The following is a 47478-nucleotide window of genomic DNA, read 5'->3' as shown; positions in this document are numbered from 1 at the left end:
CCGCTGGCCACGGCCGGCGCCGCGGCCGGCGCTTCGTTGCGCGGCACGCCGATTTCGATCAGGTCGAGGTCGGGCGCGTATTCGGCCAGGCGCTTGATGGGCGGCGCGCGCCATGGCCAGCGCAGCCAGCCGCCGTGGGCGCGGCCCAGCACCAGCTTGGACAGGTTGTGGCCGCGCGCGTAGTCGAGCGCCGCGTGGGCGATGTCGGGGCCGGACAGCACGGCGGTGGTGGCGCCCAGGTCTTCGGCCAGCTTGAGGTGTTTCAGGATCTGCTCGCGCTGCGCGGCCGGCAGGCGCTGCAAGGCCGGCGTCTCGACGTACACCGCGTGCCAGCCGGTGCCCAATTGGCTGGCCAGCCGCGCGGTGCTGCGCACGGTGTGTTCGCCGTCGGCGCGCGGGCCGACGCAGGCCAGCAGCGCGGCGCCGGTTTTCCAGATGTCGGCGATCGATTTTTCCACCCGGTAGGCGCGCACGTCGTCTTCGATGCGGTCGGCGGTGCGCCGCAGCGCCAGCTCGCGCAGGGCGATCAGGTTGCCTTTGCGGAAGAAGTTGCGCGAGGCCCGTTCGGCCTGCGCCGCCGGGTACACCTTGCCGCCCTGCAGGCGCGCCAGCAGTTCGTCGGCCGGCACGTCGACCAGCACCACTTCGTCGGCCTGGTCGAACACGGTGTCGGGCAAGGTCTCGGCCACGCGGATGCCGGTGATGCCGCCCACCACGTCGTTCAGGCTTTCCAGGTGCTGGACGTTGACGGTGCTCAGCACGTCGATGCCGGCGTCCAGCAGCTCCTCGACGTCTTGCCAGCGCTTCGGATGGCGCGAACCGGGCGCGTTGGAGTGCGCCAGTTCGTCCATCAGGATCAGCGGCGGCTGCAGGGCCAGCGCGCCGTCGAGGTCAAACTCGGCCAGCTGTTTGCCGCGATACGCCACCGCGCGCGGCGGCAGCAGCGGCAAGCCGGCCAGCATGGCGGCGGTGTCGGCGCGGCCGTGGGTTTCCACCACGCCGACCAGCACCGGCTGGCCGTCGGCCTGCAGCTTGCGCGCGGCGGCCAGCATGGCGTAGGTTTTGCCCACGCCGGCCGAGGCGCCGAAGTAGATACGCAGTTTGCCGCGCGCGGCCTTGCGCTCCTGCGCCTGCACCTGCGCCAGCAGCGCATCAGGGTCAGGGCGGACGGAGTCGGAGGGAAACATGGCCATGCGCGGATTTTACCCTTTCACGTAGGGCTTGGCGCGATCGAGCGCCAGATTCAGCGCCAGCACGTTGACGCGCGTCTCGCCGAAAAAGCCCAGCCACTGTCGTTGCTGGTGGGCGTCGATCAGCGACCACACTTGCTCGACGCTGATTTTGCGCGCCACGGCAATCCGGCCGGCCTGGTAGCGCGCGCCGGCCACGCTGATCTCGGGATCGAGGCCGCTGGCCGAGGCGGTCACCAGCTCGATCGGGATGGCGGCGGTGTTGGCCGGGTCGGCCGCGCGCAGCGCCTCGATGCGGCCTTTGACGGCGTCGATCAGGGCCGGGTTGGTCGGGCCCTGGTTGGCGCCGCCCGAGCCGGCCGCGTTGTTCGGCATCGGCGCGGTGGCCGATGGCCGGCCCCAGAAGTATTGCGGCGAACTGAAGGCCTGGCCGATCAGCGACGAGCCGATGGCCTTGCCGTTCACTTCGACGATGCTGCCGGCCGCCTGCGCCGGGAAGGCGGCGCTGCCGATGCCGGTGACGGCCAGCGGGTACAGTACGCCGCAGATCAGGGTCAGCGCGGCAAACACGGTGACGGCGGGACGGAGTTGCTTAGTCATGATGAGTCCTTAAACCAGATTGAAGGCGACCAGCAGCAGGTCGATGGCCTTGATGCCGAGGAACGGCAGGATGATGCCGCCCACGCCGTACAGCAGCAGGTTGCGGCGCAGCAGCGCCACCGCGCCGATCGCGCGGTACTGCACGCCTTTCAGCGCCAGCGGGATCAGCACCACGATGATCAGGGCGTTGAAGATCACCGCCGACATGATGGCCGAGGCCGGGCTGGCCAACTGCATCACGTCCAGCGCCTTCAGCTGCGGGAAGGTGCCGACAAACGCCGCCGGGATGATGGCGAAGTATTTGGCGATGTCGTTCGAAATCGAGAAGGTGGTCAGCGAGCCGCGCGTCATCAGCATTTGCTTGCCGATTTCGACGATCTCCAGCAGCTTGGTCGGATTCGAATCCAGGTCGACCATATTGCCGGCTTCCTTGGCGGCCTGGGTGCCGGAGTTCATGGCCACCGCCACGTCGGCCTGCGCCAGCGCCGGGGCGTCGTTGGTGCCGTCGCCGGTCATGGCCACCAAGCGGCCTTCGGACTGGTAGCTGCGGATCAGTTTCAACTTGTCTTCCGGCGTCGCTTCGGCCAGGAAGTCGTCGACGCCCGCTTCGGCGGCTATCGCGGCGGCGGTCAGCTTGTTGTCGCCGGTGATCATCACGGTTTTGATGCCCATGCGGCGCAGTTCGGCAAAGCGCTCCTTGATGCCGCCTTTGACGATGTCTTTCAGTTCCACCACGCCCATCACGCGGCCGCCATCGACCACCACCAGCGGCGTGCTGCCGCGGCGCGCGATGTCGTCCACGGCGCGCGCGGTGTCGGCTGGATACGGTTGGCCCAGCGACGCGACGTAGTGACGCACGGTGTCGGCTGCGCCCTTGCGAATGGCGCGCATGGCAGGCGCGGCGCCGCTGGCGGTGGGCACGGCGTCCGGGATGTCCACGCCGCTCATGCGGGTCTGCGCGGTGAACGGCACGAATACCGCGTTCAGCGCCGCCATCTCGCGTTCGCGGATGTTGAACTTTTGCTTGGCCAGCACCACGATGCTGCGCCCTTCCGGCGTGTCGTCGGCCAGCGAGGCCAGTTGCGCCACGTCGGCCAGCTGCTGCTCGGTCACGCCCGGCGCCGGCACGAAGGCCGCGGCCTGGCGGTTGCCCAGGGTGATGGTGCCGGTTTTATCGAGCAGCAGCACGTCGACGTCGCCGGCCGCTTCCACCGCGCGGCCCGAGGTGGCAATCACGTTGGCCTGCATCATGCGGCTCATGCCGGCCACGCCGATGGCCGACAGCAGGCCGCCGATGGTGGTCGGGATCAGGCACACCAGCAGCGCGATCAGCACCGTGATGGTCACCGGCGTGCCGGCGCCGGCGGCCGACACCGAGAACAGCGAGAACGGCAGCAGGGTCACGGTGACGACCAAAAATACGATGGTCAGCGCCACCAGCAGGATGGTCAGGGCGATCTCGTTGGGCGTTTTCTGGCGCTTGGCGCCTTCCACCATGGTGATCATGCGGTCGAGGAAGGTCTCGCCCGGATTGGCGGTCACGCGCACCACCAGCCAGTCCGACAGCACCCGGGTGCCGCCCGTGACGGACGAGAAGTCGCCGCCCGATTCGCGGATCACCGGCGCCGATTCGCCGGTAATGGCGCTCTCGTCGACCGAGGCCACGCCTTCGATCACTTCGCCGTCGATCGGGATCACGTCGCCCGCTTCGACCAGGATGTAGTGGCCCTTGCGCAGGTCCAGCGCCGGCGCCGGCAGCCAGGTGGTGCCGTGCTTGGGCGTGGCCAGCTTCTTGGCGGTCACGCTTTGCTTCAGGCTGCGCAGCGACGCCGCTTGCGCCTTGCTGCGGCCCTCGGCCAGCGCCTCGGCGAAGTTGGCAAACAACACCGTGAACCACAGCCACACGGCGGTGGCGGCAATGAAGCCGAACGGCGCTTCGCCCTGCCCGCCCAGCGCCTGCACGGCCAGCAAGGTGGTGATGATGCTGCCGATGTAGACCACGAACATCACCGGGCTGCGCAGCTGGGTGCGCGGGTGCAGCTTGCGGAATGCATCAACGATGGCCGGCACGACCAGCTGCGAGTCGAACATGCGCAGCTTCTTGGCCGGTGGATTGGTGAATAAAGTACTCGCTTGTGACATGGTGACTCCTTATTTTGCAAACAGCTGCAGGTGTTCGACGACCGGGCCCAGCGCCAGCGCCGGCACGTAATTGAGCACGCCGACCAGCACCACCACGCCGCACAGCAGGCCGATGAACATGGCGCCGTGGGTCGGCATGGTGCCGGCGTTGGCTTCCAGGCGCTGCTTGCCGGCCAGCGAACCGGCAATCGCCAGGATCGGCACGATCATGGCGAAGCGGCCAAACCACATGGCGATCGCCAGCAGGGTGTTGTAGAACGGCGTGTTGGCGGACAGGCCGGCAAACGCGCTGCCGTTGTTGTTGGCCGCCGAGCTGAACGCGTACAGGATTTCCGAGAAGCCGTGCGCGCCGGGATTGGCGATGCCGGCCTTGCCGGCCTCGCACAGCACGGCAATCGCGGTGCCGGCCAGTACCAGCGTCGGCGTGACCAGGATCGCGATCGAGGTCATTTTCATTTCATACGACTGGATTTTCTTGCCCAGGTATTCCGGCGTGCGGCCGATCATCAGGCCGGCAATGAACACCGCCATGATGGCGAAGATCAGCATGCCGTACAGGCCGGAACCGACGCCGCCGAAGATCACTTCGCCGAACTGGATCAGCAGCATCGGCATCATGCCGCCGATCGGGGTGAATGAATCGTGCATGGCATTGACGGCGCCGCAGGAGGCGGCGGTGGTCACCGCAGCGAACAGGGCCGAGGCGCTGACGCCGAAGCGGGTTTCCTTGCCTTCCATATAGCCGGCGCTCTGGTCGACGCCCAGCGCTTGCAGGCCCGGGTGGGCCGCTTGCTCGGCGCCCATCACCACGCAGGTGCAGAGTACGAACAGCACCGTCATCGCGCCCAGCACCGCCCAGCCCTGGCGCTGGTCGCCGACCATGCGGCCAAAGGCGAAGCACAGGCCGGCCGGGATCAGGAAGATGGCCAGCATTTGCACGAAGTTGCTCAATGCGGTCGGATTCTCGTACGGGTGGGCCGAGTTGGCGTTGAAGAAGCCGCCGCCGTTGGTGCCCAGCATCTTGATCGCTTCCTGCGAGGCGACCGGGCCCATGGCGATGGTCTGGCTGGTGGCGGTCACGCTTTCGGTGACCACTTCGCCGTTGGCGTCTTTCAGCGGCTGGCCGTCGGCGCCGACCTTCGGCTGGCTGTAGGTGACCGGGTCGAGCAATTGCACTTCTTTATACGCCGAGAAGTTCTGGATCACGCCTTGGCCCATCAGGAACACGGCAAACAGCAGCGACAGCGGCAGCAGCAGGTACAGGGTCGAGCGCACGATGTCGACCCAGAAGTTGCCGATCGATTTGGCCGAGCGCGAGGCGAAGCCGCGGATCAGCGCGTAGGCCACGGCGATGCCGGTGGCGGCCGAGAAGAAGTTCTGGCCGGCCAGCACCAGCATCTGGGTCAGGTAGCTCATGGTCTGCTCGCCGCTATAACCCTGCCAGTTGGTGTTGGCAACAAAGCTGACGGCGGTGTCGAAGGCCGAGTCCGGGCTGACGTTGGCCATCGCCTGCGGATTCAGGGGCAGCCACGCTTGCACCCGTTGCAGCGCGTAGGTGACCAGTGCGCCGATGATGCTGAACAGCAGCAGCGAGACGGCGTAGGATTTCCAGCCCTGGCCTTCTTTCGGATTGACGCCGGCGGCGCGGTAGATCAGGTGTTCGACTTTGGCCAGCCAGCCCATGCCCGGGATGGCCGAGCCGTCGCCGATGCGGGTCAAGAGGATGCCGAGCGGGTAGGCCAGTGCCAGCAGCACCGCCAGGAACACGATCAGCAGCACGGTAGATTGCATGCTCATATTACAGCTCCTCCGCTTTCAGCAAGGCCACCACCAGGTACACCAGCAGGCCGGCCGACGCGATTGCGCCGATCACGTAGAACGTGTTCATGGCTGGCCTCCCAGCTTGTCGCAGCCGGCGGCCATGGCCACGGCTGCTGCGTAAAAGAGCACCAGCGCTCCGATAAATACTAAGTCCATCACACCCTCACAGGTCTTGTTTTGATAGGAGGAAGCTTAGCCACAAGGGTCTAAAGATTTTGTAAAGACTTGGCGAGGGGGTGTAAACAAGGCGTAAAAATTTACGTTTTCTTTACGCCCGGCGCGGGATTCTTTAGAACGTTTTTACGGCCGTCTCGCTAGGCTGGAGCCATCGCAACTACTGGTGAATATCATGGACACTTGTTTACACGGCATCTGGGTGCCGCTGGTGACGCCGATGCAGCACGGCGAGCTGGATTTAGCCTGCCTGCAGCGCCTCGCCGACCGCGTGATCGGCGACGGCGCGCACGGCCTGGTGGTGTGCGGCACCACCGGCGAAGCGCCGCAGCTGGACCTGGCCGAGCAGAGCGCGGCGCTGGCGGCGGTGCTGGAGGTGGCGCACAAGCGCTGCCCGGTGCTGATGGGCATCGGCGGCAGCGACACTTTTGCCGCCGCCAGCCGGGTGCTGGAGTTTGACGACGCGGACTTGGCCGGCTATCTGGTCTCGACGCCGGCCTATGTGCGGCCGTCGCAGGAGGGTCTGCTGCGCCACTTCGAGACGATTGCCGATGCCACTTCGCGGCCTATCGTGCTGTACAACGTGCCGGCGCGCACCGGCGTCAACCTGGAGCTGGCGACGGCCTTGCGCCTGGCCAGGCGGCCGCAGTTTGCCGCCATCAAGGAAGCCGGCGGCAGCCTGCGCCAGATGCTGGACTTGGTGCAGCAGACGCCGCTGGCGATGCTGTGCGGCGATGATGTGCTGCTGTTCTCGGCCCTGTGCGGCGGCGGCCATGGGGCGATTTCGGCGTCGGCGCATATCCGTACCGATTTGTATGTGCAGCTGTATGACCTGGTGCGCGCGCAGCGTTTGCGCGAGGCGCGCGCGCTGGCGGCGGCGCTGCTGCCGATGATGCAGCTGCTGTTCTCGGAGCCGAATCCGGCGCCGTTGAAGGCGGCGCTCAGCATGCAGGGCTTGCTGCGCGATGAATTGCGCTTGCCGATGGTGCCGGCGACCTTGGCTTGCAAGGAGAAGCTGGCAGCGGCCTTGGAAGCGTTGGACAGCATGCCGGTCTACCGCTCTGCCGCGGGCGCAGGCGCAGGCGCTGCCTATGCCGGCGTCGGCGCCGATGCGACGGCGGCGGGGGCCGCCGGGCCGGCCGCAGCTGCGGCCTCTGATGGCACGGCGCGCTATTCGCTGGCGCACGCCATGGCGGCCATATGATCGTCGCGCTCACTGGTGTCGACGGCGACAGCGCCGTCTCCGATCTGGCCGAGGATCTGGCCATGCTGCGCGTGGCCGCCGGCAAGCGCGTGCTGCTGGTCTCGCCCAATCCCGGCGCTTATGATGCGCAGCTTTATGATGATCTGGTGGTCGATGCCTCGCCGCACGGCGCCATCAAGGCCGATGCCTCGCTGAAACGGGCCAGCGTGATTCTGGCGCTGCTGCATCCTGAATCGCTGGAGCAGCCGGACGACTACGCTGCGCTGCTGGCCCGCTTGCAAGTGGCGCAGCGCATCAATCCCGGCGTGCGCGTGCTGGTCACGGTGGCGCACGGCCGCCGCCCGCTCACCGCGCACCAGGCCGGCTGCCTGCTGGTGTTCGTCGCCCAGCTGCCGCAAGCCCGCTTGGCCGACACCCTCGTCCTCGACGACAGCGCCGATACCTACCACTCGCGCCACAGCGAACTGGAACTGCACGCCTACAAGGCCGACCGCAAACTCTGCGCCCCCGAAGTCCGCCACCTCTACCGCGAAATTTTCCGCCCGGCCTGGAGGGCATAGGTGTGTGGGGTGTCTTTTTTTGGCGTTTTACTAAAACCTACTAATCCTTACTAGACCTTACTAATCCCTGCTATTTCGTACTAATGGAACTAACAGCCGCCCAGCCGCTCTAACACTTTAGTAAGAAATAGCACGCTCTAGTAAGCATTAGTAAGGATTAGTAGGTTTTAGTAAAACGCCATTTTCGGAGACCCCCATCATGTCTGCTCTCGACATTCCCGTCCGCATAGATGCCGAGCTACTGCGAGAGCTCGGCGACTTCACCGGCATACTGTGGTCCAACATTGCGCTCGAACCCATCATCTGCGAAGCGATCCGTGCCTACATGCAGCCGCCGCCGGCAGATCAAGCACAAGCGCAGCAGCCTGCCGCAAGCGACGCAGGCTATCAATGGAAACAGGTCTTTCTTCCTGAAGGCACCAGGCTGCGCGCGCGCTTTGGCCGGGCGCCCTACTTCGCCACCGTACAGAATGCGGAAATTAAATGCGGCGAGCAATCGCTGTCGCCATCGGACTTTGCCAACCTGCAAGGCAGCGGCAATCGCAATGCCTGGAAAGCCATTTGGCTGCGCTTTCCCGGCAGCGGACAATGGGTGCTAGCCGACACCTGCCGCGCGCAGCAAAATACCGCAATCACCCAACTATTTAAGCAAGCGCCGCAAGCATCATAAGCATGCTGCGGCGCGCGCTTCAATCACTGCTTAAAAAACCTTGCTGATCATCAGTTGCAGCGCGGTTTTGCCGAGGAACTTGTTGTTGGCGGCCGAGGTGTAGGCCGATTCCTGGGCGTTGGTGCCGATCACGGCCAGCGCGCCGGTCACCACGCCGAAGTCCTTGGTCACGCCCAGCTTCCAGTCGGTGTACGAGGCAGCATCGTTGTGCTTCACCTCCTGGCGGCCGGCGTGCAGGTTGATGGTATAGCCATCGCCGGCATCGATGTTGGCGCCCAGATCCAGGTAGCCACTGTTTTTGCTGTCTGCAAAGCCAAACAGATTGGTCACCGAATGCGAATATTTAGCGTAGGCCGGGCCGTAACCGAGCTGGCCGTAAATCTCGGTGGTATTGGCGCTGACCGGCAGCGCATTGGAAGCATAAACATAAGTCAGCACGCCGACGTCATACGACAGCGCCTCGCTCACTTGGCCGCGCTTGCCCGCATACAGGTCCAGCTCGACGCTGCCATCGCCGCCCGCATCCTTGATCCAGGTAATGGTCGAGGCCCACGCGCCGGCATAAAAGCCGGTCGGATTGTTCACGTAATCGGCGCCGCCCTGCAAAGCCGGCTGCAAGCGCGTTTGCGAAATGCCGCGATAGCGGTAGTCGCTGGCCACCGCCACGTTGAAGCTGACCGCGTTATCCGGCACGGCGGCCGGCGCCGGTGCGTCTTCGGCGCGGGCGGTGTGGGCGGCAAAGGCAGCAACGACGGCTGCGGCAAGTACTAATTTCTTCATGTTCTACTTCCTATCAGTGCATCAGTGGTTAACATCAGTGGTTAAAAACTTCGCGGTACAGCGCGTCCATATCGGCCGGCGCGGCGCCGCGAATAATGGTGCTGGCCAGCGTGGCCGACATCACCCGCGCCACGTAGGCGCGCACCGCGGCGCGCTCCTCGTCGCTGGGTGCGCCGTCGACGCCGACCAGTACAAACAGCACGCGCAAGCCGGGATTGAACATGCGCGCGGAATTCAGGCGGGCAATCAGCTTGTACTGGCTGCCCAGATCGACTTGCTGCGGCGTCACCGGCACCACCGCCAGCCGCGCGGCGATCAGCGCGGCGCGGCTCTCGGCCGTGTCGCGGCCCTCGGTGTCGATCACAATGTCGTTATAGCGGGTGCGCAGCAGTTCCAGCTCGCCCAGCAGGGCGCGCCCGGTAATCACGCGGGCGGCCACGCGCGGCGTCACGCCGGCCGCCGCCATCTCGCTGCACCAGGCGCAGGACTGCGCTTTCGGGTCGGTATCGACCAGCATCACGCGCCGCCCGGCACGCGCGCGCAGCAGCGCCAGGTTGTTGGCAACGATGGCCTTGTCGGCCCCGCCGCACGGGCTGGCGATGGTGACTATCACGCCGTGCCCCGCGCCAGCGCCGTCATGCGGCCAAACTCGGCGCCCGGCAAGGCGCGCATCACGGCCACCATCACCTGCCCGGCCAGCGCCCGCGACAGGCACAGCCAGACCTTGACGCGGGTGCCGTGGTCGCAGGCCTCGACCCGCATGAACTGCATCGCCTCGCCGCAGGTGCGCATCACCAGCGCCCGCAGTTCGGTCACGGCGGCCGCGTCCACGGTCAGCTGCATCAGGCAGGCACGGGCCGCACGGGCCGGCTTGGCGCGGCGCTGGGCGGCCTGGGTGTGGAAAAAGGCGTGCATGACAGACCTCCGTGAACTGGTTTCGATGGGAGAAAGCTTATCGATCGCGGCGTAAAAACGGTCTAAAAAGGCGGGGCAGCGTTGTAAACATCGTGTATAAATTGCGCGGCGCGCAATTTTTGCCGCGCAGCCTGCGCAGTTGAGGATAGAATACGCAAAACAATGCACGAACTGTACATAAACCCAGTATCAAGAAAACAAGCTTGCCCGTATGGCCACTAAAAAACCCGTTTCCGACTACAGCGAATCCTCCATCCGCGTCCTCAAGGGACTGGAGCCCGTCAAGCAACGCCCGGGCATGTACACCCGCACCGAGAACCCGCTGCACATCATCCAGGAAGTGATCGACAATGCCGCCGACGAGGCGCTGGGCGGCAATTGCAACACCATCATCGTGACCCAGAACGCCGACGGCAGCGTGACCGTCGAGGACGACGGCCGCGGCATCCCGGTCGGCCTGCACCCGGAAGAAGGCGTGCCGACGGTGGAAATCGTGTTTACCCGGCTGCACGCCGGCGGCAAGTTCGACAAGGGCAAGGGCGGCGCCTACGCCTTCTCGGGCGGCCTGCACGGCGTCGGCGTGTCGGTCACCAACGCGCTGTCCAAGCGCCTGGAGATCACGGTGTGGCGCAAGGAGCCGAACGGCACCGGCCTGCACCACCTGGTATTCGAGCACGGCGACGTGGTCGAGCCATTGAGCTCGGTGGTGGCGCCGCGCGACGCCAAGAAATCCGGCACCCGCGTTACCGTGTGGCCGGACGCCAAGTATTTTGACTCCGCCGCCATCTCGCAAACCGAGCTGCAGCGCCTGTTGCGCTCGAAAGCGGTGCTGCTGCCGGGCGTGTCGGTCACGCTGAACAACGCCAAGAGCGGCGAATCGCAGACCTGGCAGTACAAGGACGGCCTGCGCGGCTACCTGACCGAGGCGCTGGCGCAAGCGAGCGACGGCGAGACCCTGATCCCGCTGTTCGAGGGCGAGCAGTTTGCCGGCCCCGACGCCGAAGGCTTTGCCGAGGGCGAAGGCGCCTCGTGGGTGGTGGCGTGGACCGAGCAAGGCGCCATCGTGCGCGAATCGTATGTCAACCTGATCCCGACGCCGAACGGCGGCACCCACGAATCGGGCTTGCGCGACGGCCTGTACGGCGCCGTCAAAAACTTCGTCGAAATGCACTCGCTGCTGCCGAAAGGCGTCAAGCTGCTGCCGGAAGACGTGTTTGCGCGCGCCTCGTTCGTGCTGTCGGCCAAGGTGCTCGATCCGCAGTTCCAGGGCCAGATCAAGGAGCGCCTGAACTCGCGCGACGCGGTGCGCCTGGTGTCGAGCTTCTCCAAGCCGGCGCTGGAACTGTGGCTCAACCACCACGTCGACTACGGCAAGAAGCTGGCCGAGCTGGTGATCAAGCAGGCGCAGTCGCGGCTGCGCTCGGCGCAAAAAGTCGAGAAAAAGAAATCCTCGGGCGTGGCCGTGTTGCCGGGCAAGCTGACCGACTGCGAATCGACCGACACCGAGCGTACCGAGCTGTTCCTGGTCGAGGGCGACTCGGCCGGCGGCTCGGCCAAGATGGGCCGCGACAAGGAATTCCAGGCCATTTTGCCATTGCGCGGCAAGGTCTTGAACTCGTGGGAAACCGATAAAGACCGCCTGTTTGCCAACAACGAGATCCACGATATTTCGGTGGCCATCGGCGTCGACCCGCACACGCCCAACGACACGCCCGACCTGTCGGGCCTGCGCTACGGCAAAATCTGCATCCTGTCCGATGCCGACGTCGACGGCTCGCACATCCAGGTGCTGCTGCTGACCTTGTTCTTCCGCCACTTCCCGGCGCTGATCGCCAAAGGCCACATCTGCATCGCCCGGCCGCCGCTGTACCGGGTGGACGCGCCGGCGCGCGGCAAAAAGCCGATCCAGAAGCTGTACGCGCTGGACGACGGCGAACTGGTGGCGATCGAGGACAAGCTGCGCAAGGACGGCCTGAAGGAAGGCGCGTGGTCGATCTCGCGCTTCAAGGGCCTGGGCGAGATGAACGCCGAGCAGCTGTGGGAAACCACCATGAACCCGGACACCCGGCGCCTGTTGCCGGTGGCGCTGGGCGGCTTTGGCCTGCACGAAGCGGCGGCCCGCTTCAACATGCTGATGGGCAAAGGCGAAGCAGCCGCGCGCCGCGCCTGGATCGAGGAACACGGCAACGAAGCCGAAGCAGATATTTGATGCACCATCGTCATTCCGGCGCAAGCCGGAACGCCGCGGGACAGACTACACAAGCAAACACACCATGACTCAAGCAAATCTCTTTGACGAACCGGCGCCGGACGAGGCGCCAGCCGACACGCCGGCCGAAGTGCAAGCGGCGCCTGCGCCGGCAGTGGCAGCAGCCATCCATGCCGAGATCCAGCCGGCCGCCGACGATGGCGGCGCTGACGATGGCGGCGCTGACGATGGCGGCGCTGACGATGGCGGCGACGGCGACGGCGGCAACGGCGGCGGCGGCGACGACAACGGCATGTTCGGCGGCGGCGACAATGGCGACGGCGGCGACGCGCTGACCCTGTCCACGTTTGCCGAGCGCGCCTACCTCGACTACGCCATCTCGGTGGTCAAAGGCCGCGCCCTGCCCGACGTCTGCGACGGCCAGAAGCCGGTGCAGCGCCGCATCCTGTACGCGATGAACGAAATGGGCCTGAACAGCGCCGCCAAGCCGCGCAAATCGGCCACCGTGGTCGGCGACGTGCTGGGCAAGCTGCACCCGCACGGCGACCAGTCGGTGTACGACGCCATGGTGCGCATGGCGCAGGACTTCTCGCTGCGCTACCCGCTGATCGACGGCCAGGGCAACTTCGGCTCGCGCGACGGCGACGGCGCGGCGGCAATGCGCTACACCGAGGCGCGCCTGACGCCGATCGCCAAAGTGCTGCTGGACGAAATCAACCTCGGCACCGTCGACTTCCAGGCCAACTACGACGGCTCGACCGAAGAACCGTGCCTGCTGCCGGCGCGCCTGCCGATGGTGCTGTTGAACGGCGCCTCCGGCATCGCGGTCGGCCTGGCCACCGAAATCCCGTCGCACAACCTGGGCGAAGTGGCGCAGGCGGCCGTCGCCATGATCCGCAATCCTAAGATCACCCACAGCGAGCTGATGGCGCTGGTGCCGGGCCCCGACTTCCCGGGCGGCGGCCAGATCATCACGCCGCCGGCGCAGATCGCCGATATGTACGCGAGCGGGCGCGGCTCGATGAAAGTGCGGGCGCGCTGGAAAATCGAAGAACTGGCGCGCGGCCAGTGGCAGGCGGTGGTGACCGAACTGCCGCCGGGCACCTCGGCGCAAAAAGTGCTGGAAGAAATCGAAGAACTGACCAATCCAAAGATCAAGCTGGGCAAGAAAGCCCTGTCGCCGGAACAGCTGGCGCTGAAATCGCTGATCCTCAATTCGCTCGACACCATCCGCGACGAATCGGGCCGCGCGGCGCCGGTGCGCCTGGTGTTCGAGCCGAAATCGAAAAACCAGGATCAGACCGAATTCATGCTGCTGCTGCTGGCGCACACCTCACTGGAATCGTCGGCCTCGATCAACCTGGTGATGATCGGCGGCGACGGCCGTCCGCGCCAGAAAGGCCTGAGCGACATCCTGAGCGAATGGATCAGCTTCCGCTTCGCCACCGTCACCCGCCGCACCCAGTACAAGCTGGGCAAGGTGGACGCGCGCATCCACATCCTGGAAGGCCGGCAGACCATCCTGCTCAATATCGATGAAGTGATCCACATCATCCGCAACTCGGACGAACCGAAAGCGGCGCTGATCGCGCGCTTCAAGCTGTCCGAGATCCAGGCCGAAGACATCCTGGAAATCCGCCTGCGCCAGCTGGCGCGGCTGGAAGCGATCAAGATCGAGCAAGAGCTGGCCGAGCTGCGCAAGGAAAAGCAGATGCTGCAAGACCTGCTGGACAATCCATCGTCGATGAAGCGCGCCATCATCAAGGAAATCGAGAGCGACGCCAAGACCTATGGCGACGCGCGCCGCACCCTGATCGAAGAAGCGCAAAAAGCCGTGGTCGAGCAGAAAGTGGTGGACGAGCCGGTCACCGTGATCATTTCCGAGAAGGGCTGGATCCGCGCCCGCACCGGCATCGGCCACGACGCGACCCAATTCACCTTCAAGGCCGGCGACAGCCTTTATGGCGCGTTCGAATGCCGCACGGTCGACCACCTGCTGGCGTTCGGCAGCAACGGCAAAGTGTACTCGGTGCCGGTGGCGGCCTTGCCGAACGCGCGCGGCGACGGCGTGCCGGTCACCACCCTGATCGACCTGGCGCCGGGCGCGCGCATCCTGCACTACTTTGCCGGCGCCGCCGCCACCCGCTTGCTGCTGGCCACCAGCGCCGGTTTCGGCTTCGAGACCAAGGCCGGCGACATGGTCAGCCGCATCAAGGGCGGCAAATCGTTTATTACGCTGGACGATGGCGACGTGCCGCTGCCGCCGACCGTGATCCCGGATACGGCCAGCGCGGTAGCGGTGCTGTCGTCGGGCGCGCGGGTGCTGGTGTTTGGCATGGACGAAATGAAAGTGCTGACCAATGGCGGGCGCGGCGTGATCCTGATGGAGCTGGCCGACAAGGAAACCCTGCTGGCGGCCAAGCCGATCAGCCAGAAAGGCGTGACCGTGTTTGGCACCGGGCGCGGCGGCAAGGCGCAGGAAGAGAAACTGTCGGCGTCGGCGCTGGCGGTGCACTTCGGCAAGCGCGCGCGCAAGGGCAAAGAGCTGGCGACCAAAATCAAGCCGACCGGCTTGGTGCCTATTGTTTAACCCGCACTGCGGCGGGCGTGGGGTCGGACCCGTAGGGTCCGACCCCGGGTGCTAATGACGCTGCGGCTCATGCCTAAGACGTAGGGTCTGACCCCGCATGGGGTCAGACCCTGCATCGCTTTGGGTTAGTGCTTAGTGCTTGGCGGCGGCTTCCTTCACCTCGGCGTCAGCCTTGGCCTTGACAGCGGCGGTCTTGTTGGCGGCCAGCGCTTTGTCTTCGGTGGCGTCCACTGCGGCCTTGATCGCCTTGGCGTCGGCCTTCACGGTTTTCTTGTCGGCCTTTTCCTCGGCTTTCGCGATGGCCTTGTCGCCCTTGGCGGCGGCCTTGGCCTTGTCTTCAGGATCGGCCTTGGCCACTTTCTCGTTGGCCTTGGCCGCTTCTACCGCAACCTTGGCTTGCTGCTCTTCGTGCACCTTGTCGGCCTTGGCAATGGCCTTGTTGGCCTTCTTGTCGGCCTTGGCGTCGGCTTTCATTTCCTTCTGTTCGGCCTTGGCGATATCCTTGTTGGCTTCGGCCTGGGCTTTCACGACATCCGACGATTGCGCAAAGGCGGCGGTGGCAAACAGGCCGGCGATCAGCGTGGCGATAATCTTATTCATGGTGTATCCCTTTCGGTGTTGTTGGAGTGCGTGAGACAAATCTTATGTTCACTCCGATACACACTCTGTACGCTGACGTACACAATTACCGTTTCGGCGCCGCGTACAGGTCGATGATGGCGGTGATCGCCTGCGCGCACACCGAGCAGAAGGTCTCGCTGCGGTCGAACATGATGCATTGCATCTCGGGGCGGTAATAGCCGGTCGCCTCGTAGTTGGCGCCCTCGAACGCACCCACCGTGTGGCGGTGCGGATCGGCCGAGAACAGCGCCGTGCTTTGCTGGAGGTCGCGGGTGAACAGCGCGCTCATTTCCGCCTCCGGGCGCTGGTTGGCGCGCAGCGCGGCGCGTTCTTTCTGGAACGCGCGCGCGGCGGTCTCGTAGGTCTGCTTCGGCCATGGCGTCGGCAGCGGCGTGCCCTCTTTCACGAACTTCTTCCACTTGAGATTGGCCGGGTCTTGCAGCGCGGTGGCGTTCGGCTCCCACGGTTCGCGGCGCTCGCCGCCGGTGGCGTAGGCCACCGGCGAGGTGTAGTACTCGTCGGCCAGGCCGGCAAAGTGGTGGCCGAATTCGTGCACGAACAGGTAGTTGGCCCAGTCATTGTCGGCCGCCGCCGTGCTGAACTGGCCGAAGATGCCGCCGCCGCCGTAGGTCTCATTGTTCACCAGAATCTCGATGAACTCATACGGCGCGTACTGCGCCAGCTCGCGCAGGGCGCGGTTGTCGGTGGTCAGCACATAGCGCTCGCTGCCGAAGATATCGTAGCGCGTGCCCAGCGGCGATTCCTTGTGCACGCCGGTCGAGGGGCGCGACACGCCCGATTCGCTGGTCGGCAGCGCGATGGCCCAGACGTTGAAATCCTGGGCGCGCTCCTTGAACGGCGAGGTGGCAAACAGGTGGTCGGCCAGGCGGCGCGCGGCGGCCTCGAATTTCTTCATGTCGGCCTTGGTATAGCCGTCGCCGACGATCAGCAGGTCGACCTTGTCTTCAGAGGGACCGTTGACGCGGATGCCGATCGGCTTGGCCGGCGCCGGCGGCTGCTTGCGGATCACGTCCATGGCGTTTGGGTCGACCTCGGTGGTCCACACCACAGAGAACAGATTGCGTTCATCGCGCTTGAGGATGCGCACCTTGACCGGCTGCTCGGGCTTGGGGAAACGCACGGACTCCTGGAAGCCGCGGTTGCTGCGCGCTGCTTCTTCGGTGCTGCGCCACTCGGCAAACACGGTGGAGAAGCCGCGCGAGTACAGCAGCTTGCCGGTCTTGGCGTCCACTACTTCCACCATATTGTTACCGCGGTTGGTGTTGTCGATGGTTTGCGCCATGCTGCCGGGCCACGGCAGCGGCTCGATCACCACGCGTTCGGCGGCGTAGTGCTCGTCAAGCGCGTTGCCGCTGTGGAGGTAGTCGAGGCGCACGGTGGCCGGCTGCGCGGCCAGCGCCGGCAAGGCGGCCGAGGCGCACAGCGCCAGCACGGAGGTGAGGTAGCGGATCATGGGAGTCCTTGGCGGTCAGTTGAAAACGTGACCGCCATTGTAAGCCCGCGGCCGGCACGGCGGCGAGCCCGCCCCGGGCTATTGCGCGCCGAGCGACTGGCCGATGTCGAGCGGGCGGATGTCGAGGCGCAGGCGCAGGATGGAGTAGCTGTGCGGCGCGGCCGAGGCGTAGCCGGCGCTGTCGCGGGTCTTGCTGAGCGTGAACTGGAAGCCCAGCTCCGGCAGCGCCGTGTTGCGGCCGCTGGTGGCAATGCCGATGGCCTCGGTGCGGCGGCTGTTGACCAGGTTTTCCATCAGCTCGACCAGCGCGTTGCGGCCCAGGATATCGGGCGAGAACACCGGCTCGGCCAGCAGGTCGCGCCGCGCCGTCAGCTTGCCGCCGGCCTTGGCCTCGGACGGCGTGAAAGTGTGGCTGGCCAGGTCGTACAGGTCGCCGCGGTCGAGGTAGCTGATCACGGCGTTGCTGACGTTGAAGCCGGCGCTGGCGGCATCGGTGGTGGCGCGCGTCAGGTCGACCAGCAGCGCGCCCTTGCTGCCGACGATTTCCACGCGGCGCTGCGCATCGACCACCATGGCGGTGTTCTCATCGATGCCGAGGCCGTACTTGTAGCCCTTCTTCAGCATGGCCGGGATCATGCGCGCAAAGCGGCCGCGCACCAGAAAGTGCTGGTCGACAAACACATCGTCGCCGATGAAGCCGAGGCCGGGAGCGATTTCCTGGCCCTCGGTGACGCCGCCGCGCAGGGTGGCAAACACGGTCTTGGGCGCATAAAACATGGTACTGCTCATCACGGCCGCGCCGGCGCTGTTGCCGGCCACCACGCCGCCGTTGCGGTACACCTCCCATACCGCCTCCAGCACCGCGCTGCGGGTGCCGTCCGGGCGCACCAGCGCCTGGGTGATGCGGGCCTGGTCGCCGCCGGAGAAAAACACGCCGCCGGCGCCGCGCACGGCGTCGGCCAGCAGCGGGTCGTCGGCGGCCTTGCGGTAGTCGCTGTCGGCCAGCTTGACGGCCAAGGGAACCTGGAAAGCGTCGGCGCCGTAGCGGTTCAGGTAGTCGACGATGGCGGCCGCCACCGGGGCCGGGTCGGCGGCGGCCGAGGCGAATACCGCGATGCGCGCGCCCTTGCCGCCGGCCAGCGCGACGATGCGCTGCCAGACCGCGTCGTTATCGGGTTTCAGGCCGCCGCCGATGATGACCAGCGCGCCCTTGGCCGATGGCGCGGCGGGCGCGGCCGACGCCGGCACGGCCAGCATCAGCGCCGCGTGTAACAGGAATTTGAGAACCATGCGCATACAGGCTCCGACAAAGGGGCTAGACGGGTTGGCAGTGCTGCGCGATTGCACCCCGAACGAAAGGGTCTGACCCCGTACGGGGTCAGACCCTGAAGCAAACGGTGTGCGGGTTGGGGTGGTGCCGCGCGCGCTCTTAACCCCATTAATATACCTGAATGCGCGTCAGCGGTAGCGGTACAGCGGCTGCTGCAGCTGGATCGGCCGGATGTCCAGGCGCAGCTTGAGCACCGAGTAGGCCTCCACCTCGGTGGAGCTGTAGCCGACGCTGTTGATGGTCTTGCTGAACCTGAACTCGAAGCCCAGCTCGGGGTTGAAGTCGCGCGGATTGCCAAAAGCGATGCCGATGGCTTCCTGCTGGGCGTTGTCGATCAGGTTGACCATCAAGTCCAGCACCGCGTTATTGCCCAGGATATCGTTGGTATAGACCGGCTCGCGCGTGTCCGGCTGGTTCGGATCGAGCTTGTTGTCGGCCTTGTCCGGCGACGGCGTAAACTCGCGCGTCACCAAATTAAACTTGTCGCCGCGATCCAGATAGCTGATCGTCGCGTTGGAAATATTAAAGCCCTTGATGCCGCGGTCGGTAATCGCCGCCGACAAGTCGAGCAGCAGCGCGCCGCTGTAGCCGATGATTTCCACATCGCGCTTGGCGTTGACCACCATGGCGGTGTTCTCGTCGATGCCGAGGCCGATCTGATAGCCCTTCTTCAGCATCACCGGGATCATGCGCGCAAAGCGGCCGCGCACCAGCAGGTGCTGGTCGACAAACACATCGTCGCCGATGAAGCCGAGGCCGGCCGATATCTCATGGCCGTCGTTGACGCCCTGCTTGAGCATATCAAGGGTCGACTTGGCGTCGTAAAACATGGTGGTGCTCATGATGGCGGCGCCGGCGCTGGAGCCGGCAATCACGCCGCCGTCGCGGTACACGTCCCACACCGCGTCCAGCGCCGCCGTGTGCGTGCCGTCCGGGCGCACCAGCGCGCGCGAGATGCGGGCCTGGTCGCCGCCGGTGAAATAAATCCCGGTGGCCGAGTGAATCATGGCAATCACTTCCGGGTCTTCGGCGGCCTTGCGGTAATCGCTGTTGGGCCAGGTCACGCCCAGCGGAATCGCAAACGCCTGGGCGCCGTACTGATTGAGCTTGTTGACCGTGGCCTGCGCGGCGTTTTCCGGGTTGATCGAGGCCGAGCCGAACACGCCGATGCGCGCGCCCTTGCCGCCGGCCAGCTGGACGATGCGCTGCCACACCTCGGCATTCTCGGTGCGCAGGCCGCCGCCGATGATCACCAGGTTGCCCGCCGGCGGCGCCAGCACCGGCTTGGGCGGCGGCACCGCCTTGGCTGGCTTGCTGCTCTTGCCCGGCACCTGTACCTTGGGCACCGGCGTGGTGGCCGCCGCCTGCGCGGCGCCCGCCCACACCAGCAGCCAGAGCATGCAGAAACGCATGCACAGGTGCTGCAGCCTCAAACCAGTTACTTTCATGTTCCCCTTCCGATCCCGTCCAGTGCCAGATGATACCAAGCAATTGCTTAAAAACGCATTACTTGAATGCGTAATTTACACTGGCATAGAAGCGGCGGCCGCGGACGTCGGTGTAGGTCGGGTCGTAGCCGGAAATGAAGTGGTAAGCCTGGTTCGAGAACGGCGGCGCGGTATCGGCCAGATTCTGGATGCCGGCCCGCACCTTGATCGCCTTGGTGGCCTGCCAGGCGCCGGTCAGATCCCACAGCGAGTAGGACTTGACGCGGTTGGCCTTGACCACGCTGCCGTCGTCGGTGTTGATGGCCGAGTTCTGGTCTTCATAGCCGCTGCTGAAGGTGTTCGACAGGCTGGCCGCGAACGGGCCGCTGTCCCAGTCCAGGGTGATGGTATGGCGCCAGCGCTGCACCACGCCGTCGGTGACAAAGCGGCCCAGATTGCTGACGTAAGGGCTGTCCTTTTCGTTCTGGATCTTGGAGTCGGTCACATAGGTGCCGCTCAGGCGGCCGCCGAAGTTGCCGGCCCAGGTCTTCACGCCCTTGTAGTCGATGGTCAGGTCAATGCCAGCCGCTTTCTGGGCGCCGCGGTTTTCCTTGTACAGGTCGACGTATTCGATGTACTGGTCTTCATCGCGGTGGATCAGGCTGGCGTACTTGGTCGAGTTGGCCAGCAGCACGTCGTCGCCGATTTCGGCGATCAGGTCGGTGCGCTTGATGTTCCAGTAGTCGATCGACAGCAGCACCTGCTTGCTCGGCTGCAGCACCATGCCGGCCGAGAACTGGCGGCTGCGCTCCGGTTTCAGGTTTGGATTCGCGTAGCGGTGGGTTTCCCAGGCGTTGGCGCAGTCGGCATAGCTGTTGTCGACGGTGGCGCAATAGGTGGGATCCGGCAGGGTGGCCATGTGGCTGACCTGCATCGGACGGTACAGGTCGGTCATCGACGGCGCGCGGAAGCCGCGCCCGGCCGAGGCGCGGAACAGCATGCTCTTGGCCGGCATGTAGCTGAGGCCGACCTTCGGGCTGGCCGCGCCGCCGACCACCTGGTAGTGGTCGTAGCGCGCCGACAGCTGCGCCTCGAGCTGCTTGGTGAGCGGCAGCAGCAGCTCGCCGTACACCGCCTTGATGTTGCGCGCATAGCTGGTGGCCTCGCCGCCGACCGGCGCGAAGTCGTTGTTGATGTTGTCGCTCAGCAGCAGCGCCGACGGCCGGTAGGCGGTCTTCTCACGGCGCACCTCGCCGCCCACGGCCAGCGCGGCCTCGCCGCCGGCCAGTTCGCCGACCGGGTGCGACAGCTTGAAATCGAGCGAGTCCATGGTGCCGCGCGCGTGGCGCACCTCGTCGTTGACCTGGATGCTGTTGAGCAGCTTGATGCCCTCGGCGCTGGACGGGCCGAACGGGTTGACCAGGCCGTCGGCAATGCCCTGCATCAGCTTGTCGTACAGCAGGTAGCCGTGGGTGTCGCGGTCCTTGACCACGTTGACGCTGTGATTGAAGCCGAAGTCGTAGTCCCAGCCGTTGTGGCTGCCGGTCCAGCCGACCACGTAGCGCTGGCTCTCGCTGGTCAGCTCCGAGGTGCGGCGGCCAGCCTCGAACAGGCGCATGTTCAGCTGCACTTCGCCGGGCACGTCGTCGTCGGCGCTGGCCTCGTCCGACAGCAGGTTGTACTTGGCCAGCGCCGGCACCAGGCGGTAGTCGATATAGCCGGTCACGCGCGCCGACGAGGCCGCGTAATAGGTCTTGGCGCGGCTCAGCGCCACCTCGGCGTACAGCTGGTTTTCCGGGTTGATCTGCACCACGCCGCGCGACAGGAAGTTGGCCTTCTCCGATTTCGGGTACAGCTCGGTGTCGCCCATGTAGTTGTAGGTGCAGGCGTCGACGCCGCCGGTGCCGTCGGGCAGGTACAGATTGGCCGGCGGGTTGCAGTTCGGCACCGCCGGGTTGATGGTGCGGTTGGTCAGCGGCTTGCCGTTGATGGTGAAGCCCTGGTCGTTGAGGTAGTCGCGCTGGGCGCCGGTCAGGCGGATATTGGCCGGCGAGGTGTAGCCCGACAGCAGGTGCGGCAGGCGCTCGGCGATATGCAGGTCGTTGATGAAGCCGCGCTGCGAGGTCGACAGCGCGTCGGTGCGCTGGAAGTCGGCCACGGCAAACACATTGAAGCCGTGCTGGGCCAGGTCGCCATAGCCGGCGGTGATGCTGGCGGTGCGCTTGCCGGCGCCGCCTTCCTTGGTTTTCAGGCCGTAGGCGTTCAGCTCCACGCCCTGGAAATCCTTGCGGGTGATGAAGTTGATCACGCCGCCGATGGCGTCGGTGCCGTACAGCGCCGAGGCGCCGTCGAGCAGCACTTCCACGCGGGCGATGGCGGCGGCCGGGATGTTGTTGAGGTCAACGCCGGTATCGTCGCCGGGCGAGGCGAAATTGGCCATGCGGCGGCCGTTCAACAGCACCAGGGTGGAAGAGGTGCCGATGCCGCGCAGGTTGGCGCTGTTGAAGCCGCGCTGATCCTTGCCGTCGGTGATCGAGACGCCGTCGGTCAGGCCGCCGACGTTGGCCGACAGCCGCGCCAGGATTTCGCTGGCGGTGGTGACGCCGACTTTATCGATTTCTTCACGGGTGATCACCTGCACCGGCAGCGCGGTTTCCGATTCGATGCGCTTGATGGCCGAGCCGGTGATTTCCACTTTCGGCAGCGGCGCCGATGCCGGCGCGGCGGCGTCCTGCGCCACCGCGTTGCCGAGCAGGCCGGCCGCCGCCCCCACGCCCAGCGCCAGCCGCACGGCGCGCGTCATCATGGTATTCCGCATATTCTCTCCCCGTTGTTCGATATGTAAATAATTCATTTAAACTAACTGTACGCACATGTAGCCAAAAACTCAAGAAAGCCGGCCGCGTTTCTCCGGTACGCGATTTACTTTGTGAAAATAGTGCTACATACTCAATGCTTTACGAATTCCGCAGGGCAGGCCATGCACGCTATCACTCATCCCCTTTCCGCTCCGCACGCTAACGCCGCGTATGCGCTGACCAGTTTCCACTTCGGCACGCCGGGCAGCGGCAAGAAGGTGTACATCCAGGGTTCGCTGCACGCCGACGAGGTGCCGGGCATGCTGGTGGCGCAATTCCTGCGCACCGAGCTGGCCGCGCTGGAAGCGGCCGGCAAAATCAGCGGCGAGATCGTCCTGGTGCCGGCCGCCAACCCGATCGGGCTGGCGCAGGCCATCCACGGCGCGGCGTTCGGGCGCTTTGACCTGACCACCGGCGTCAACTTCAACCGCGCCTACAAGCACGTGGCGAATGACTTGAAAAAATCGCTGGCCGGCAAGCTGGGGCAGGACGCCGCCGCCAACGTGGCGCTGATCCGCGAGCACGCGCGCGCCGCGATTGCCGACTGGACGCCGGCCACCGACGCCGAGACGCTCAAGAAAACCTTGATGACCCTGGCCATCGACGCCGACATCGTGCTCGACCTGCATTGCGACAACGAGGCGGTGCTGCACATCTACGCCGGCACGCCGCTGGCCGAGGCGATTGCGCCGCTGTCGGCCATCCTCGGCTCGCACGCCACGCTGTTGGCCTACGAGGCCGGCGGCGAACCGTTCGACGAGGCGTGCAGCCGCCTGTGGTGGGATCTCGACAAACACTTCGAACACCAGTTCCCGATCCCGGCCGCCTGCCTGGCCACCACGGTCGAACTGCGCGGCGAGCAGGAAGTCAGCTACGTGCTGGCGCGCAAGGATGCCGCCGGCCTGCTGCAATTCCTGACCCTGCAAGGCGTGCTGCACGCCGGCGACGCGGCCGCGCAAGCCGCGGCGGCCGTGCTGCCGGCGCCGCTCTGCGAGGCGACGCCGCTGGAAGGCGTGGAGCCGCTGTACGCGCCGCACTCCGGCATCCTGGTCTACACCCGCGAGATGGGCACGCGCGTCGCTGCCGGTGACGCGATTGCCGACTTGATCGATCCGGTCAGCGGCGCGACCACGGTGTTGCGCGCCACGGTGGACGGCGTGTTCTTTGCGCGCAGCGCGCACCGCCATGTGATCCGCGGCATGAACGTCGGCAAAGTCGCCGGCGCCAAGGCTTATCGTGAAGGCGACCTGCTGAGCGTATGATGACGACCAAAAAATTCAAACTCCCGCATACCTTCGTCCTGCTGTTCATCATCCTGGCGCTGATTGCGGCCGCGACCTGGCTAGTCCCCGGCGGCAAGTACGACACGCACATGGTGAACGGCAAGCAGCTGATCAACCCGGACAGCTTCCACTACATCGAGAGCGCGCCGCAAGGCCTGGTGGCGCTGATGAAGGCGCCGATCAAGGGCTTCGTCGAGGCCGGCCAGATCATCGGCTTCGTGCTGATCGTCGGCGGCGCGTTCGCGGTGCTGCAGAAGACCGAGGCGATCGACTCGATGATCAAATCGCTGGCCAAGGCGCACGAGAGTTCGGTGTTTATCCAGAAGGCGCTGATCCCGGTGTTTGTCACCATGTTCTCGATCGGCGGCGCCACCTTTGGCATGAACGAGGAGGCGATACCGTTTATCCTGATCTTCGTGCCGTTGGCTTTGGCGCTGGGCTATGACACGGTGGTCGGCGTATCGATTCCCTTCCTAGGTTCGCAGGTGGGTTTTTCGGCGGCGTTTCTGAACCCGTTCAACGTCGGCATCGCCCAGGGCATCGCCGGCGTGCCGGTGTTTTCCGGCTGGGGCTACCGCCTGATCGTGTGGGCGATTGCCACCACGGTGACGGTGCTGTTCCTGATGTGGTACGCGGCCCGCGTCAAGCGCAATCCGCAACTGAGCCCGACCTACGCGCTCGACCTGGACAAGCGCAAGGAGCTGCCGGAAGGCGGCGTCGGCGAATTCCACGGCATGACCGCGCGCCACAAGGCGGTGCTGTGGATCTTCGCCGGCTCGCTGGCGGCCATGGTGTTTGGCGTGGTGCACTACGACTGGTATATCGACGAGATTGCGGCGCTGTTCCTGTCGATGGCCATCGTGATCGGCCTGGTCGGCAAGCTCGATTCGACGCAGATCGTCGAAGGCTTCATGCAGGGCGCGCGCGACCTGGTCGGCACGGCGCTGGTGATCGCGCTGGCGCGCGGCACGCTGGTGCTGGCGCGCGATGCGCACATCATCGACACCATGCTGCATGCCTTGATGCCGCTGGTGCAGTCGGCGCATCCGATTTTCGCGGCATGGAAGATGTTCGGCATCCAGACCGTGATTAATTTCTTCATCCACTCCGGCAGCGGGCAGGCCGCGCTGACCATGCCGATCATGGCGCCGCTGGCGGACCTGGTCGGCGTGACGCGCCAGACCGCAATCCTGGCGTTCCAGTTCGGCGAATTCACCACGCCGATGATCCCGACTTCCGGCATCACCGTCGGCGTGCTGGCCCTGGCGCGCATCCCGTGGATCACCTGGGCCAAGTGGATGATCCCGCTGCAACTGATCTACGCCGTCCTCGCCCTCGCCCTGCTGGTGCCGCCCTGCCTGATGAACTGGCAGTAAGTTCAGTCAAGTTGGCGCCGCGCGCGGCGGCGCCGTTCGATTGCGGCGCGGCGCGGGTTGGCCGCTTCGCCGGTGCGCCAGTCGCTGGCGCGCATCCAGCCCTCGTTGTGGCTGCGCTGGATCCAGATGTCGCGCCACGCATTGCGCACGCAGCCGCAAACTTCGTTGGCCCAGCCGCGCGGCGTGACGATTTTTCCTTCAGCGATCAACAAGTCGCCTTCCACTTGGGCCAAGTGGCTGGTGTAGCAATGGTTGATGCGCAACAGCGTACCGTGCGGCAGAAACAGGTTTTTCCACTGGTAGCCGCGTTCGACCGGCCGGCCACGGTTGCGCGCCAGCCATTCCTTGATGGCGACGGTGGCAATGTCGCCGGGATTGCGCAGGTCGCGTTGTTTCCACAGCGCGTCGCACAGGGCTCCATATACCTTGGGGTTTACTTCCACAGTGACTGCCTCGTTTTGTCTCATTTTGCCTTCTCCCATGCCTCGTTCTTTATTGTTAGACCGCCCTCTCCCTAGAGAAGTTCAACGGCCATGTAAAAAAACGAGGCACTAGACGAGGCAAAACGAGACAAAACGAGGCAATGAGTCGGGAAGAGAAACCATGCATATATACCCGGAATCAGTTGGCGTAGATGCTGGGAAAGTAGCGCTCCATCAGCGTCGCCGGGCGGGTTGGCGGAGTGAAGCCGTAGCGGGCGTATAGTTCGTGGGCGTCGCTGGTGGCCAGCATGAAGCGGCGCAGGCCCTGCAGGTCGGGATGCTCGAGCACCGACTGCACCAGCGCCTTGCTGATGCCGCGCCCGCGCTGCTCCTCCACCACAAACACATCGGCCAGATAAGCGAAGGTGGCGCAATCGGTGGTCACCCTGGCAAAACCCACCTGCTTGCCCGCCACGTACGCGCCAAAACACAGCGAATTGTCGATCGCCCGCTCCACCACCGCCAGCGGGATGCCGATAGCCCAGGTCGAGCGCTCGCTCAGGAACTGGTGGATCAGGGGCACGTCGAGTAAGGCTTTATCGGTGCTGATGTGCAGTGTCGTCATGTTTTCCGTGATCAAAGTGACAAGGTTGACGTATTTTAGTGCAGCTTGCGGTTTATAATCGCTGTTGATCCTACGCGCACTTCCTACTTTTGACTATGACTGCACAACTTTCCAAAAAGGCCGAAGCCTGGTCGGCCCGCTTCAACGAACCGGTTTCCGACCTGGTCAAACGCTACACCGCCTCGGTGTTCTTCGACAAGCGCCTGGCCAAGGCCGACATCCAGGGCTCGCTGGCCCACGCTGAAATGCTGGCCGCCCAGGGCATCATCAGCGCCCAGGACCGCGCCGAGATCGAGCGCGGCATGGCGCAGATCAGCGCCGAAATCGACGCCGGCAGCTTCGAGTGGCTGCTCGACCTGGAAGACGTCCACCTCAACATCGAAAAGCGCCTGACCGAACTGGTCGGCGACGCCGGCAAGCGCCTGCACACCGGCCGCTCGCGCAACGACCAGGTGGCCACCGACATTCGCCTGTATGTGCGCTCGGCCATCGACGACGTGCTGGCCCTGCTGCACGCGCTGCGCAGCGCCCTGACCGACCTGGCCGAAAAGAACGCCGACACCATCCTGCCCGGCTTCACCCACATGCAAGTGGCACAGCCGATCACCTTCGGCCACCACATGCTGGCCTACGTGGAAATGTTCGGCCGCGACGCCGAGCGCATGGCCGACGCCCGCAAGCGCGTCAACCGCCTGCCGCTGGGTGCGGCCGCACTGGCCGGCACCACCTTCCCGATCGACCGCGTGCGCGTGGCCAAGACGCTGGGCTTCGACGACGTCTGCCACAACTCGCTGGACGCCGTCTCCGACCGCGACTTCGCGATCGAGTTCACCGCCGCCGCCTCGCTGATCATGATGCACGTGTCGCGCATGTCGGAAGAGCTGATCATCTGGATGAGCCCGCGCGTCGGCTTCATCGACATTGCCGACCGCTTCTGCACCGGCTCGTCGATCATGCCGCAAAAGAAAAACCCGGACGTGCCGGAACTGGCGCGCGGCAAGACCGGCCGCGTGTTCGGCCACCTGATGGGCCTCTTGACCCTGATGAAAGGCCAGCCGCTGGCCTACAACAAGGACAACCAGGAAGACAAGGAACCGCTGTTCGACACCGTCGACACCCTGGTCGACACCCTGCGCATCTTTGCCGACATGGCCGGCGGCATCAGCGTCAAGCCGGAGAACATGCGCGCCGCCGCCCTGCAAGGCTACGCCACCGCCACCGACCTGGCCGACTACCTGGTCAAGAAAGGCCTGCCGTTCCGCGACGCCCACGAAGCCGTGGCGCACGCCGTGCGCGCCTGCGACGACCTGAAAATCGACCTGGCCGACATGTCGCTGGAACAGCTGCGCGCCTTCTCGACCCTGATCGAGGACGACGTGTTTGCCGTGCTGACGCTGGAAGGCTCGGTGGCCGCGCGCGACCACGTTGGCGGCACCGCGCCGCACCAGGTGCGCAAGGCCATCGCCCGCGTGCGCGAGCAACTGCAGTAAATCTCCCCGGCGCCGCCGTCCGCGCGGCGCCGATCTGCCTGCTGTTTGATCTGGCACAGTACCGCTCCCCGCCATCGTTCTAGCGTGAAGTCATCTACCACGGAGGATGACATGAAACCACGCACACTTTTGCTTGCCGCCTGCATCGCCCTGCCGCTGCACGCCCCCGCCGCCCAGCTGATGTCGGCCCCCATCAGCGTCGCCACCCCGCAGGAAAGCGCCAGCCTGGTCGCCAAGCTGACCGCGCTTGACGCCCGCCCCGGCCTGAGCGCCGACTACAGCTTCCGCATCAGCAGCCAGCACCCGGGCGTGGTCGGCCAGAAAATCACCCGTGCCCAGCACACCTACAAGGGCTTGCGCGTGTTCGGCTCGGAATCGGTGGTGGTCACCAACGCGCGCGGCGACATCGTCAGCGTTGCCGCCTCCGACCGCCGCCCGGGCCTGCAGCCACAAGCCACCACACCGGGCGGTGTGGCCCCGCCACCGTCCCCAGCCGCGCCGCTGCCAACGCCAGCCGAACTCACGCCCGTCCTCAGCGCCGACGACGCCATCCGCGCCGCCGTGCAAGCCATCGCGCCGGCCGGCACGCACCGCTGGCCGCCGAGCGCCGAACTGCTCATCTATCCGCTGATGAAAAACGTGCGCAGCAGCGCCGCCAGCAACAAGCCCGACGACCAGCTCAACGCGCTCGACCTGCAGGAAGTGGTGGAGCGCTACGAGCTGGCCTATCTGGTGCAGCTGCGCATGGCGCAGGACGGCAAGCTGGTCTACTACGACGTGGTAGTCAGCGCCCGCAACGGCGCCATCATCGCCAAGTGGCCGGCGCTGCAGACGGTGACCGGCATCGGCCACAGCCAGTACAACGGCCAGGTGCCGATCAGCACCAGCGCCACCGCGGGCGGCTTCCAGATGCTCGACAGCGCGCGCGGCAGCGGCGGCAAGTTCGGCGCCATGGCCATCACCAACGCCAACCACAGCTCGCCCAACAACCCGGATCCCGGCAGCGTCTACAGCAACGCCACGAATACCTGGGGCGACGGCCTGCAATACAACGGCGGCAGCACCACCAATGCCAACGGCCAGACCGCCGCCGTCAACGCGCTGTGGGGCCTGATGAACACCTACGACACCAACAAAAATGTGCTGGGCTGGCAATCGCTGGACGGCAACAACACCGCCACCTACATTGCCGCCCATGTCGGCACCGCCTACGACAACGCCTTCTACGACGACCGCTGCAAATGCATGTACATCGGCGACGGCAACAGCTTCACCAGCCTGGGTGCGATCGACGTGATCGGCCATGAAATGTCGCACGGCGTGACCGCCGCCACGGCCGACCTGATCTACGCCGGCGAATCGGGCGGCCTCAACGAATCGAACTCCGACATCGGCGGCGAAGTGGTGGAAGCGTACGCGCGCAACGGCGGCACCGGCAACAGCGTGCCCGCCGCCGGCAACGACTGGATGATGGGCAAGGAAATCAGCAAGAGCGGCCAGCCGCTGCGCTGGATGTACAAGCCGAGCAAGGACGGCCGCAGTCCCGACGCGTGGAGCAGCGCGCTGAAAAACCTCGACGTGCATTATTCAAGCGGCCCGAACAACCGCATGTTCTACTTCCTGGCGCAGGGTTCCAGCGCCGACCCGGCCAGCGACTACCACAGCCCCTTCCTGGTGCGCGCGCCGGCCGCCATGAGCGGCATCGGCAGCGACAAGGCCTACCGCATCTGGTTCAAGGCGCTGACCACCAAGTTCACCTCGTCCACCAACTACGCCGACGCCCGCAACAAAGTGCTGCTGGCCGCGCAGGAACTGTACGGCACCACCTCAAAGGAAGCGATCGCCGTGCAGCGCGCCTACGCCGCCATCAACGTCGGCGCCGACATCGATGAAGCGGATGGCGGCGGCGAGGCCGTCGAGCGCATCGTCAACGGCGGCTTTGAAAACGGCGCCACCGGCTGGAGCGGCAGCACTGGCGTGATCGGCGCCAACCCCGCGCAGCCGCCGTACGAAGGCGCGCGCTACGCCTGGCTGGGCGGCAACGGCCGGCGCGCCACCGAAACGCTGCGCCAGCAAGTCGCCATCCCGGCTGCCGCCACCAGCGCGCAGTTGAGCTTCGCGCTGCACATCGACACCGCCGAAACCAGCAACACCGTGTACGACACCCTGACCGTCACCGTGCGCAACGCCGGCGGCGGCACCGTGCTGGCCACGCTGGCCACCTACACCAACCTGACGCCGGCCGGCGGCTACCAGATCCGCAGCTTCGACCTGCTGCCGTTCAAAGGGCAGAACGTGACCTTGTCGTTTGCCATGCGCGAAGACCGCAGCAAGCAGACCTCCTTCGTGCTCGACAAGGTCAGCCTGCTGACCAAATGAAATGATCAGCGCAGCGACACGAACACCGGGTTCGAATAGAACCACAGACTGCGGTAGTTACGGTCGTTGATATCGTTGAAGCGCTGGGTGTTGTCGGTGGCGCCGGTGCGCTGGTCGGCCAGCGGCTCGCCGCCCGCCGTCAGGCCGGCGACATCCACGCCCAGGTTGGTGCCGCGCAGGCGAAAGTACTGGTTCTTGCTGGCGGTGGTCTCATAGGTCACGCTGTAGTAGCCGTCCGCATCGAGCTTCCAGTCGGCCGCCGTGAAGCGCTTGACCACGCGCGTGCTGGCGTTGGCCGCCACGCTATAGGCGGCGCTGCCCGGCGTGGCCTTGGCGCCGACGTCGCCGGCGATCAGGTCGACGTGATCGACCACCGGCTTGACGTTGGCCGGCGTGCCGCTGTCGACCGGCTTCTCGTAATTATTTTTCGCCGGCGACTTGAAGCGGATCGTGATCGTCACCTTGTCGCCGCTGGCCACCTTCAGTTCACCGCCCATCTCCTTGCGGTCATCCTTGCTGGCCAGGTTGAAGTCCAGCGCATTGATCAAATCCCCGTACACCGAGAACATCTTGCCCGAGCGCAGACCGGCCAGCAAATCCTTGAGCGCCGGCGCGCCGGTGGCGCTGTTGAACACATAGTTCTTCGCATACTCGCCGGGGAAATAGCCGCTGCTATTGCCGCCGACGATCTTGAAGTGGGTGTCCGAGTCGGTCAGGTTCCAGATGCGGCGGCCCTCGCCCAGCAGCGCGTCCCACGGCCCGCCCAGTTTGGCCACCACATAATCGACGCCGCCATACACGCGCAGCAGCGCATTGTCGTCGGTGTAGGCCGCCGTGTAGCCGCCGCGATCTGGCTCCATCTGATTGCCGACCATGCCCTCGATGGCAAACATGATGTTCGGCGCGGCGTCGTTGAAGGCGCGGAAATCGGCGATCGTGTAGCTGCCCTTGTTGCGCGACGGGTGATTGATCACCGCGTAGCTGCTGTCGGGGTAATTCTGTTTGAGCCAGTTGATCGCCTGCAGCGCATCGTCGGCGCTCTTGTTGTAGCGCGTCTCGCCGTACCTGGCCTTCCACGCCGCCACGTCGGCCGCGTCGAACATGGCCGCGTCGCGCGTGGTGAACAGGTACTCGAACTCCTTCATGCCCTTGGTGCTGGCGGCGGCGCCGTCGAACAGGCCGATGCCGATATGATCGTGGGTCGGCATGTCCCATTCAAAGCCGGAGAAAATCAGCTTGTCGGCGTAGGTGCCGGCCGCCTGCAGCGCCTTCACGCGCGGGATCTCATAGCGCTCGGCGCCGAGCGACATCGGAATCGACGCCGCCAGCGCCGCGCCCTTCTCGTCGCGGGTCGAGACGCGCAAGTGATTCGACACCGCCATCCAGTCCAGGCCATAGCTGGTGAACGCCTTGCCCAGAATCTTTTCCAGCGTCTGGCTGACGTCAGCGTCGGCCGACTGCGTGGTGTGGGTGTGCAGATCGCCGGCGATCCAGCGGCCAGCCGGCAGCGGCGGCACGGCGCTTTGCGGATCGTTGTCGCCGCCGCAGGCAGCGATGGTCAGCACGGTGGCAATGGCGGAAGGGAGCAGCAGTTTTTTGTACGGCATGGAGAACATCCTGAAGTGTGAAACGGAGGAGCGGGCACCATAACATTGGTGTATGACGGCCGCGTGACCTGCTATCATCGTGTGCTCAGGCGGGCCATCCCCGCGCACAACATCAGGATATAAAAATGACTATAGGCATAGGCGGCAAGAGCATCGACGAGGCGCTGGCCTCGCTGTCGGACATGACGGCGGGCGCGATCCCGATTGGCAAAGACGAACACCTGCAGCGCATCGCGCGCGCGCAAGCCTACATGCAGGCGCAGGGCATCGCCGCCATCTACATCAACGCCGGCGCCAACCTGACCTACTTCACCGGCACCAAGTGGTACGCCAGCGAGCGCATGGTCGGCGCGATTTTGCCGGCGCAAGGCGCGGTGGAATACATCGCCCCGGCGTTCGAAGAAAGCACGCTGAAAGACTTCATGCTGGTCGACGGCCCGGTCAACTGCTGGCACGAACACGAAAGCCCGTACGCGCTGTTCATCGCTGTGCTGAAACGCATGGGCATCGCGCCGAATTCGGCACAGCCGCCGCGCGTCGGCATCTGCGAGAGCGCCGCCTTCTTCATCTATGACGGCATCCGCCCGCTGGCCGAGGGCTACGCGCTGGAAAACGCGCGCGCCGTCACCGCCCACTGCCGCACCCGCAAATCGGCCGCCGAAATCGCTCTGATGCAGCGCGCCAAAGACATGACCCTGGCCGTGCACATCGCCGCCGCCAGCATCCTGCGTGTAGGCATCACCACCAAGGAAGTGGAAGAATTCATTGACCGCGCGCACCGCAAGGTCGGCGCCTCCGGCTCCTACTTCGTGATCGTGCTGTTCGGCGAAGCGACCGCCTACCCGCACGGCGTCAGCTACGTGCAAACCTTGAAGTCCGGCGACACCGTGTTGATCGACACCGGCTGCAAGCTGCACAACTACATTTCCGACATCACCCGCACCTACGTGTACGGCCCGATCAGCGAGCGCCAGCGTTCGGTGTGGAACAGCGAGAAAAAAGCGCAGGCCGCCGCGTTTGCCGCCGCCCAGCTGGGCGTGCCGTGCGAGGAAGTGGACGCCGCCGCGCGCCGCGCGCTGGAAGCCGACGGCTTCGGCCCCGGCTACAAGCTGCCCGGACTGCCGCACCGCACCGGCCACGGCATCGGCCTCGACATCCACGAGTGGCCCTACCTGGTCGGCGGCGACAAGACCGCGCTGGACGTCGGCATGTGCTTCTCCAACGAGCCAATGATCTGCATCCCCGGTGAATTCGGCGTGCGCCACGAAGACCACTTCTACATGACCGCCAGCGGCCCGAAATGGTTCACCGAGCCAGCCCACAGCATCGACGACCCATTTGGGTTAGGGGTTTGACGCGCGGCACCAGCCCAACCCGCACACCGCTGGCGTCAGGGTCTGACCCCGTACGGGGTCAGACCCTTTCGTTAGGGGTACTGCAAGCAGCACACCTGTTCAGCGCCAACCACAACGCATTCGCTGTACCCCGTAATCAACCATAGGAGGCTCACATGAAACGAGTGACTGGTATCGGCGGCATCTTCTTTTACGCGAAGGATCCCAAGGCGCTGGGCGAGTGGTACAAGCGCCACCTCGGCATCGACGTGCAGTCGTGGGGCGGCGCCGCGTTTGAGTGGAAGGACGACGACGGCAAGCCGACCGGCGGCACCACCGCGTGGTGCATCTCGTCCGCCGACAGCGGCTCGTTCGCGCCCAGCGCCGCGCCGTTTGTGGTCAACTACCGCGTGGCCGATCTCGACGCGCTGCTGCAAGCGCTGCGCGCCGAGGGCTGCAACGTGCTCGATAAAACCGATGAATCGGAATTCGGCAAGTTCGGCTGGGTCATCGACCCGGAAGGCAACAAGGCCGAGCTGTGGCAACCGCCGCCCGGCCAGTAATCACGCGCGCTTCATCACCAGCGTGAGGATGTCGTAGCTGGCCACCAGCTCGTCGCGCTGGTTGGTCACCTGCACATCCCACGCCACCACGCCCTGCCCCACGCCCTTGTCGTCGGTGCGGTTGCGATCCACCTTGCGCTTGCAGGTCAGGCGCGCGCGGATGGTATCGCCTATCGCCACCGGCGCCACGAAGCGCAGATTATCCAGGCCGTAGTTGGCCAGCACCGGGCCCGGCGCCGGCGACACGAACAAGCCCGCCGCCGCCGACAGCACGAAGTAGCCGTGCGCGATGCGCTGGCCGAATTGCGTATCTTTCGCCGCCACTTCGTCGAAGTGCATGTAGAAGTAGTCGCCCGAAACGCCGCCGAAGTTGACGATGTCCGCCTCGCCCACCGTGCGGCGATGGGTCAGCAGCGAATCGCCGATCGCCAGATCTTCGAAGTGCTTGCGGAACGGATGCACGGCATCTTCCTGCACTTTGGCGCCGCGCACATACTCGCCCGTCACCGCCGCCAGCATGGTCGGCGAGCCTTGCACCGCCGCCCGCTGCAGGAAGTGGCGCACCGCGCGGATGCCGCCCAGTTCCTCGCCGCCGCCGGCGCGTCCCGGCCCGCCATGCTTCAGCTGCGGCAGCGGCGAGCCGTGGCCGGTGGAGTCCACCGCCGCCTCGCGATCCAGCACCAGCACGCGCCCATGCGACGCCGCCGCCATAGGCACAGCGTAAGCCGCCGTCGCCGGATCTTTGGTCACCAGCGTCGACACCAGCGAACCCTTGCCGCGCGCCGCCAGCGCCAGCGCTTCCTCGATGCCGTTGTAGCTGATGATGGTGCTGACCGGGCCAAACGCTTCCACGTCGTGCACCGCCTCGTTGCGCATGCCGTCGCGGCACAGCAGCAGGGTCGGCGCGAAGAACGCGCCTTCGCCCACGCCCTCGCCGACCGGCTTGAAGCCATCGCGCGCGCTGAACAGCACCTCGTTGCCGCGCGCCAGCAGCTCGACGCGCTCCGTCACATCGCGCTGCTGGTCGCGCGACGCCAGTGCGCCCATGCGCACGCCCTCCACCGAAGGATCGCCGACGCTGACCTTCGCCAGGCGCTCGCGCAGGCGCGTGCCGACTGCATCGACCATATTTTCCGGCACGATGATGCGGCGGATCGCGGTGCACTTCTGCCCCGCCTTGCCGGTCATCTCGCGCGCCACTTCCTTGACGAACAGGTCGAACTCCGCGTCGTCCGGCGTCACATCCGGCGCCAGGATGGCGCAGTTGAGCGAGTCCGCTTCGGCAGTAAACGGCACCGAATTGGCGATCAGGTTGCGGTTGGTGCGCAGCCTGGCCGCCGTGTCGGCCGAGCCGGTGAAGGTCACCACGTCGGCGCCGCCAAGGCGATCCAGCAAGTCGCCGGTGCTGCCGATCACCAGTTGCAGCGCGCCTTCCGGCAGCAGGCCGGATTCGTGCATCATGCGCACCAGCGCTTCGGTCAAGTAGCTGGTCGCGCTGGCAGGTTTGCCGATGCAGGGCATGGCCGCCAAAAAGCTCGGCGCGAACTTTTCCAGCAGGCCCCAGATCGGGAAGTTGAAGGCGTTGATGTGCACCGCCAAGCCGCCGCGCGGCACCAGAATGTGGGTGCCGGCAAAGCCGCCGTTCTTCCCCAGCGCCATGGCCGGGCCTTCATGCAGCACATTCGACGACGGCAGCTCGCGGCTGCCCATGCTGGCGTAGGCGAACAGCGTGCCGGTGCCGCCTTCGATATCGACCCAGCTATCGGCGCGGGTGGCGCCGGTCTGGTGCGAGATGGCGTAGAGTTCTTCCTTGCGGCTTAGCAGATACAAGGCCAGCGCCTTCAGGCGCGCGGCGCGCTGCTGGAAATTCATCTGCATCAGCGCCGGCACGCCTCGCTTGCGGGCGTAGGTAACGGCTTCGTCGAAGTCGATGCGGTCGGCGTGGGTGTGATAGATGACGGCGTTGGTCAGCGCGCTATGCAGCGGCGTCGCCGCCTCGCTGCCGATCCAGCGTCCGGCGATAAAGCTTTGCAGTGTTTGTGGCATGGTGCGGTCTCCGATAATTATGCTGAAGCGTTTTTGTGCAGATGCAGCGGCAGCGCGCTGTCCCATTCGATACGTTTGCGGTCTGGCTCCGGCGCGGTCAAGGCTTCGGTCTCGCGCATGGTTTGCATGCTGCGAACCGCCAGCTCTTGATACTGCGCGGTACCGCCAGACTTCCATTTGATCTCGTCGTCGCTTAATTCGCGCAGCACCCTGGCCGGCGAGCCGACCGCCATGCTGCGCGGCGGGATCTCCATGCCCGCCCGCACAAAGCTCATCGCCGCAACGATGCTGTCGGCGCCCACCACCGCGTTATCCATGATGACGCTGTTCATACCCACCAGCGCGTTGCGCCCGATGCGGCAGCCGTGCAGCACCGCGCCATGACCGATATGCCCATCCTGCTCAACCACCGTATCGCAGCCGGGGAAGCCGTGCATCACGCAGGTATCCTGCAAGTTCGCGCCTTCCTCCAGAATCAGCCGCCCGAAGTCGCCGCGCAGCGCCGCCAGCGGGCCGATATAGCAGCGCGGCCCGACGATCACATCGCCGATCAGCACCGCGCTGGGATGCACATATGCCGTCGGATGCACGACCGGCGTCACGCCGTTAATCTCATAAACCTTGACCATGCCGGCCTCCGTTCAAACGCGCTCGATCACCAGCGCAATGCCCTGCCCGACGCCGATGCACATGGTGCACAGCGCATAGCGGCCGCCGGTGCGCTCCAGTTGATGCAGCGCCGCCAGCACCATCCGCGCACCCGATGCGCCCAGCGGATGGCCGATCGCAATCGCGCCGCCATTCGGATTCACGTGCGGCGCATCGTCGGCCAGGCCAAGATCGCGCGTCACCGCCAGGCCCTGCGCGGCAAACGCCTCGTTCAACTCAATCACGTCCATGTCGGCAATCGACAAGCCCACCTGCGCCAACACCTTCTTCGACGCCGGCGACGGCCCGAAGCCCATGATGCGCGGGGCCAGTCCCGCCGTCGCCATGCCGAGCACGCGCGCGCGCTTGCGCAAGCCATACTGTCCGGCCGCCGCCGCAGACGCCAGCAGGATCGCGCACGCGCCATCGTTCACGCCCGATGCATTGCCCGCCGTGACCGTGCCGTCGGGCCGCACCACGCCTTTCAGCTTGGCCAGCATCTCCAGCGTGGTGTCCGGGCGCGGATGCTCGTCGGTGTCGAACACCTTGGGCTCGCCCTTGCGCTGCGCCAGCGTCACCGGCACGATCTGGTCGCGGAACACGCCCGCTGCATGGGCGGCGGCCCAGCGCTGCTGGCTGCGCAGCGCAAACGCATCCTGGTCGGCGCGGCTGACGCCAAACTCCAGCGCCACGTTCTCCGCCGTCTCCGGCATCGAGTCAATGCCATGTGCGGCCTTCATCAGCGGGTTGACGAAGCGCCAGCCGATGGTGGTGTCCTCGATCTTGGCCGCGCGCGAAAACGCGCTATCGGCCTTGGCCATCACGAACGGCGCGCGCGTCATGCTCTCCACGCCGCCCGCGATCACCAGCTGCGCCTCGCCCGACTTGATCGCGCGCGCGGCCATGCCGACCGCGTCCAGCGACGAGCCGCACAAGCGGTTGATGGTGCTGGCCGGGACATCGACCGGCAAGCCGGCCAGCAGCGCCGCCATGCGCGCCACGTTGCGGTTATCCTCGCCGGCCTGGTTGGCGCAGCCGTAGTAGACGTCGTCGACGCGCGCCCAGTCGACGCCGGGGTTGCGGGCGATCAGCGCGGCAATCGGCAGCGCAGCCAGGTCGTCGGTGCGCACGCCGGCCAGCGCGCCGCCGTAGCGGCCGAAGGGGGTGCGGATGGCGTCACAGATGTAAGCTTCGTTCACAATGTCTCCTCAATCTATCATTCGACGGGGTACAACAGGCGCGTAGTCGTTGGCGCGGGACTGCTATCTTAAAAAGCACCCCGAACGAAAGGGTCAGACCCCGTACGGGGTCTGACCCTGGCCGCAGCGGTGTGCGGGTTGGGTTGGTGCCGCACACTTTTAAAGCGACCAGCACCGTCAACCCCGTTTTAATTCTTCGGGCGCATATCAACCACGCGGCGCGCCTTGCCGGTCAGCGTGCGTTCGATGCCATTGGGCGGCAGCAGCTTGACCTTGGTGCTAACGCCGACGTTGGTCTTGATGCGCTGCTCCAGCTCGCGCGACAGCGCATCGATTTCCCCGCTCGCCACCTCGGGCCGCAGCTCGGCCAGCACGTCGAGCTTATCGAGATGCCCCTCGCGGCTCACCACCAGCTGGTATTGCGGCGCCAGTTTCGGCATCTTGCAAATCAGTTCTTCAATCTGCGACGGGAACACGTTGACGCCGCGGATAATCAGCATGTCGTCCGAGCGCCCGGTGATTTTGCCGATGCGGCGCATGCTGCGCGAAGTCGGCCGCAGCAATCGCGTGAGGTCGCGCGTGCGGTAGCGGATGATGGGCAGCGCCTCCTTGCTGAGCGAGGTGAATACCAGCTCGCCCTCTTCGCCATCCGGCAGCACCTCGCCGGTTTCTGGATCGATGATCTCCGGGTAGAAGTGGTCTTCCCAGATCACCGGGCCATCCTTTCTCTCGATGCATTCGCTGGCGACGCCGGGGCCCATCACTTCCGACAAGCCGTAGATGTCCACCGCATCGATGCCGGCACGCTGCTCAATCTCGGCGCGCATCGCATCCGTCCACGGCTCGGCGCCGAAGATGCCGACCTTGAGCGAACTGGCGGCAGCGTCCAGTCCCTGGCGCTGGAATTCCTCGATGATGTTCAGCATATACGACGGCGTCACCATGATGATGGCGGGCTTGAAGTCCTGTATCAGCTGCACCTGCTTTTCGGTCTGGCCGCCGGACATCGGGATCACCGTGCAGCCTAGCCGCTCGGCGCCATAATGCGCACCGAGGCCGCCGGTGAACAGGCCGTAGCCGTAGGAGATGTGCACCATGTCGCCACGGCGCCCGCCGGCGGCGCGGATCGAACGCGCCACCACATTGGCCCAGGTGTCGATGTCGTTCTGCGTGTAGCCCACCACGGTCGGCTTGCCGGTGGTGCCGCTCGACGCATGCACGCGCACCACACGCTCTTGCGGCACGGCGAACAGGCCAAATGGGTAGTTGTCGCGCAAGTCCTTCTTGGTGGTGAACGGGAACTTGGCGATATCGGCCAGTGTTTTCAGATCGTCGGGGTGGACGCCGGCCTTGTCGAAGGCGGCGCGGTAGTGCGGCACGTTGTCATAGGCGTGCTTGAGCGACCATTGCATGCGTTGCAGTTGCAGCGCTTGCAGCTCGTCGCGGCTGGCGCGCTCGATCGGCTCCAGGTCGGACGGCGCGGGAGTGCGTTGGACCATCGGTGTCTCCTTGTTAGATCACGCTGCCGCTGATGCGGTGCGATTTGCCGCGGAACAGCGCTATCGTGCGGCCCTCCTGGTTGCTGACCTTGACGTCGTAGATGCCGCTCTTGCCGGCCAGCGATTGCTCGACGGCGGTGGCGCTCAAAACGTCGCCCTCGTGGCCGGGCGCGAGGTAGTCGATGCTGCAGCCAGCGCCCACGGTGACGTGGTTACGGCTGTTGCAGGCGAAGGCAAAGGCGCTGTCAGCCAGCGTGAAGATAAAGCCGCCGTGGCAGGTCTGGTGGCCGTTCAGCATATCGGCGCGCACCGGCATCGACATCCGTGCGTAGCCCGGCGCCACGGCGTCAATCACCATGCCCAGCGCCTGCGAGGCCGGATCGCGCGCAAACATCGCCGCCGCCACCGCCTCCGCAAGTGCCTGTGCTTCCGCGCGTGCGTCGTTCAGATTATTCATGGAAGCGCCCTCCGCTCGCCTGCTTGCGGCGCAGCAGCGGCGAGACGCGGTAGCGATCCTCGCCATAGCTGCCCGCCAAATGGGCCAGCACGCGCACGATGTGTTCTATGCCGACGGCATCCGCCCACGCCAGCGGGCCGCGCGGGTAGTTGACGCCCTTCTGCATCGCGGTGTCGGCAGCGGCGGCGTTGCAGACGCCCTGGTTGACCGCATCCGCCGCCTCATTGGCCAGCATGGCGACGGTGCGCATCACCGCCATGCCGGGCACGTCGTCCAGGCGCGTGACGATGAAACCGGCCGCTTGCAGCAAGCCCACCACTGCGTGATACGCCGCCGGCGCGCACTGGTCGGCACACGCGACGGCAATCCGCTTGGCGCTGCCGTAGTCCAGCGCGAGGTCGAACAGCACCGTATCTGGATGATGGTTGTCGCAGGCGCGCTGCGTCGCGCTGCGGCCATCGGTCAGATACACCGCAGCGCCGTTGCAGTGGAAAGCCGGCGCATCGTCGTGCGGGCCGGCGGAGCGGATGGTCTCCGGCGTGCGGCGCTGCGCGATCTCGATGCCCGCCGCGCGCAACCGCGCCGCCAGCGCATCGACTACCGCGCCGCCCACCGCGTGCAAAGCCGCGCCCTGCTCCACCGTGTAGCTCACATACTCCGGCTTCGGCTGCGGCGCTTCGGCCTGCGCCTGCGGCGCGGCGGCGCCATCGCCGTACTGGTAAAAGCCACGGCCCGTCTTGCGGCCGAGGAAGCCGGCATTCACCATCTCCTGCTGCAGCACCGACGGCGTAAAGCGCGGATCGCAAAAATACGCGTTAAAGACCGACTGCGTGACCGAGAAATTCACGTCGTGCCCGATCAAGTCCATCAACTCAAATGGCCCCATGCGGAAGCCGCCGGCCTCGCGCATCACCGCGTCGATGGTGGCCGCATCGGCCGCCTGCTCATTCAGCAAGCGCCAGCCCTCGGCGTAAAACGGCCGCGCCACGCGGTTGACGATAAAGCCCGGCGTTGACTTGGCGTGCACCGGGTTCTTGCCCCATGCCGCCGCCGTGTCGTATACCGTCTGCGCGACGGCAGCGTCGGTGGCCAGCCCGCTCACCACCTCGCACAGCGCCATCAACGGCACCGGATTAAAGAAGTGCATGCCCGCGACACGGCCCGGCAGCCGCACGCCCGCCGCAATCGCGGTCACGGAAATCGACGAGGTATTGGTCGCCAGGATGCAGTCGTCAGCGACGATGCCTTCCAGTTGCGCAAACAGTTCGCGCTTGGCGTCGAGGTTTTCAACGATGGCCTCCACCACCATGCCCGCATCGGCCACGTCGGACAGCGCAGCAGCAGCGTGCAAGCGCGCCACGGCCGCCGTGCAATCGGCAGCGCTGATGCGCTCCTTGGCGACCAGCTTTTCCAGCGCCGACGCGATGCCGGCAATCGCCTTCTGCACCGCTTCGGGACGCGTGTCGTACAAGCGCACCGTGTAGCCGGCCTCCGCTGCCACCTGCGCAATGCCCGCGCCCATGGCGCCGCTGCCGATTACCGCGACCGCGCGGCCGCTATCCAGGGCCGCCATCTCAGCGCCCCTTGAATTGCGGTGCGCGCTTTTCCATGAAGGCGGCCACGCCCTCGCGGTAATCGTCGCTGCGTCCCAATTCGCTCATCATGCCGCACTCCATCGACAACTGCTGCTGCAAGCTGTTGTGCGCACTGGCGTGCAAGGCTTGCTTGGTGAAGGCCAGTCCCTTGGTCGGCGCGCTGGCGAAGTGGCGCGCCATCGCCTGCACCTCGGCGGCGAAGTCGGCGTCGGGAATCGCTTTCCAGATCAAGCCCCATGCCTCGGCCTTCTCGGCGCTGAGTTTTTCTCCCAGCATGGCAAGGCCCATGGCGCGCGCGCTGCCGACAAGGCGCGGCAGGAAGTAGGTGCCGCCGGTATCGGGAATCAAACCCAGTTTGCAGAACACTTCGACGAAGGAGGCCGACTGCGTCGCCAGCACGATGTCGCACGCCAGCGCGATATTGGCGCCGGCGCCAGCCGCCACGCCGTTGACGGCGCAGATCACCGGCAGCGGCAGGTTGCGCAGCGATTGCACCAGCGGCGCGTAGTTCTGTTCCACCGAGTCGCCCAGATCGACGGCGCGCGCGCCCGGCTCCACGGCGCGATCCGACAAGTCCTGGCCGGCGCAGAAGCCGCGCCCCGCGCCGGTCAGCACCAGCACCCGCGCGCTGCCGCTGGCGACCTCGCTGGCGACACGCTTGATCGCGTGGCGCACTTCGTCGTGCATGGCCTGCGTGAAGCTATTCAGCTTGTCCGGGCGGTTCAAGGTCAGCGTGGCGACGCCGTCGCTGATGTCGAACAGGATGTTCTGGTAGTCCATGGGGGGTCTCCGTTTTTATTCGGCTTGGTCGAAGTCGATGACGACTTTGGCGGTGGTGGGGAAGCTCTGGCAGCTCAATACGTAGCCGCGCGCGATTTCGTAGTCTTCCAGCGCGTAGTTGGCGTCCATGTCGACTTTGCCCTCGATGACTTTGCAACGGCAGGTCGAGCACACGCCGCCTTTGCAAGAGTAGCGCATGTCGAGGCCCGCGCGCAGGCCGGCGTCGAGCAGCGATTCCTTGTCCTGCTCCATGGTGAAGCTGGCGGCATTGCCGTCCATGATGACGGTGACCTCGGTATGCTGGTGGACGGCGGCCGCTGCGCCGGCGGCGCGCGGCTGATGCGCGTGCCTGGGAATGCTGGCGGCGAACAGTTCGATCTTGATGTTCGACTTCGGCATGCCGGCGTCCTGCAGCGCGGCCGAGACGCCGTGCATCATGTCTTCCGGGCCGCAGATGAAGGCGACGTCGATGTCGTCGGCGCACACCCAGTGCCGGAGGAACTGCGCGGCTTTCTCCTGCGTGATGCGGCCGTTGAATAGTTCGATGTCCTGCTGCTCGCGGCTCATCACATAGGCCAGCTTGAGGCGTTCCATGTAGCTGTCTTTGAGGTCGGACAGTTCGTCTTTAAAGATGACGGACGAGGAAGCGCGGTTGCCGTAGAAGAGCGTGAAGCGGCTGTGCGGTTCGGCCGCCAGCGTGGTCTTGATGATCGACAGGATGGGCGTGATGCCGCTGCCGGCCGCGAAGGCGAGGTAGTGCTTGCGGTTGGCGGCGTCCAGCGGCACGTTGAAGTGGCCCATGGGCGGCATCACGTCCAGCGTTTGGCCGGCTTGCAGGGTGTCGTTGGCCCAGCTGGAAAACAGGCCGCCCTGCGTGCGCTTGATGGCCACGCGCAGCGCGCCGTCCTGCACGGCGGAGCAGATCGAGTAGGAGCGGCGCACGTCGTCGTCGCCGATCCTGGCGCGCAGGGTGAGGTGCTGGCCTTGCTGGAACTTGAAGCTGTCCTGCAGCTCGGGCGGCACGGCAAAGGTGACGGCGATGGTGTCGCGCGTTTCGTTGCGCACTTGGGCGATGGTCAGCGGGTGGAATTTGCTCATGATCGTTAGTGGCACTTGAAGTAGTCGAAAGGCTCGCGGCAGGCCAGGCATTTGTACAGCGCCTTGCAGGGCGTGGAACCGAATTGGCTGGTGATTTCGGTGTGCGTGGCGCCGCAATGCGGGCAGGCGACCGAAGGCGCGATCACGGCCCGGCGCGACACTGCCGCCAGCGCGGTGCGGCCTGCGCGCAGGCCGCTGATGTCGATCACTTGCTGCGCAGGGGGCGCAATGCCGTAGCCGCGCAGGGCCGCTTTGCCGGCATCGCTCATCCAGTCGGTCGTCCATGCGGGCGAGAGCTGGTTGTGCAGCCGCACCGTCGCCACGCCGCGCGCATGCAGCGCTTCGATGATGGCGTCGGCGATCACTTGCATGGCCGGGCAGCCGGAGTAGGTTGGCGTGATGGTGACGTCGCACGCGCCGTCGTCCGCCACGCGCACGTCGCGCACGATGCCCAAGTCGACAATGCTGATGACCGGGATTTCGGGATCGGGCACTTCGCCGAGCCACGCAAAAATTTGCTCAGCATGGGCCCCGGCCTTCGCCGGGGCGACGGCGCCGGGGGCATGCACTCGGGCCGCGTCGGCGGCGCTGCGGACAGCGGGTGCTGCGGCGGCGATGGCAGTGGCGGCGGCTTTCATTGCTGGCTCGCTGTTACCACGTGGCGCCGGGATAGGCGCGCTGCAGGAACTGCATCTCGGCCAGGATGTAGCCGAGGTGCTCGCTGTGGCGGCCTTGCTTGCCGCCGCGCTGCATCCAGGCGTCGGCCGGCGGCATGGTCAGCGTGGCCTCGGCCAGAATCTCGGCCACGTGCGCCAACCAGTGCGCGCGCAGTTCGTCTGCGGGCGGCGCGACGCCGGCGGCGACCATCGCCTCGTCCACCGCGTCGTAGGCAAACACCTCGCCGCTATACATCCACAATTCATTGACGGCGCTTTGGGTTTTGGCGTGACTGAGCTCCGTGCCATCGCCCAGCCGCACCATCAAATCGCCGCTGCGGCGCAGATGGTAAGTCACCTCTTTCAGCGCCTTCTCCGCAATCGCCGCCATGCGCGCATCGCTGCTGCGCGTCAGTCCTTCGATCAAGAAGTAGTGCCACGCATCGAAGAAGAACTGCCGCACCAGCGTGTCGGCATAATTCCCGTTCGGCTGTTCCAGCAGCAGGCAGTTTTTGAACTCATGCGCATCGCGCAGGTAAGCCAGCGCATCTTCGTCGCGGCCCGCGCCTTCCAGTTCGGCGGCGTACTCGTACCACATGCGCGTCTGGCCCAGCAGGTCGAGCGCCACGTTGGTCAGCGCCATGTCCTCTTCCAGCGCCGGCCCCTTGCCGCACCACTGCGACAATTGCTGGCTCAAGATCAAGGCGTTGTCGCCAAGGCGCAGCAGGTAGTTGACTTTGTGATCCATGGCGGCCGCCTTACAAGTTCTTGACTTCTTCCGGCATCGGGAAGAAGGTCGGATGGCGATACACCTTGCTGTTGGACGGCTCGAACAGCGCGCCCTTGTCGGCCGGGCTACTGGCGACGATATCGGCCGCGCGCACCACCCAGATGCTGACGCCTTCATTGCGGCGCGTGTAGACATCGCGCGCGTTATTCACCGCCATCTCCGCGTCCGGCGCGTGCAGGCTGCCCACGTGCTTGTGCGCCAGCCCGTGCTGGCTGCGGATGAACACTTCCCACAGAGGCCATTCCTTGCTCATTGCTGTCTCCTTTATGCGGCGGCGCGCGCTGCTTGTTTGTCGGCGTGGGCGACCAGCGCGTCGCGGAACCATTCGCCGTCGTCCCAGGCCTTGACGCGGGTGCGCAGGCGCTCGCGGTTGCACGGGCCGTTGCCTTTCAAGACTTCCTGGAATTCGGCCCAGTCGATGGCGCCGAAGTCGTAGTGGCCGGTATCGGCGTTCCAGCGCAGGTCGGGATCGGGAATGGTCAGGCCAAGGTACTCGGCCTGCGGCACGGTTTGATCGACCATGCGCTGGCGCAGTTCGTCGTTGGAGAACAGCTTGATGCGCCACTGCGCCGATTGCGCGCTGTTGACCGACTCCGCGTCCGAGGGGCCGAACATCATCAGCGACGGCCACCACCAGCGGTTCAGCGCGTCCTGCGCCATGGCCTTCTGCGCCGGCGTGCCGCGGCACAGCGCCAGCATGATGTCGTAGCCCTGGCGCGCGTGGAACGATTCTTCCTTGCACACGCGGATCATGGCGCGCGCATACGGGCCGTACGAGCAGCGGCACAGCGGGATCTGGTTGATGATGGCCGAGCCGTCCACCAGCCAGCCGATCGCCCCCATGTCGGCCCACGACAGCGTTGGGTAATTGAAGATGCTCGAGTACTTGGCTTTGCCGCTGTGCAGCGCCGCCAGCAGCTCGTCGCGCGACACGCCCAAGGTTTCGGCGGCGCTGTACAGGTACAGGCCGTGGCCGGCCTCGTCCTGGATCTTGGCCAGCAGGATGGACTTGCGCTTGAGCGTGGGCGCGCGCGTCACCCAGTTCCCCTCCGGCAGCTGGCCGACGATTTCCGAGTGGGCGTGCTGCGAGATCTGCCGCACCAGCGTTTTGCGGTAAGCGTCCGGCATCCAGTCCTTGGCTTCGATCTTGACGCCGGCGTCGATGCGGGCCTGGAACGCCTGCTCCTCGGCGCCCATCTCGGCCGCCGTGCGAACCTGCTTGAGGCCGGTCTCTACCAGTTGTGCGTACATGGCTGTCTCCTCCTTCAGCACAGAATACGATACAGCTTTACCTTTGTCTACGCATTTTTTGACTCACGTCATGGAATTGCATTACGTTAATGCTTTGCGGCGGCGCGCCGGGGCAAGTAAACTATTGTTTCCATGTACAGGTTAATTGGCTGCCTATGAATTGCAACGAATGGATCGCCGGCTTTCTGGCCACCGACCCGCCGCGCTCGAAATCGCTGGTGGTGACCATTTTTGGCGACGCCATCGTGCCGCACGGCGGCATGGTGTGGCTGGGCAGCCTGATCGAGCTGCTGGCGCCGTTCGGCGTCAACGACCGCCTGCTGCGCACCTCGGTGTTCCGGCTGGCGCAGGAAGGCTGGCTGGGCGCCCAGCGCGACGGCCGCCGCGCCTCCTACGCGATCACGCCGGACGCGATGGCGCGCTTCGTGCACGCCTACCGCCGCATTTATGCGCCGCCCAATGTGCACTGGGACGGCAGCTGGACGCTGGTGCTCAACGGCGACGGCGCGCTTAACGCGGCCGAGCGGGCGGCGGTGCGCAAGGAATTGCTGTGGGAGGGCTATAGCGTGATCGCGCCCGGCATCATGGGGCATCCGGCGGCCGACGGCCCGGCGCTCGATGAATTGCTGAAGCGCCTCGGCGTAGCCGGCAAGCTGTTTGTGGTGCAGGGCAAGTCGATGCGGCAGGTGAGCGCGCGGCCATTGAGCGACCTGGTGGCCGAGGGCTGGGACGTGGCGGCGGTGGCGGCCGGCTACAGCAAGTTCCTCGCCCAGTTCGAGCCGCTGCTGGCGGCCATTCGCGCCACCAACGACGCGGCCGCCGGCCTGCCGCCGGGCAGCGCCGGCATGGACGGCGCCACCGGCGTGGAGGCCTGCGACCAGCCGCTGACGCCGGAGAAGGCTTTCGTGGTGCGCACGCTGCTGGTGCACGCCTACCGCCGGGTGCAGCTGCACGACCCGCAGCTGCCGGTCGAACTGCTGCCGACGCCATGGCCGGGCGCCTTGGCCTACGAGCTGGCGCGGCAAATCTACCTTGAAGTCTACGCCGCCGCCGAGCAGCACATCGAGCTCGCCCTGCGCCGCGAAGACGCCGCCGCCCCGGCCGCCGAGCCCGCCTTTTTCGACCGCTTCGGCGGGCTGGCCTAGACCTGCCACGGCGCCGGCGGCGGCAATCCAGCGGAATTCCGCGCGGCGCGGCGCGGGAGCCTGTATCATGTCGGCTCTGCGCCACAAGCGCGGTCGACTATCACTATAGAATTCATCAGGATTCCGCCATGCCTATCAAAATCAGCCAGCAGTTCGACGCCGGCGCTATCGAAGTGGTTCGCGCCGACGATCCGGCCGCGATCGACCTCAACATCCGCAAGGATTCCCACGCCGACATCATCCAGTGGTTCTACTACCGCGTGCAGGGCGCGCAGGGCACGCCGCTGACCATGAACTTCCTCAACGCCGGCAAGGCCGCCTACCCGGACGGCTGGAAAGACTACCAGGCCGTGGCCAGCTACGACCGCGACTCGTGGTTCCGCGTGCCGACCAGCTACGACGGCCAGACCATGACCATCGAGCACACGCCGGAATACGACAGCGTCTACTACGCCTACTTCGAGCCGTACTCGTGGGAACGCCACCTGGCCCTGCTCGACAGCGCCCAGCTGTCGCCGCTGGTCAAGCTGGAAGACCTCGGCAGCACCATCGATGGCCGCGATCTGAACATGCTGGTGATCGGCGACCCGGAAGCAGAGCAAAAAGTATGGGTGATCGCGCGCCAGCACCCGGGCGAAACCATGGCTGAATGGTTTGTCGAAGGCTTCGT

41 protein-coding genes (1 of these 41 only partly in view) are annotated in these 47478 nt (G+C 65.7%); 13 read left to right on the top strand and 28 right to left on the bottom strand.

Going from position 1 to position 47478, the window contains the following annotated elements; genetic code table 11:
• The 5 genes from GTP45_RS24935 to kdpF form a co-directional block, all read right to left on the bottom strand.
• A partial coding sequence (locus GTP45_RS24935) for a KdpD family sensor histidine kinase (protein WP_503826747.1) occupies positions 1–1187 on the bottom strand: 1187 nt, incomplete at its 3' end.
• Positions 1188–1202: 15 nt separating this feature from the next.
• On the bottom strand, positions 1203–1790 hold the full coding sequence (gene kdpC, locus GTP45_RS24930) for a potassium-transporting ATPase subunit KdpC (RefSeq protein ID WP_161016555.1): 588 nt from the start codon (positions 1788–1790) through the stop codon (positions 1203–1205).
• 9 nt (positions 1791–1799) lie between these two features.
• Positions 1800–3932, bottom strand: coding sequence for a potassium-transporting ATPase subunit KdpB (kdpB, locus tag GTP45_RS24925; protein ID WP_161016554.1), 2133 nt, complete (start codon positions 3930–3932; stop codon positions 1800–1802).
• Between the two features lie 9 nt (positions 3933–3941).
• On the bottom strand, positions 3942–5729 hold the full coding sequence (kdpA, locus tag GTP45_RS24920) for a potassium-transporting ATPase subunit KdpA (RefSeq protein ID WP_161016553.1): 1788 nt from the start codon (positions 5727–5729) through the stop codon (positions 3942–3944).
• 1 nt (position 5730) lies between these two features.
• Positions 5731–5820, bottom strand: a complete 90-nt coding sequence (gene kdpF / locus GTP45_RS24915) for a K(+)-transporting ATPase subunit F (protein ID WP_161016552.1) — start codon at positions 5818–5820, stop codon at positions 5731–5733.
• A 282-nt stretch (positions 5821–6102) separates the two neighbouring features.
• On the opposite strand from kdpF, the gene dapA reads away from it, so the two are divergent.
• The 3 genes from dapA (at position 6103) to GTP45_RS24900 (ending at position 8361) form a co-directional block, all read left to right on the top strand.
• Positions 6103–7131, top strand: coding sequence for a 4-hydroxy-tetrahydrodipicolinate synthase (gene dapA / locus GTP45_RS24910; RefSeq protein WP_161016551.1), 1029 nt, complete (start codon positions 6103–6105; stop codon positions 7129–7131).
• Entirely contained in the window at positions 7128–7691 is a 564-nt protein-coding gene (locus GTP45_RS24905) for a hypothetical protein (protein ID WP_161016550.1), read from the top strand. The genes dapA and GTP45_RS24905 overlap by 4 nt, the downstream gene beginning before the upstream one ends.
• Positions 7692–7890: 199 nt before the next feature.
• Positions 7891–8361 carry a hypothetical protein gene (locus GTP45_RS24900; RefSeq protein ID WP_161016549.1) on the top strand — a complete coding sequence of 157 codons (471 nt, stop codon included), beginning with the start codon at positions 7891–7893 and terminating at the stop codon, positions 8359–8361.
• Between the two features lie 30 nt (positions 8362–8391).
• Here the strand turns inward: GTP45_RS24900 and GTP45_RS24895 are convergent, their stop codons facing one another.
• Genes GTP45_RS24895 through GTP45_RS24885 form a run of 3 tightly spaced genes read right to left on the bottom strand, consistent with a single transcriptional unit; the run spans position 8392 to position 10056 of the window.
• Positions 8392–9141 carry a TorF family putative porin gene (locus GTP45_RS24895; protein ID WP_161016548.1) on the bottom strand — a complete coding sequence of 250 codons (750 nt, stop codon included), beginning with the start codon at positions 9139–9141 and terminating at the stop codon, positions 8392–8394.
• Positions 9142–9175: 34 nt separating this feature from the next.
• On the bottom strand, positions 9176–9754 hold the full coding sequence (locus tag GTP45_RS24890; RefSeq protein ID WP_161016547.1) for a ParA family partition ATPase: 579 nt from the start codon (positions 9752–9754) through the stop codon (positions 9176–9178).
• Positions 9751–10056 carry a hypothetical protein gene (locus tag GTP45_RS24885; protein WP_161016546.1) on the bottom strand — a complete coding sequence of 102 codons (306 nt, stop codon included), beginning with the start codon at positions 10054–10056 and terminating at the stop codon, positions 9751–9753. Before GTP45_RS24885 ends, GTP45_RS24890 begins: the two co-directional genes overlap by 4 nt.
• A 211-nt stretch (positions 10057–10267) precedes the next feature.
• Between GTP45_RS24885 and GTP45_RS24880 the strand changes: the two genes are divergently transcribed.
• The gene (locus GTP45_RS24880) at positions 10268–12265 is read left to right on the top strand and encodes a DNA topoisomerase IV subunit B (protein ID WP_161016545.1); all 1998 of its coding nucleotides are present in this window, start codon (positions 10268–10270) and stop codon (positions 12263–12265) included.
• Positions 12266–12557: 292 nt separating this feature from the next.
• A complete protein-coding gene (gene parC, locus GTP45_RS24875) occupies positions 12558–14855 on the top strand; it encodes a DNA topoisomerase IV subunit A (RefSeq protein ID WP_161016585.1) in 2298 nt (765 codons plus the stop codon).
• Between the two features lie 132 nt (positions 14856–14987).
• Here parC and GTP45_RS24870 read toward each other — a convergent pair whose 3' ends face one another.
• The 5 genes from GTP45_RS24870 to GTP45_RS24850 form a co-directional block, all read right to left on the bottom strand.
• Positions 14988–15455: a hypothetical protein gene (locus GTP45_RS24870; RefSeq protein WP_161016544.1), complete on the bottom strand. Its 468-nt coding sequence runs from the start codon at positions 15453–15455 to the stop codon at positions 14988–14990.
• 85 nt (positions 15456–15540) lie between these two features.
• A complete protein-coding gene (locus tag GTP45_RS24865) occupies positions 15541–16950 on the bottom strand; it encodes an IgA Peptidase M64 (RefSeq protein WP_161016543.1) in 1410 nt (469 codons plus the stop codon).
• Positions 16951–17028: 78 nt separating this feature from the next.
• Complete coding sequence (locus GTP45_RS24860) at positions 17029–18246, bottom strand: cyanophycinase (protein ID WP_161016542.1); 1218 nt, start codon at positions 18244–18246, stop codon at positions 17029–17031.
• A gap of 162 nt (positions 18247–18408) precedes the next feature.
• Positions 18409–19728 (bottom strand): cyanophycinase, encoded by a 1320-nt coding sequence (locus GTP45_RS24855; protein ID WP_161016541.1) that lies wholly within the window; start codon positions 19726–19728, stop codon positions 18409–18411.
• A 58-nt stretch (positions 19729–19786) separates the two neighbouring features.
• Positions 19787–22525: a TonB-dependent receptor gene (locus tag GTP45_RS24850; RefSeq protein ID WP_161016540.1), complete on the bottom strand. Its 2739-nt coding sequence runs from the start codon at positions 22523–22525 to the stop codon at positions 19787–19789.
• 162 nt (positions 22526–22687) lie between these two features.
• Here GTP45_RS24850 and GTP45_RS24845 point away from each other — a divergent pair, with 162 nt between their 5' ends.
• Positions 22688–23827 (top strand): succinylglutamate desuccinylase/aspartoacylase family protein, encoded by a 1140-nt coding sequence (locus tag GTP45_RS24845; RefSeq protein ID WP_161016539.1) that lies wholly within the window; start codon positions 22688–22690, stop codon positions 23825–23827.
• The gene (locus tag GTP45_RS24840; RefSeq protein WP_229258619.1) at positions 23824–25224 is read left to right on the top strand and encodes a YfcC family protein; all 1401 of its coding nucleotides are present in this window, start codon (positions 23824–23826) and stop codon (positions 25222–25224) included. The genes GTP45_RS24845 and GTP45_RS24840 overlap by 4 nt, the downstream gene beginning before the upstream one ends.
• Positions 25225–25226: 2 nt before the next feature.
• Here the strand turns inward: GTP45_RS24840 and GTP45_RS24835 are convergent, their stop codons facing one another.
• Both GTP45_RS24835 and GTP45_RS24830 read right to left on the bottom strand, forming a co-directional pair.
• A complete protein-coding gene (locus GTP45_RS24835; protein ID WP_161016538.1) occupies positions 25227–25691 on the bottom strand; it encodes a hypothetical protein in 465 nt (154 codons plus the stop codon).
• Positions 25692–25845: 154 nt separating this feature from the next.
• Positions 25846–26271, bottom strand: coding sequence for a GNAT family N-acetyltransferase (locus GTP45_RS24830; protein ID WP_161016537.1), 426 nt, complete (start codon positions 26269–26271; stop codon positions 25846–25848).
• A gap of 95 nt (positions 26272–26366) precedes the next feature.
• Here GTP45_RS24830 and argH point away from each other — a divergent pair, with 95 nt between their 5' ends.
• Together argH and GTP45_RS24820 are read left to right on the top strand one after the other, a co-directional pair.
• Positions 26367–27761 carry an argininosuccinate lyase gene (gene argH, locus GTP45_RS24825; protein ID WP_161016536.1) on the top strand — a complete coding sequence of 465 codons (1395 nt, stop codon included), beginning with the start codon at positions 26367–26369 and terminating at the stop codon, positions 27759–27761.
• Between the two features lie 111 nt (positions 27762–27872).
• Positions 27873–30140: a M4 family metallopeptidase gene (locus GTP45_RS24820; RefSeq protein ID WP_161016535.1), complete on the top strand. Its 2268-nt coding sequence runs from the start codon at positions 27873–27875 to the stop codon at positions 30138–30140.
• A gap of 5 nt (positions 30141–30145) precedes the next feature.
• On the opposite strand, the gene GTP45_RS24815 is transcribed toward GTP45_RS24820, so the two are convergent.
• Complete coding sequence (locus GTP45_RS24815; RefSeq protein WP_229258618.1) at positions 30146–31747, bottom strand: CehA/McbA family metallohydrolase domain-containing protein; 1602 nt, start codon at positions 31745–31747, stop codon at positions 30146–30148.
• A gap of 125 nt (positions 31748–31872) precedes the next feature.
• On the opposite strand from GTP45_RS24815, the gene GTP45_RS24810 reads away from it, so the two are divergent.
• Both GTP45_RS24810 and GTP45_RS24805 read left to right on the top strand, forming a co-directional pair.
• Positions 31873–33102 carry a M24 family metallopeptidase gene (locus GTP45_RS24810; RefSeq protein ID WP_161016533.1) on the top strand — a complete coding sequence of 410 codons (1230 nt, stop codon included), beginning with the start codon at positions 31873–31875 and terminating at the stop codon, positions 33100–33102.
• 155 nt (positions 33103–33257) lie between these two features.
• Positions 33258–33644 carry a VOC family protein gene (locus GTP45_RS24805; RefSeq protein ID WP_161016532.1) on the top strand — a complete coding sequence of 129 codons (387 nt, stop codon included), beginning with the start codon at positions 33258–33260 and terminating at the stop codon, positions 33642–33644.
• Here the strand turns inward: GTP45_RS24805 and paaZ are convergent, their stop codons facing one another.
• The 12 genes from paaZ to paaA all read right to left on the bottom strand — a co-directional run bounded on the left by paaZ (position 33645) and on the right by paaA (position 45663).
• A complete protein-coding gene (gene paaZ / locus GTP45_RS24800; protein WP_161016531.1) occupies positions 33645–35690 on the bottom strand; it encodes a phenylacetic acid degradation bifunctional protein PaaZ in 2046 nt (681 codons plus the stop codon). It abuts the gene before it with no gap.
• A 17-nt stretch (positions 35691–35707) separates the two neighbouring features.
• A complete protein-coding gene (paaY, locus tag GTP45_RS24795) occupies positions 35708–36319 on the bottom strand; it encodes a phenylacetic acid degradation protein PaaY (protein ID WP_161016530.1) in 612 nt (203 codons plus the stop codon).
• A 12-nt stretch (positions 36320–36331) separates the two neighbouring features.
• Positions 36332–37537, bottom strand: a complete 1206-nt coding sequence (gene pcaF, locus GTP45_RS24790) for a 3-oxoadipyl-CoA thiolase (protein ID WP_161016529.1) — start codon at positions 37535–37537, stop codon at positions 36332–36334.
• A gap of 188 nt (positions 37538–37725) precedes the next feature.
• A complete protein-coding gene (paaK, locus tag GTP45_RS24785) occupies positions 37726–39036 on the bottom strand; it encodes a phenylacetate--CoA ligase PaaK (protein ID WP_161016528.1) in 1311 nt (436 codons plus the stop codon).
• Positions 39037–39049: 13 nt separating this feature from the next.
• The gene (gene paaI / locus GTP45_RS24780) at positions 39050–39493 is read right to left on the bottom strand and encodes a hydroxyphenylacetyl-CoA thioesterase PaaI (RefSeq protein WP_161016527.1); all 444 of its coding nucleotides are present in this window, start codon (positions 39491–39493) and stop codon (positions 39050–39052) included.
• A complete protein-coding gene (gene paaH, locus GTP45_RS24775; RefSeq protein WP_161016526.1) occupies positions 39486–41066 on the bottom strand; it encodes a 3-hydroxyacyl-CoA dehydrogenase PaaH in 1581 nt (526 codons plus the stop codon). Before paaH ends, paaI begins: the two co-directional genes overlap by 8 nt.
• A 1-nt stretch (position 41067) precedes the next feature.
• The gene (gene paaG, locus GTP45_RS24770; protein ID WP_161016525.1) at positions 41068–41868 is read right to left on the bottom strand and encodes a 2-(1,2-epoxy-1,2-dihydrophenyl)acetyl-CoA isomerase PaaG; all 801 of its coding nucleotides are present in this window, start codon (positions 41866–41868) and stop codon (positions 41068–41070) included.
• A 15-nt stretch (positions 41869–41883) separates the two neighbouring features.
• Complete coding sequence (gene paaE, locus GTP45_RS24765; RefSeq protein ID WP_161016524.1) at positions 41884–42966, bottom strand: 1,2-phenylacetyl-CoA epoxidase subunit PaaE; 1083 nt, start codon at positions 42964–42966, stop codon at positions 41884–41886.
• A gap of 5 nt (positions 42967–42971) precedes the next feature.
• Positions 42972–43604 (bottom strand): 1,2-phenylacetyl-CoA epoxidase subunit PaaD, encoded by a 633-nt coding sequence (paaD, locus tag GTP45_RS24760; RefSeq protein ID WP_161016523.1) that lies wholly within the window; start codon positions 43602–43604, stop codon positions 42972–42974.
• Positions 43605–43617: 13 nt separating this feature from the next.
• Positions 43618–44370, bottom strand: coding sequence for a 1,2-phenylacetyl-CoA epoxidase subunit PaaC (paaC, locus tag GTP45_RS24755; protein WP_161016522.1), 753 nt, complete (start codon positions 44368–44370; stop codon positions 43618–43620).
• A 10-nt stretch (positions 44371–44380) separates the two neighbouring features.
• A complete protein-coding gene (gene paaB, locus GTP45_RS24750; RefSeq protein ID WP_154360552.1) occupies positions 44381–44665 on the bottom strand; it encodes a 1,2-phenylacetyl-CoA epoxidase subunit PaaB in 285 nt (94 codons plus the stop codon).
• Positions 44666–44676: 11 nt separating this feature from the next.
• Complete coding sequence (paaA, locus tag GTP45_RS24745) at positions 44677–45663, bottom strand: 1,2-phenylacetyl-CoA epoxidase subunit PaaA (RefSeq protein WP_161016521.1); 987 nt, start codon at positions 45661–45663, stop codon at positions 44677–44679.
• Between the two features lie 155 nt (positions 45664–45818).
• On the opposite strand from paaA, the gene GTP45_RS24740 reads away from it, so the two are divergent.
• Positions 45819–46808, top strand: a complete 990-nt coding sequence (locus tag GTP45_RS24740; protein WP_161016520.1) for a PaaX family transcriptional regulator — start codon at positions 45819–45821, stop codon at positions 46806–46808.
• A 128-nt stretch (positions 46809–46936) separates the two neighbouring features.
• Positions 46937–47478: the start of a M14 family metallopeptidase gene (locus tag GTP45_RS24735; RefSeq protein ID WP_161016519.1), read on the top strand. 589 nt of this gene lie beyond the right edge of the window; the window shows 542 of its 1131 coding nt (coding positions 1–542); the start codon lies at positions 46937–46939; its stop codon lies beyond the right edge, outside the window.

Source organism: Duganella rivi (assembly GCF_009857435.1).
GTDB classification, from domain to species: Bacteria; Pseudomonadota; Gammaproteobacteria; order Burkholderiales; family Burkholderiaceae_D; genus Rugamonas; species Rugamonas rivi.
The sequence above is the reverse complement of the archived record's forward strand: the minus strand, read 5'-3'. Positions and strand labels throughout refer to the sequence as shown.

Coding starts and splice junctions, on each gene's coding strand:
- kdpC (WP_161016555.1), bottom strand. CDS start 1,790: ATGACTAAGCAACTCCGTCCCGCCGTCACCGTGTTTGCCGCGCTGACC.
- kdpB (WP_161016554.1), bottom strand. CDS start 3,932: ATGTCACAAGCGAGTACTTTATTCACCAATCCACCGGCCAAGAAGCTG.
- kdpA (WP_161016553.1), bottom strand. CDS start 5,729: ATGAGCATGCAATCTACCGTGCTGCTGATCGTGTTCCTGGCGGTGCTG.
- kdpF (WP_161016552.1), bottom strand. CDS start 5,820: ATGAACACGTTCTACGTGATCGGCGCAATCGCGTCGGCCGGCCTGCTG.
- dapA (WP_161016551.1), top strand. CDS start 6,103: ATGGACACTTGTTTACACGGCATCTGGGTGCCGCTGGTGACGCCGATG.
- GTP45_RS24905 (WP_161016550.1), top strand. CDS start 7,128: ATGATCGTCGCGCTCACTGGTGTCGACGGCGACAGCGCCGTCTCCGAT.
- GTP45_RS24900 (WP_161016549.1), top strand. CDS start 7,891: ATGTCTGCTCTCGACATTCCCGTCCGCATAGATGCCGAGCTACTGCGA.
- GTP45_RS24895 (WP_161016548.1), bottom strand. CDS start 9,141: ATGAAGAAATTAGTACTTGCCGCAGCCGTCGTTGCTGCCTTTGCCGCC.
- GTP45_RS24885 (WP_161016546.1), bottom strand. CDS start 10,056: ATGCACGCCTTTTTCCACACCCAGGCCGCCCAGCGCCGCGCCAAGCCG.
- GTP45_RS24880 (WP_161016545.1), top strand. CDS start 10,268: ATGGCCACTAAAAAACCCGTTTCCGACTACAGCGAATCCTCCATCCGC.
- parC (WP_161016585.1), top strand. CDS start 12,558: ATGTTCGGCGGCGGCGACAATGGCGACGGCGGCGACGCGCTGACCCTG.
- GTP45_RS24870 (WP_161016544.1), bottom strand. CDS start 15,455: ATGAATAAGATTATCGCCACGCTGATCGCCGGCCTGTTTGCCACCGCC.
- GTP45_RS24865 (WP_161016543.1), bottom strand. CDS start 16,950: ATGATCCGCTACCTCACCTCCGTGCTGGCGCTGTGCGCCTCGGCCGCC.
- GTP45_RS24860 (WP_161016542.1), bottom strand. CDS start 18,246: ATGCGCATGGTTCTCAAATTCCTGTTACACGCGGCGCTGATGCTGGCC.
- GTP45_RS24855 (WP_161016541.1), bottom strand. CDS start 19,728: ATGAAAGTAACTGGTTTGAGGCTGCAGCACCTGTGCATGCGTTTCTGC.
- GTP45_RS24850 (WP_161016540.1), bottom strand. CDS start 22,525: ATGCGGAATACCATGATGACGCGCGCCGTGCGGCTGGCGCTGGGCGTG.
- GTP45_RS24845 (WP_161016539.1), top strand. CDS start 22,688: ATGCACGCTATCACTCATCCCCTTTCCGCTCCGCACGCTAACGCCGCG.
- GTP45_RS24840 (WP_229258619.1), top strand. CDS start 23,824: ATGATGACGACCAAAAAATTCAAACTCCCGCATACCTTCGTCCTGCTG.
- GTP45_RS24835 (WP_161016538.1), bottom strand. CDS start 25,691: ATGAGACAAAACGAGGCAGTCACTGTGGAAGTAAACCCCAAGGTATAT.
- GTP45_RS24830 (WP_161016537.1), bottom strand. CDS start 26,271: ATGACGACACTGCACATCAGCACCGATAAAGCCTTACTCGACGTGCCC.
- argH (WP_161016536.1), top strand. CDS start 26,367: ATGACTGCACAACTTTCCAAAAAGGCCGAAGCCTGGTCGGCCCGCTTC.
- GTP45_RS24820 (WP_161016535.1), top strand. CDS start 27,873: ATGAAACCACGCACACTTTTGCTTGCCGCCTGCATCGCCCTGCCGCTG.
- GTP45_RS24815 (WP_229258618.1), bottom strand. CDS start 31,747: ATGCCGTACAAAAAACTGCTGCTCCCTTCCGCCATTGCCACCGTGCTG.
- GTP45_RS24810 (WP_161016533.1), top strand. CDS start 31,873: ATGACTATAGGCATAGGCGGCAAGAGCATCGACGAGGCGCTGGCCTCG.
- GTP45_RS24805 (WP_161016532.1), top strand. CDS start 33,258: ATGAAACGAGTGACTGGTATCGGCGGCATCTTCTTTTACGCGAAGGAT.
- paaZ (WP_161016531.1), bottom strand. CDS start 35,690: ATGCCACAAACACTGCAAAGCTTTATCGCCGGACGCTGGATCGGCAGC.
- paaY (WP_161016530.1), bottom strand. CDS start 36,319: ATGGTCAAGGTTTATGAGATTAACGGCGTGACGCCGGTCGTGCATCCG.
- paaK (WP_161016528.1), bottom strand. CDS start 39,036: ATGGTCCAACGCACTCCCGCGCCGTCCGACCTGGAGCCGATCGAGCGC.
- paaI (WP_161016527.1), bottom strand. CDS start 39,493: ATGAATAATCTGAACGACGCACGCGCGGAAGCACAGGCACTTGCGGAG.
- paaH (WP_161016526.1), bottom strand. CDS start 41,066: ATGGCGGCCCTGGATAGCGGCCGCGCGGTCGCGGTAATCGGCAGCGGC.
- paaG (WP_161016525.1), bottom strand. CDS start 41,868: ATGGACTACCAGAACATCCTGTTCGACATCAGCGACGGCGTCGCCACG.
- paaE (WP_161016524.1), bottom strand. CDS start 42,966: ATGAGCAAATTCCACCCGCTGACCATCGCCCAAGTGCGCAACGAAACG.
- paaD (WP_161016523.1), bottom strand. CDS start 43,604: ATGAAAGCCGCCGCCACTGCCATCGCCGCCGCAGCACCCGCTGTCCGC.
- paaC (WP_161016522.1), bottom strand. CDS start 44,370: ATGGATCACAAAGTCAACTACCTGCTGCGCCTTGGCGACAACGCCTTG.
- paaB (WP_154360552.1), bottom strand. CDS start 44,665: ATGAGCAAGGAATGGCCTCTGTGGGAAGTGTTCATCCGCAGCCAGCAC.
- paaA (WP_161016521.1), bottom strand. CDS start 45,663: ATGTACGCACAACTGGTAGAGACCGGCCTCAAGCAGGTTCGCACGGCG.
- GTP45_RS24740 (WP_161016520.1), top strand. CDS start 45,819: ATGAATTGCAACGAATGGATCGCCGGCTTTCTGGCCACCGACCCGCCG.